The 56,850-nt window shown below is 69.4% G+C and carries 51 protein-coding genes, 1 other RNA gene and 4 pseudogenes (2 of these 56 cut by a window edge); 32 read left to right on the forward strand and 24 right to left on the reverse strand.

Annotation, left to right across the window (positions count from 1 at the left end):
* Positions 1–352, reverse strand: the 5' portion of a protein-coding gene (locus G6N45_RS15160) for a VOC family protein (protein WP_057148538.1). 68 nt of this gene lie to the left of the window's left edge; the window shows 352 of its 420 coding nt (coding positions 1–352); its start codon is at positions 350–352; its stop codon lies off the left edge, out of view.
* Between the two features lie 10 nt (positions 353–362).
* A pseudogene (locus G6N45_RS15165) lies at positions 363–816 on the reverse strand (helix-turn-helix transcriptional regulator).
* 57 nt (positions 817–873) lie between these two features.
* Between G6N45_RS15165 and rnpB the strand changes: the two are divergent.
* An RNA gene (gene rnpB / locus G6N45_RS15170) (RNase P RNA component class A) lies at positions 874–1,290 on the forward strand.
* Between the two features lie 23 nt (positions 1,291–1,313).
* Here rnpB and G6N45_RS15175 read toward each other — a convergent pair.
* Both G6N45_RS15175 and G6N45_RS15180 read right to left on the reverse strand, forming a co-directional pair.
* A complete protein-coding gene (locus G6N45_RS15175; RefSeq protein WP_197746841.1) occupies positions 1,314–2,474 on the reverse strand; it encodes a tyrosine-type recombinase/integrase in 1,161 nt (386 codons plus the stop codon).
* Entirely contained in the window at positions 2,474–2,953 is a 480-nt protein-coding gene (locus tag G6N45_RS15180) for a helix-turn-helix domain-containing protein (protein ID WP_163723034.1), read from the reverse strand. The genes G6N45_RS15175 and G6N45_RS15180 overlap by 1 nt, the downstream gene beginning before the upstream one ends.
* Before the next feature lie 91 nt (positions 2,954–3,044).
* On the opposite strand from G6N45_RS15180, the gene G6N45_RS15185 reads away from it, so the two are divergent.
* The 12 genes from G6N45_RS15185 (at position 3,045) to G6N45_RS15240 (ending at position 12,151) form a co-directional block, all read left to right on the forward strand.
* Complete coding sequence (locus G6N45_RS15185) at positions 3,045–3,245, forward strand: helix-turn-helix transcriptional regulator (protein WP_246228696.1); 201 nt, start codon at positions 3,045–3,047, stop codon at positions 3,243–3,245.
* A 173-nt stretch (positions 3,246–3,418) separates the two neighbouring features.
* Positions 3,419–4,990, forward strand: a complete 1,572-nt coding sequence (locus G6N45_RS15190) for a hypothetical protein (protein ID WP_163723036.1) — start codon at positions 3,419–3,421, stop codon at positions 4,988–4,990.
* Between the two features lie 343 nt (positions 4,991–5,333).
* Entirely contained in the window at positions 5,334–5,558 is a 225-nt protein-coding gene (locus G6N45_RS15195; protein ID WP_163723037.1) for a hypothetical protein, read from the forward strand.
* Positions 5,559–5,563: 5 nt separating this feature from the next.
* The gene (locus tag G6N45_RS15200; RefSeq protein WP_163723038.1) at positions 5,564–5,818 is read left to right on the forward strand and encodes a hypothetical protein; all 255 of its coding nucleotides are present in this window, start codon (positions 5,564–5,566) and stop codon (positions 5,816–5,818) included.
* A 484-nt stretch (positions 5,819–6,302) separates the two neighbouring features.
* On the forward strand, positions 6,303–7,754 hold the full coding sequence (locus G6N45_RS15205; RefSeq protein ID WP_163723039.1) for a terminase large subunit domain-containing protein: 1,452 nt from the start codon (positions 6,303–6,305) through the stop codon (positions 7,752–7,754).
* A complete protein-coding gene (locus G6N45_RS15210) occupies positions 7,751–9,094 on the forward strand; it encodes a phage portal protein (protein WP_163723040.1) in 1,344 nt (447 codons plus the stop codon). The genes G6N45_RS15205 and G6N45_RS15210 overlap by 4 nt, the downstream gene beginning before the upstream one ends.
* Positions 9,091–9,798, forward strand: coding sequence for a hypothetical protein (locus tag G6N45_RS15215; RefSeq protein WP_163723041.1), 708 nt, complete (start codon positions 9,091–9,093; stop codon positions 9,796–9,798). Before G6N45_RS15210 ends, G6N45_RS15215 begins: the two co-directional genes overlap by 4 nt.
* Positions 9,795–10,259 (forward strand): hypothetical protein, encoded by a 465-nt coding sequence (locus tag G6N45_RS15220; protein ID WP_163723042.1) that lies wholly within the window; start codon positions 9,795–9,797, stop codon positions 10,257–10,259. The genes G6N45_RS15215 and G6N45_RS15220 overlap by 4 nt, the downstream gene beginning before the upstream one ends.
* A gap of 80 nt (positions 10,260–10,339) precedes the next feature.
* Complete coding sequence (locus tag G6N45_RS15225; RefSeq protein WP_163723043.1) at positions 10,340–10,543, forward strand: hypothetical protein; 204 nt, start codon at positions 10,340–10,342, stop codon at positions 10,541–10,543.
* 116 nt (positions 10,544–10,659) lie between these two features.
* Positions 10,660–11,529 carry a phage major capsid protein gene (locus tag G6N45_RS15230; RefSeq protein WP_163723044.1) on the forward strand — a complete coding sequence of 290 codons (870 nt, stop codon included), beginning with the start codon at positions 10,660–10,662 and terminating at the stop codon, positions 11,527–11,529.
* A gap of 2 nt (positions 11,530–11,531) precedes the next feature.
* Entirely contained in the window at positions 11,532–11,846 is a 315-nt protein-coding gene (locus G6N45_RS15235) for a hypothetical protein (protein ID WP_163723045.1), read from the forward strand.
* Positions 11,843–12,151 (forward strand): hypothetical protein, encoded by a 309-nt coding sequence (locus G6N45_RS15240; RefSeq protein ID WP_163723046.1) that lies wholly within the window; start codon positions 11,843–11,845, stop codon positions 12,149–12,151. The genes G6N45_RS15235 and G6N45_RS15240 overlap by 4 nt, the downstream gene beginning before the upstream one ends.
* Positions 12,152–12,311: 160 nt before the next feature.
* Here G6N45_RS15240 and G6N45_RS15245 read toward each other — a convergent pair whose 3' ends face one another.
* Entirely contained in the window at positions 12,312–13,805 is a 1,494-nt protein-coding gene (locus G6N45_RS15245) for a CYTH and CHAD domain-containing protein (protein ID WP_163723047.1), read from the reverse strand.
* A gap of 152 nt (positions 13,806–13,957) precedes the next feature.
* Between G6N45_RS15245 and G6N45_RS15250 the strand changes: the two genes are divergently transcribed.
* Together G6N45_RS15250 and G6N45_RS15255 are read left to right on the forward strand one after the other, a co-directional pair.
* Positions 13,958–15,739 (forward strand): fatty acyl-AMP ligase, encoded by a 1,782-nt coding sequence (locus G6N45_RS15250; protein WP_163723048.1) that lies wholly within the window; start codon positions 13,958–13,960, stop codon positions 15,737–15,739.
* 24 nt (positions 15,740–15,763) lie between these two features.
* On the forward strand, positions 15,764–16,543 hold the full coding sequence (locus G6N45_RS15255) for an enoyl-CoA hydratase/isomerase family protein (RefSeq protein ID WP_163723049.1): 780 nt from the start codon (positions 15,764–15,766) through the stop codon (positions 16,541–16,543).
* Here the strand turns inward: G6N45_RS15255 and panB are convergent.
* Entirely contained in the window at positions 16,540–17,382 is an 843-nt protein-coding gene (panB, locus tag G6N45_RS15260; RefSeq protein WP_163723050.1) for a 3-methyl-2-oxobutanoate hydroxymethyltransferase, read from the reverse strand. The genes G6N45_RS15255 and panB overlap by 4 nt on opposite strands.
* Before the next feature lie 157 nt (positions 17,383–17,539).
* Here panB and G6N45_RS15265 point away from each other — a divergent pair, with 157 nt between their 5' ends.
* From G6N45_RS15265 to G6N45_RS15295, 7 genes and pseudogenes are all read left to right on the forward strand, one after another.
* Positions 17,540–18,931 (forward strand): WS/DGAT/MGAT family O-acyltransferase, encoded by a 1,392-nt coding sequence (locus G6N45_RS15265; RefSeq protein ID WP_163723051.1) that lies wholly within the window; start codon positions 17,540–17,542, stop codon positions 18,929–18,931.
* A gap of 63 nt (positions 18,932–18,994) precedes the next feature.
* A complete protein-coding gene (locus tag G6N45_RS15270) occupies positions 18,995–20,530 on the forward strand; it encodes an alpha/beta hydrolase (RefSeq protein ID WP_179965183.1) in 1,536 nt (511 codons plus the stop codon).
* Positions 20,531–20,593: 63 nt separating this feature from the next.
* Entirely contained in the window at positions 20,594–22,084 is a 1,491-nt protein-coding gene (locus G6N45_RS15275) for an alpha/beta hydrolase (RefSeq protein WP_163723053.1), read from the forward strand.
* A gap of 45 nt (positions 22,085–22,129) precedes the next feature.
* Positions 22,130–23,470 carry a type I glutamate--ammonia ligase gene (glnA, locus tag G6N45_RS15280; RefSeq protein WP_163723054.1) on the forward strand — a complete coding sequence of 447 codons (1,341 nt, stop codon included), beginning with the start codon at positions 22,130–22,132 and terminating at the stop codon, positions 23,468–23,470.
* Between the two features lie 29 nt (positions 23,471–23,499).
* Positions 23,500–26,490, forward strand: a complete 2,991-nt coding sequence (locus G6N45_RS15285) for a bifunctional [glutamine synthetase] adenylyltransferase/[glutamine synthetase]-adenylyl-L-tyrosine phosphorylase (protein WP_163723055.1) — start codon at positions 23,500–23,502, stop codon at positions 26,488–26,490.
* Positions 26,491–27,120, forward strand: coding sequence for a PaaI family thioesterase (locus tag G6N45_RS15290; protein ID WP_057148549.1), 630 nt, complete (start codon positions 26,491–26,493; stop codon positions 27,118–27,120). It begins immediately after the preceding gene.
* Positions 27,121–27,127: 7 nt separating this feature from the next.
* A pseudogene (locus tag G6N45_RS15295) lies at positions 27,128–27,989 on the forward strand (TIGR03619 family F420-dependent LLM class oxidoreductase).
* Between the two features lie 257 nt (positions 27,990–28,246).
* On the opposite strand, the gene G6N45_RS15300 reads toward G6N45_RS15295, so the two are convergent.
* From G6N45_RS15300 to glnA (G6N45_RS15315), 4 genes are all read right to left on the reverse strand, one after another.
* Positions 28,247–28,696, reverse strand: coding sequence for a DoxX family protein (locus G6N45_RS15300; RefSeq protein ID WP_163723056.1), 450 nt, complete (start codon positions 28,694–28,696; stop codon positions 28,247–28,249).
* Between the two features lie 9 nt (positions 28,697–28,705).
* Positions 28,706–30,925 (reverse strand): MDR family MFS transporter, encoded by a 2,220-nt coding sequence (locus G6N45_RS15305; protein ID WP_264059387.1) that lies wholly within the window; start codon positions 30,923–30,925, stop codon positions 28,706–28,708.
* Between the two features lie 56 nt (positions 30,926–30,981).
* Complete coding sequence (locus tag G6N45_RS15310) at positions 30,982–31,965, reverse strand: NAD-dependent epimerase/dehydratase family protein (RefSeq protein WP_163723057.1); 984 nt, start codon at positions 31,963–31,965, stop codon at positions 30,982–30,984.
* A 114-nt stretch (positions 31,966–32,079) separates the two neighbouring features.
* A complete protein-coding gene (glnA, locus tag G6N45_RS15315; protein WP_057148555.1) occupies positions 32,080–33,516 on the reverse strand; it encodes a type I glutamate--ammonia ligase in 1,437 nt (478 codons plus the stop codon).
* A gap of 145 nt (positions 33,517–33,661) precedes the next feature.
* On the opposite strand from glnA (G6N45_RS15315), the gene G6N45_RS15320 reads away from it, so the two are divergent.
* The gene (locus G6N45_RS15320) at positions 33,662–34,129 is read left to right on the forward strand and encodes an RDD family protein (protein ID WP_163723058.1); all 468 of its coding nucleotides are present in this window, start codon (positions 33,662–33,664) and stop codon (positions 34,127–34,129) included.
* Here G6N45_RS15320 and G6N45_RS15325 read toward each other — a convergent pair whose 3' ends face one another.
* Genes G6N45_RS15325 through sucB form a run of 5 tightly spaced genes read right to left on the reverse strand, consistent with a single transcriptional unit; the run spans position 34,130 to position 39,299 of the window.
* A complete protein-coding gene (locus tag G6N45_RS15325) occupies positions 34,130–34,897 on the reverse strand; it encodes a DUF4191 domain-containing protein (RefSeq protein ID WP_163723059.1) in 768 nt (255 codons plus the stop codon).
* A 4-nt stretch (positions 34,898–34,901) separates the two neighbouring features.
* Entirely contained in the window at positions 34,902–35,864 is a 963-nt protein-coding gene (gene lipA / locus G6N45_RS15330) for a lipoyl synthase (RefSeq protein ID WP_163723060.1), read from the reverse strand.
* Entirely contained in the window at positions 35,861–36,550 is a 690-nt protein-coding gene (gene lipB / locus G6N45_RS15335) for a lipoyl(octanoyl) transferase LipB (RefSeq protein ID WP_163723061.1), read from the reverse strand. Before lipB ends, lipA begins: the two co-directional genes overlap by 4 nt.
* A gap of 10 nt (positions 36,551–36,560) precedes the next feature.
* Positions 36,561–37,472 carry a TIGR01777 family oxidoreductase gene (locus tag G6N45_RS15340; RefSeq protein WP_163723062.1) on the reverse strand — a complete coding sequence of 304 codons (912 nt, stop codon included), beginning with the start codon at positions 37,470–37,472 and terminating at the stop codon, positions 36,561–36,563.
* A gap of 12 nt (positions 37,473–37,484) precedes the next feature.
* A complete protein-coding gene (sucB, locus tag G6N45_RS15345; RefSeq protein WP_163723063.1) occupies positions 37,485–39,299 on the reverse strand; it encodes a 2-oxoglutarate dehydrogenase, E2 component, dihydrolipoamide succinyltransferase in 1,815 nt (604 codons plus the stop codon).
* A 154-nt stretch (positions 39,300–39,453) separates the two neighbouring features.
* Here sucB and G6N45_RS15350 point away from each other — a divergent pair, with 154 nt between their 5' ends.
* From G6N45_RS15350 to G6N45_RS15360, 3 genes are all read left to right on the forward strand, one after another.
* Positions 39,454–39,804 (forward strand): oxidoreductase, encoded by a 351-nt coding sequence (locus G6N45_RS15350; RefSeq protein ID WP_163723064.1) that lies wholly within the window; start codon positions 39,454–39,456, stop codon positions 39,802–39,804.
* Positions 39,805–39,842: 38 nt separating this feature from the next.
* A complete protein-coding gene (locus tag G6N45_RS15355) occupies positions 39,843–41,174 on the forward strand; it encodes an SDR family oxidoreductase (protein ID WP_163728508.1) in 1,332 nt (443 codons plus the stop codon).
* 102 nt (positions 41,175–41,276) lie between these two features.
* The gene (locus G6N45_RS15360; RefSeq protein WP_163723065.1) at positions 41,277–41,633 is read left to right on the forward strand and encodes a type II toxin-antitoxin system HicB family antitoxin; all 357 of its coding nucleotides are present in this window, start codon (positions 41,277–41,279) and stop codon (positions 41,631–41,633) included.
* A 3-nt stretch (positions 41,634–41,636) separates the two neighbouring features.
* Here G6N45_RS15360 and G6N45_RS15365 read toward each other — a convergent pair whose 3' ends face one another.
* Positions 41,637–43,160: a leucyl aminopeptidase gene (locus tag G6N45_RS15365; protein WP_163723066.1), complete on the reverse strand. Its 1,524-nt coding sequence runs from the start codon at positions 43,158–43,160 to the stop codon at positions 41,637–41,639.
* A 28-nt stretch (positions 43,161–43,188) separates the two neighbouring features.
* Here G6N45_RS15365 and gcvT point away from each other — a divergent pair, with 28 nt between their 5' ends.
* Positions 43,189–44,298 carry a glycine cleavage system aminomethyltransferase GcvT gene (gcvT, locus tag G6N45_RS15370; protein ID WP_163723067.1) on the forward strand — a complete coding sequence of 370 codons (1,110 nt, stop codon included), beginning with the start codon at positions 43,189–43,191 and terminating at the stop codon, positions 44,296–44,298.
* Between the two features lie 32 nt (positions 44,299–44,330).
* Complete coding sequence (locus tag G6N45_RS15375; RefSeq protein ID WP_163723068.1) at positions 44,331–45,434, forward strand: branched-chain amino acid aminotransferase; 1,104 nt, start codon at positions 44,331–44,333, stop codon at positions 45,432–45,434.
* Here the strand turns inward: G6N45_RS15375 and G6N45_RS15380 are convergent.
* The 3 genes from G6N45_RS15380 to G6N45_RS15390 are packed head-to-tail and all read right to left on the reverse strand — an operon-like array spanning position 45,431 to position 47,915.
* The gene (locus G6N45_RS15380) at positions 45,431–46,162 is read right to left on the reverse strand and encodes an adenosylcobinamide-GDP ribazoletransferase (protein ID WP_163723069.1); all 732 of its coding nucleotides are present in this window, start codon (positions 46,160–46,162) and stop codon (positions 45,431–45,433) included. The two genes, G6N45_RS15375 and G6N45_RS15380, sit on opposite strands and share 4 nt — an antisense overlap.
* Positions 46,163–46,164: 2 nt before the next feature.
* On the reverse strand, positions 46,165–47,208 hold the full coding sequence (gene cobT / locus G6N45_RS15385) for a nicotinate-nucleotide--dimethylbenzimidazole phosphoribosyltransferase (RefSeq protein WP_163723070.1): 1,044 nt from the start codon (positions 47,206–47,208) through the stop codon (positions 46,165–46,167).
* 26 nt (positions 47,209–47,234) lie between these two features.
* Positions 47,235–47,915, reverse strand: coding sequence for a DUF3043 domain-containing protein (locus G6N45_RS15390; protein ID WP_163723071.1), 681 nt, complete (start codon positions 47,913–47,915; stop codon positions 47,235–47,237).
* Between the two features lie 93 nt (positions 47,916–48,008).
* On the opposite strand from G6N45_RS15390, the gene G6N45_RS15395 reads away from it, so the two are divergent.
* Together G6N45_RS15395 and G6N45_RS15400 are read left to right on the forward strand one after the other, a co-directional pair.
* The gene (locus tag G6N45_RS15395; RefSeq protein ID WP_163723072.1) at positions 48,009–49,070 is read left to right on the forward strand and encodes a glycerate kinase family protein; all 1,062 of its coding nucleotides are present in this window, start codon (positions 48,009–48,011) and stop codon (positions 49,068–49,070) included.
* A gap of 90 nt (positions 49,071–49,160) precedes the next feature.
* A complete protein-coding gene (locus G6N45_RS15400; RefSeq protein ID WP_057148569.1) occupies positions 49,161–49,538 on the forward strand; it encodes a HesB/IscA family protein in 378 nt (125 codons plus the stop codon).
* A gap of 1 nt (position 49,539) precedes the next feature.
* Here G6N45_RS15400 and G6N45_RS15405 read toward each other — a convergent pair whose 3' ends face one another.
* Complete coding sequence (locus G6N45_RS15405) at positions 49,540–50,202, reverse strand: Rv0361 family membrane protein (protein ID WP_163723073.1); 663 nt, start codon at positions 50,200–50,202, stop codon at positions 49,540–49,542.
* Positions 50,203–50,355: 153 nt separating this feature from the next.
* Between G6N45_RS15405 and G6N45_RS15410 the strand changes: the two genes are divergently transcribed.
* The gene (locus G6N45_RS15410) at positions 50,356–51,330 is read left to right on the forward strand and encodes a carbohydrate kinase family protein (RefSeq protein ID WP_163723074.1); all 975 of its coding nucleotides are present in this window, start codon (positions 50,356–50,358) and stop codon (positions 51,328–51,330) included.
* Here the strand turns inward: G6N45_RS15410 and G6N45_RS15415 are convergent.
* From G6N45_RS15415 to asnB, 4 genes and pseudogenes are all read right to left on the reverse strand, one after another.
* Positions 51,327–51,989: pseudogene (locus G6N45_RS15415) on the reverse strand (IS481 family transposase); the annotation flags it as partial. The gene G6N45_RS15410 and the pseudogene G6N45_RS15415 overlap by 4 nt on opposite strands.
* A 167-nt stretch (positions 51,990–52,156) precedes the next feature.
* The gene (locus G6N45_RS15420; protein WP_163723075.1) at positions 52,157–53,563 is read right to left on the reverse strand and encodes an IS1380 family transposase; all 1,407 of its coding nucleotides are present in this window, start codon (positions 53,561–53,563) and stop codon (positions 52,157–52,159) included.
* Positions 53,564–53,684: 121 nt separating this feature from the next.
* Positions 53,685–54,014 (reverse strand): annotated as a pseudogene (locus G6N45_RS15425) (helix-turn-helix domain-containing protein); the annotation flags it as partial.
* Positions 54,015–54,120: 106 nt separating this feature from the next.
* Positions 54,121–56,052 (reverse strand): asparagine synthase (glutamine-hydrolyzing), encoded by a 1,932-nt coding sequence (gene asnB / locus G6N45_RS15430; protein WP_163723076.1) that lies wholly within the window; start codon positions 56,050–56,052, stop codon positions 54,121–54,123.
* 79 nt (positions 56,053–56,131) lie between these two features.
* Between asnB and ctaC the strand changes: the two genes are divergently transcribed.
* Positions 56,132–56,850, forward strand: the 5' portion of a protein-coding gene (ctaC, locus tag G6N45_RS15435) for an aa3-type cytochrome oxidase subunit II (protein ID WP_246229112.1). It continues 370 nt past the right edge of the window; 719 of the gene's 1,089 nt are visible here — the first part of the coding sequence; the start codon lies at positions 56,132–56,134; its stop codon lies beyond the right edge, outside the window.

Genomic DNA, 56,850 nt, shown 5'->3' on the forward strand with positions numbered 1-56,850 from the left:
AGGGCATCTCGTGGGGCTCTTCGGTGAACTCGACGCCGCGCGACCGCAGTGCCTCGTAACTGGCGTGGCAGTCGTCGGTGGTGAGGAACACGGTGCCGGCGAATCCCTTGGCGGTGAGATCGAGCACCTGGGTACGGGTCGGCTCATCCATCACCGGCTGGCCCGGCACCGCCATCAACACGACGGAGACGTCGTCCTGACCGGGCGGCCCGACCGTCAACCAGCGGAAGAGCCCGTCCACATCGGGCAGCGAAACGTCCTGGCGCACCTCCATTCCCACCTTCTCGGTCCAGAACTTCAGCGCGACTTCTTGATCGTGCACCCACAGGTGAACGCTTGCGATCCTGATCATGGACCCGACGCTACGGGTGGCTCGATCGCGCCGTCTTCTCCCGATGTGCTGTCTCTGACGCGGCTGACTGCGCGGGGCCGGGTGTCGCGGCCGAGGATGCAGCTGGGAATACGCGCATGCACGGCTGCAGGCGGCATGGCGGCCCGGTAGGCGGCCGGCGGACACCCGTAGGCGCGGGCAAAGCTCGTCGTGAACGAGCCCACGCTCGTCAGCCCGACCATCATGCAGATCTCGGCGACCAGGCGGTCGGTGTGGCGCAGCAGCGAGGCCGCCCGCTCCAGCCGCCGCGTCTGCAGGTAGGCCCGCGGGGATTCCCCGAACGTCGCCGTGAAGGTCCGGCTGAAATGCGCCCGCGACAACCCGGCGGCGGCCGCCAGGTCATCGACGGTGATCGGCTCGGCGTACCGCGCGTCCACCAGATCTTTCGCGCGCATCAGGTGCCGGGCCGGTCGAACCTGCGTCATGCCCTCGAGCATTCGTTACCGGAATCCGCGTCGCAAGCATTACGTTGTTGGGGCGGATGAGCTGGCTGGGCGGCCGCGGATCACCAACCGGCCGGATAGGGGTACGGCCTAGGTGGTTCGAGGAAAGTCCGGACTTCACAGAGCAGGGTGATTGCTAACGGCAATCCGAGGTGACTCGCGGGAAAGTGCCACAGAAAACAGACCGCCACCCCTGAGGTGGTAAGGGTGAAACGGTGCGGTAAGAGCGCACCAGCGCTCCGGGTGACCGGAGCGGCTCGGCAAACCCCACCCGAAGCAAGGCCAAGAATGTCGCGCGGGGGGCGCGGCAGCGCAGACGCCCGAGGGCTGCTCGCCCGAGTCTGCGGGTAGGCCGCTCGAGGCACCCGGTGACGGTGTGTCCAGATGGATGGTCGCCGCTTCGCTGCCAGACATGGCGGCGAGAGACAGAATCCGGCTTACAGGCCAGCTCATCCCCGCAAACCCCCTGACCTGCAAGTTCAGGGGGTTTGCCCCGTTTTCGTCCGCAGTGCGTCCGCAGTAGTTCCGAGCACCGAGTCGATGGCGTCCCGCGTCCGGTCGTCAGAATCCGGCCACAGGTGGCTGTAGGTGTCGAGCGTCTCGACGGCGCTGGCGTGCCCGAGGCGGGACTGAACCGTCTTCACCGACTCGCCGTGCCGGATCAACAGGCTGGCGTAGTAGTGGCGCAGCGCGTGGAACCCGGTGCCCGTCGGCAAACCCGCTGTCTTCACCGCCGGACGCCACTTGTGCCCGAACGTCTGCCGGGTGATCGGCTTGCCCGCCAGGGTGAAGATCAGGCCGTCCGGCTCGGCGGGAAACGCCGCCAGGTGCGCCGCCAGCGCGTCCACGACCACCTGGGGCAGCGGGATGGTGCGGTTACTCGCGGCTGTCTTGGGCGGGCCGAACGTCGGCGCTTGCTTCGGCACCGTGACGAGTTGGCGGTCCACCACTGCCAGGCGCTCAAGGAACCGCACCCGGTCAACGGTCAAGCCGAAACACTCGCCCTGACGCATCCCGGTGCCCGCCGCGAGGGTGACCAGTGCGCGCAACTCGGCGGGCACGGCATCGCGCACCGCGTTCACCTGCTCGGTCGTCAGCGGCACCACCTGGGCGCGCTGGACCTTGGGCAGTTTCGTGCCGTCGCACGGGTTGGCCGCGATGCGCCGGTCACGGATCGCCGATTTCATCACGGTGGAGACCAGGCCGTGGACAACGCCGACGGTCGCCGGGGCCAGGTAATCGAGGCTCTTGACCCACGCCTGCACGTCGCTCGGGAGGATCGACGACAGTTGCCGGTCACCGAGCGTCGGGTAGGCGTGGCGGCGGAGCATGGTCTCGACGTGCGCGCGGGAGCTGGGCCGCTGCACATGTATTTCGCGCCACCGCTCGGCGTAGTCGCGGAACGTCACCTGCCCGGCCTTCGGATCGACGTACTGCCCGGTGACGACCGAGGCGGTGACCTCATCGAGCCAGCGTTGCGCGTCGGTCTTGCGGGCGAACCCCTTCGCGTGTTCCTTGCCGTCAGGGGCGACATATCTTGCACGCCAACGCTTTCCCTTGCCATCGGCGGCGGTGGGCATGCCGTCGGCCTTGCGCCAGCGGTCCTCAACCCCGGCGCGGCGGTTGCGTGTCTGGGCCATCAGATCGTCCCCTCGGCCTCGGTGCGGGCGGTGCTGATCAGGTCGTCGAGATCGACCTCGTTGACCCCGGCGAACGATGTCAGCCGTAGCGAGTTCCGGCCCTGCGGTTCTGCGTCGAGCAGTGCGTCGAGCCGGTGACGGGCGCGGACCCATTCGCGCACTGCCGCGTCCAGCGCGCCGTTAGCCATCATCATGTCGCGGGCCGCGTTGAGCACCTCCACGGCGTCGGGGGCCAGGTCGTCGTCACTGAGCAGGTCGCTGGTCGTGACCCCCAACGCCTGCGCCGCAGCGGCCAGTTCGTCCACCGTGATCGGTCGCTTGCCACCCTCCAGGCGCGTCGCCGTGACCGTTCCGAACTCCCGACCGAGGCGCAGCGAGATTTGCGCCGCTAGCTCGCGCTGGCTCAACCCGGCGGCGGTGCGGAGCTGGGCGACCCGCTGGCCTACTCGTTGGTTGACGTTGGCTGCGTTGTTCTCCATGTGAACATCATGGATCTACTTGACGTGTATCGCAACTGTCTCTACGGTTGTGCTCACGAAGAACATGCTTGTAATTCACGAGGAGAACAAGTTGAGCACCCACGACCACGACCCCATCATTTTCGCCCCCGAGGTTGCCGAGATGCTCGGCGGCATTCCCCTTGCGACGCTGCGCTATTGGACATACACCGGCACCGGGCCGCGCTCGTTCAAGCTCGGTCGGCGTCGCGCCTACCGGCTGTCCGAGGTGCGGTCCTGGCTGGCCGCGCAAGAGACCGCCGCGCACGCCTGAAACAGCAGAACGCCCCGCCGGGGAGGAGTTCCCGACGGGGCGAACTAGAGAGGCACCCGATCAAAGATGACCAGCGCCCAGCATACCCGGTGGGGGTACTTCCCGCACTGCCCGAGCACGCGGTTTCGCCGTCGATTGTGGTCGGCCCGCGCCGTCCCGGTCGGAGGTGCCGCGTGACGGTCACGACAGCTGATCGCAACGGCCACAACGGCAGTCCCTACCCAGACAAACCCGCGTGGGTCGATATTGCGAAGGCCGCACAGGTTCGCGACGAGGGCGACCAACGAGCTGCCGACCGGTACCGCGCGCGCGACCTCCTGAGCGCGTCGGATCGTGCGGTGGCGGCGGCTGACGCGCTGGCCGATCTGCGGAAAGCGATGGCCGACAACGCCGACGTATTCACGTCGAGTGGGGTGCTGGCCCACACGTCGCGGTTCGCCGAGGATCGCAGTGCTGATCGGTACGGGGTGCTGTTCGGTGTCAGCTTGCACGCCGTGTTGGCGGTGCCCCCGCAAGTGGTCCTGCCGCCCATCATCGGGGGCGAGGTGTCGCTGAACCTGCTACTGGCCGTCGTGGGCAGTTCCGGCGGTGGGAAGGGCACCACCGACAAGACCGCCAAGGCTGCGGTGCGGATGAAGGTCGGTGGTCGCCGCGTCGCCCCGGTATTGCCGATGCTGCCCATTGGCACCGGGGAGGGCATCAACCGGACCTACGCCCACGCCGAGCGCGACAAGCTCGGCAGCGGGCAGGTGGCCTTGCGCTGGCACACCTACGCCGCGCTGTTCGGCTGCCGCGACATCGCGACGATGGACGCCCTGACCGCGCGCCAGGGTTCGACGCTGCTGCCCGAGATGCTCAAGGGGTACATGGGCGAGGAACTCGGTTTCGCCAACGCCGACAAAGACCGTCGCGTCATCCTGCCGATGCATAGCTACCGGTTGTGCTTGTCGGCGGGAGTGCAGCCCGAGAACGGTGCGGTTCTGCTCAACGATCAGGCGCGGAGGGACGGCGTACCGCAGCGGTTCCTCTGGACCCCCGTCCGGCCCGGCGTGGCCCGCAACCGGCGCAGCGCCGACGCCAAGACCGTTGACCCGCTGACCGTCGAGGTGCCTGACTTCGGCATCGACCCGCTGACGTTCGATGTCGGTGACGAGGACGACGACGAGGCAGGCATCTATGACCCCGCCGCGTGCCCCTTGGTGCCGATGGGCGTCGCGTCGAATATCGCGCAGCAGATCATCGACGCGGACGCCGCGAAGGACTTGGACCCGTTCGGGCGCAGCGCGGACCCACTTGCCGGCCACCGCCTGCTGGCTCAACTCAAGCTCGCCGCCGCCCTGGCCGTGCTGCACAACCGGACGTTCGTCGGCCCCGAGGACTGGCAGCGGGCCGAGCGTCTGATGGTGGTCTCCGCAGCGGTGGCACAGGTGGTCGATGCGGAATCGGGTGCGGCTGCCCAGCGCGACGCCGTGCTACGCGGTCAGATTGACGGCCACCGGCTTGCCGCTGCCGACGACACCCGCCACAGCGCCGCACTGCACAGCCTGATGAACCGGGTCACTCGGTTCCTCGGCGAGCAAACGGATTGGGTGTCACGCAGCACGGTGGATCGGTCGGTTACCTCGAAGCTGCGGCGCAACCTCGGCGAGGCACTGGCATCTCTGCTCGACATCGGTGCAATCGAGCGCCGTGAGGTCGAACGCGCTGGTCAGACGGTTCCCGAGTACCGGATTAGGGCGGTGTGATCGTGGACGAGGGTGTGGCACCTGTGGCACCCGGTGTGGCACCGCCGGATGAACTATTTACGCAGCTCAGCGGGGGTGTGGCACCTGTGGCACCTGTGGCACCCCCTGGCGCGAAAACTCGCTACCTAAGAGTGCTATACGAAGTCGCCCGTTTCACCTTCACAGCTAACTATTCAAAGACAGTTCCGTGGCCGTGTTCGTGCGCGGTGGGGTGCCACAGGTGCCACAGGTGCCACACCCTGTTTGACCTGCGGTTTTGGGTGTGGCACCGGTGCCACACCGGGTGCCACAGGTGCCACACCTCCTCGGACCGCGAGGCAGTGAATACCCGAGAGGAGCAGCGATGACGAGCACTCAGACCGAGACCGACGAATGCACCTGGCTGTGCGACTACTGCGCTACCTGCGCGGTGGGGCCGGACTGCTCGCGCCTGGACGTGATCGTCGAGCCCGACGAGATCGAGTGGCGCGGCGGGGCGGTGGTCACCGCTCGCTACCGCTGCGGCTGCGGGCACGAATGGACGTGCCGCTGGTCGTCGGAACTCCTGCACCCCCAGAGAGGAATTTGAGAACCATGTCGATACCGAAACATGATCTTGACGCCGCACTGACCGCGCTGGCGCTCGTTGAGGCTTCCCTCGACCGCGACCTCGAACGCGCGAAGATGTTGATCGACTCGGGGCAGGACGGCTCCGCGATCCTGAACTACCTCGTTCTGTTCGTTGACCGCCTTGCGCGCAGCGCGAACCCGAAGAACCCCAAGCTCATCACCGAGGCACTACGCGCAGCGTTCCTCGCCGCCGAGCTTGACGGCGACGGCGAGAACTGATGACCCTGCGTCCCTGCATCGAGTGCGGTGAGCCCGCCGACGGGCCACGCTGCCCCGAGCACGTCCGTCCATCGTCACCGAAGGCGTCGGCTGCCCTGCGGGGCTATGACGCAGCCTGGCAGCGTCTCAGCGCCAAGGCGCGGCGTCTCCAACCGTGGTGCTCCGACTGCGGTGCCACCGCTGATCTACAGTGCGATCACCGGCCCGAGGCGTGGGCACGCAAGGCGGCGGGCAAGCCGATCCGGCTGGCCGACGTGGACGTGGTGTGCGGCCCGTGCAACCGCGCCCGTGGCGCAGCCCGCGCGCAGCAAACTCCTGTACGGGGCCAGCAAACACGCCCCTCGCGCGAGACCAGGGGGATGACCCCTCCCCGGGGGGTATCAGACCCGCGCGGTGAGGCTAAGTTCGAGAAACTCACCGATTTCGGGTCGATCCGCAGACGGCCAGCAAACAGCGAACTGGCGACAGCTAACGGGGTGCCGCGATGAGGGCCGGGCCGAAGGGCACGGTCAAGGCCGCGCCGCTGGACCTGTCGGACTATCCGGCGGGGCGGGCGGCGCGCCGTGAGCGGTTCATAGGGGAGTACCTGGTGACGCCGCGCGGTCATGGTGCCGGTCAGCCGTTCAACCTGCGGACGTTCCAGCGGGACATCATCGGCGGCGCGTTCGCGCCGGGTGTCCGCACCGCGCTGGTGTCCATCCCGCGCGCCAACGGCAAGACCATGCTGGCCGCTGCGCTGGCGGTGGCTGAGCTGTTCGTCGGCGACATGTCCGCCGAGGTGCTGGTGGTCGCCAGCGACCAGCGGCAGGCGAACATCACGCTGCGCTACGCCAAGCGCATGGTCGAGCTGAATCCGGTGCTCGCCGAGCGGGTGCAGGTGTTCGCGGACCGGCTGTATCTGCCCGAGAACGACGCCACCCTATTGCCGCTGCCCGCCGAGCCGGGTGCGCTGCACGGGCACGACCCGTCGCTGTTGATCGTGGATGAGTTGCACGTCGTCACCGAGGCCGTCTGGGAGGCGGTGACCTCGGTGTCGGGGAAGCGGCCCGAGTCGCTGACGCTGGCGATTAGCACCCCGGCCAGCTCGCCGGACAGCGTGATGTGGCGGCTGGTGGAGCACGGGCGCGGCGGTGATGACCCGTCGTTCTACTTCCGGGAGTTCGCCGCCCCCGATGGCTGCACGGCGACCGACCGTAAGGCGTGGCGCGTCGGCAATCCGGCGCTGGCGTGCCGTGACCCGTTCCTGAGCGAGGACGGCATCGAGGCTGCCCGCCGGACGATCCGCGAGCCGGTGTTCCGCCAGCTTCGGCTTGGTCAGTGGGTGACCGGGGTGGAGGCGTGGCTGCCGTGGGGTGCCTGGGACGACTGCGCGGCGCAACGGGCCGTACAGCCCCGTGAGCGGGTGGTCTTGGCGTTCGACGGCAGCGCCAGTGGGGACTCCACGGCGCTCGTTGGCTGCACGCTCGACGGCTATATCTGGCTTGAGGGCATCTGGGAGAACCCCGGCGATCCGCGCTGGCGGGTGCCCCGTGAGGACGTGGACCGCGCTGTGGACATGGCGTTCGACCGCTACGACGTCGCCGAGCTGGCTGCGGACCCGTGGGGCTGGCGCAGCGAGATCGAGCAGTGGGCCAAGCGGCACGGTGAGCGCCGCGTCGTCGAGTGGAACACCGCGAATGCGCAGCGGATGGCCCCGGCCACCGACCGGCTGTATCAGGCGGTGACGACCAAAGCCGTCGCCCACGACGGCGACTCGCGGCTGGCGCTGCACGTGGCGCATTGCGTCGCCAAACCGACCCCGATGGGCGATCTGGTCAGCAAAGACAAGCGGGGATCACCTCGCAAGATCGACGCCGCCGTCGCCGCCATCGTGGCGTTCGACCGTGCGGCGTGGCATGGAACCAAGAACCGTAAGAGAGCAAGGAGTTTCGCATGACCCAGACCGAAACATTGACCACCCTGTTGCAGAAGCTGGACGAGCCGGTGGCCACGTACACCGCGCTGGACCGCTATTACGACGGCACGCAACCGCTGGCGTTCCTGTCGCCAGAGGCCAAGGTGGCGCTGGGCACCCGGTTCGGGCGCATGGCGTCGAACATCCCCCGTCTGGCGGTCACCGCGCTGGCCGAGCGGCTGCGCATCACCGGGTTCACTGCCGCCGACGTGTGGGCCGAGTGGATCAGGAACGACCTGGACCAGACCAGCGGTGTCGCCCACCGCGAGGCGCTGCTGTTCGGCGACAGCTACGTCATCGTGTGGGCCGACGCGCTCGGGCGGCCTAACGTGACCATCGAGTCGGCGAAACAGGTTGCCGTGCAACGTGATCCGGCGACGCGTCAGATCACCGCCGCGGTGAAGCGGTGGGAGACCAAGACGACCACCGAGGCCGCGCTGTACCTGCCCGACGAGATCGTGCGGCTGCGGGCCAACTCGACCGGCGCGACCATCACCGGGTTTCAGACCATCGGGACGATCCCCAACCCGCTGGGTGTCGTCCCGGTCGTCAACCTGCGCAACTCCGACCGGCTGCTCGACGACTTCGGCAGCAGCGAAATCGACGACCTCATGCCGCTGGTCGATGCGCTGAACAAGACGCTGGCCGACCTGATGGTCACCAGCGAGTACGTCGGTCGGCCCCGGCGGTGGGCCACCGGCATCGAGCTGACCGAGGAGCCGGTGCTCGACGCCGAGGGCGACCCGGTGCTCGACGAGGCCGGGCAGCCGGTGATGCGGGAGGTCAATCCCATCCCCGAGGGTCACCGCGCCATGATCAGCGAGAACGATCAGGCCAAGTTCGGGCAGCTCAACGCCGCCGACCTCGGTGGCTACGAGGCGGCGGTGCGGGTGATCCTCGGCCAGATCATGGCGGTGTCCACGCTGCCCGCGCACTACGTCGGGGTGTTCACCGACAACCCCGCGAGCGCCGACGCGCTGCGGGCTGCGGAGGCATCGCTGACGGCCCGCGCCGAGGCTCGTCAGGCGACGTTCGGGCGTGCCTGGGAACAGGTGGCCCGGCTCGTCGTCGCCGTCCGCGATGGTGTGGACCCGGCGACGGTGGAGGTGCGGGTGCAGTGGGCCGACGCCGCGACCCGCTCGGTGGCGCAGGAGGCCGACGCGGTGGTCAAGCTCCACCAGGCCGGTTTGCTGCCCGCGTCCTACGCGCTGGCCAAGCTCGGCTACTCCGATGACGAGATCGCCGAGATTCGGGTGGCGCGTCGTGCCGAGGCGCTCGACGGGGCCGGGCTCAGTCTGGTGAGGGGCGGTCAGACCGCGTGAGCGTCGTCGAGGACTACCAGGCGCAGACCGAGGCGTTGGCGGCGGCGACCGCTGCGCAAATGCTGGCGCTCTACGCCGCGTTGCAAGCCGGGGGTTTGTCGCCGCCCGCAGCCACCGAGGCGATGGCGGCGGTGGTCAACGTCGCCAACGCTGCGGCGACAACGCTTGCCGATCTCTTCGTGACTGCTCAGATCGAGGTGGCGTCTCGGGAACCGGCACCGCCGACGGGAATTGCGCCGACCGACGACGGCCCCCGGCTGACCAAGGCGGTGGCGACGATCCTGGACGATCTGGACGACGACGAACCCGACGACCTGGACGACGGACCTGCCGAGGAACGTGCCGACGACGAACCCGCCGAGGAGGGCAGCGAGTCCAGCGACGCCGAGGAACCCGCCGAAAACGCCGACCCGGTGGACACTGCGGCGATGCGCCTGGAACGGCTGGCCCGCGCCGAGCCGCTCGACACCGGGCAGGACATCGTCGTCGAGATCATCAACCGGCTGCCGCAGGTGGAGGGGTGGACGCGGGTGCTCGACGCCGACCCCTGCGAGCGGTGCCAGCGGTGGGCCGAGGACGGGCGGGTGTTCCCGAAGGACGCCCATTTCAAGCGGCACCTCAATTGCAATTGTCAGCAACAGATCGTGATGACTACGCCGGGCGAAATGCGCAGCGGCACAGAGAAAATGGAGAAACCAGCATGAGCGCCACACTCGACGACAACACCACTGACGACCAGATCACCGAGGGCGCCGAGCAGGCCGACAACGTGGAGACCGACGAGGATGCCGGTGCCGACGACGTTGCCGAGACCGACGACGACGAGGACGATGGCGGCGCTGGTGAGACGTTCACCCGCCCCTACGTCGAGAAGCTGCGCCGCGAGAACCAGCGGTACCGCGAACGGGCTGCCGAGGCCGACGTGCTGGCGCAGCGTCTCCACACCGCGCTGGTGGCCGCGACGGGCCGACTGGCCGACCCCAGCGATCTCGATTTCGACGCCGCCCACCTGGACGACGCCGACGCCCTCGCGGCTGCGGTGGACGATCTGCTGACCCGTAAGCCGCACCTGGCGTCCCGGCGTCCCGTCGGCGACATCGGGCAGGGGGCGACGCGGACGGGGGACACCGTGGACCTCGCGGGCATCCTGCGTTCCCGCGCCTGACCTACGTGTCGGACCGCTTCGATAGCGTCAACACCGGGCCGCAATCCGCGCGGCCACTGACGTAGTTCGAGAGGAAACCAATGGCAGACGACGACGTGCAGGACCAGATCACCGAGGCTTCGGAGGCCGCCAAGCTCGCAATACTGCGGCGGATCGAAAAGCTGGCTTCGGGCACGAACAGCGGAAGCACCTTGCAGTCATTGGGATACGCGTATGCCCTTGTTGTCGGTGCTGCTCACGGCTACCTGCCCGGCGGCCCTACGGATGTCAACGTGAGCAAGTAACAGGTCAATCGCTATGCTGATGGGGTCGCGCCTGATGCGCGGCCCCATCGCTCTGGCGTCCTGATGACGCGGCGGAATACCTAGACCGCTGTTTTCGACCCGTCAGGAGAGCCATCATGGCTGTATCCACCGCCACCGCGACCGAACTCACTCAGGAGCAGGTCGCCAAGATTCTCGTCAAGCCACTCGAAGCCGAGGCCAAGTTCCTCGCCGCCGGGCCGCGCATCTTCGACACCGCCAGCCCGCTGCGCATCCCCAAGCTGGGCGGGCCGACCGTCGTCACCTGGGTCGGGGAGAACGAGCAGATTCCCGAGGCGAACCCCGATTTCGACGAGGTGGAGCTACTGCCGTCCACCATGAAGTCGCTCAAGACGCTGACCCGCTACTCCAACGAGCTGGCCCGCCAGTCCGTCGTGGCGCTGGACGCCGCGCTCAAGGACCGGCTGGTGACCGATGTCGCCGCCAAGATCGACAGCCAGTTGTTCTCGGCGTCCGGTGACGGCGTCACGACCCCGCAGGGGTTGTTCGCGTGGGCCGGTACCCAGACCCTCGCTGTTGACGGCGCGCTGGCGCTCGACGACCTGCACGACGCCGAGGCGCTGGCGCTGGGGGCCAACGTGGACCCGGCGGCGATGCGGTGGGTGATGACCTCCCGCGAGCTGATCGCGTTGCGCAAGATCAAGGCCACGGACGGCAAGTACATCGTCGAGCCCGACGTGACCGCAGGCAGCGGCTACACGTTGCTGGGGCATCCGGTGATCGTGTCCAACCGGGTGCCCGACACCACGGGCGGCACCCCGACGGGTCGCGCCGCGCTGGTCGACTTCTCCAAGATCGCCGTGGCCCGCGACCTCGCGCCGTCGGTGAAGATTCTCGACCAGACGTTCGGTGACTTCGACCAGATGGCGATTCGGGTGGTGGCGCGCTATGACGCAAAGCCGCTCAACCCCGAGGCCGTCGTGAAGCTCACCGGCATCACGATCTGACCATGCCCGCCGTCACCGGCCAGCAGGTCGCCGAGTTTCTCGGCCAGGGCGACAACACCGAGGCCGTCGCCCTGGCCGGGGATCACGCCGCCATCATCACCGCGCTGGCGCGCAGCTACACGCGGGGCCGTGGGTTCGTCGGGGCGGAACCCGCCGAGGACATCGCCGCCGTAATCGTCACGGCCACAGCGCGACTCGTCGCCAATCCCGAGCAGATCGCGACCGACTACGGCAGCGTGGCAGTGCGCGGTGGCTGGCAAGGGTGGAACCTCGCCGAGCAGATCGTCCTCAACCGCTACCGGGTGCGTGCGCGGTGATCGGTCGCGACAAGATCACCATCAATTTTCGGCGCAAGTCCGAGAACACCGAGTTTTCGCGCACCTACTACGGCACCGTGGTGACCGAGCGTCTCGACGGCAAGCTCGAACCGTTCGGCGGCAAGCTCATTTTCAGCAACTTCTACAGGTTGATCCTGCCGCGCACCCTCAACGTGTCCGACGCCAGCATCGTGACGGTCTCGTTCGGGACGCGAGAGCACGCCCGGCTGGACTCGGCCATCACGCCGGTCTACGACGCCCGTGGCGGCATTCGGCATTACGAGGCCATCGTCCGCGCGCACTGACCGTCCGCAGAGCGTCCGCAGCAGGATCAGCAACGCTCATCATTAGCCAACACAACCAACGCCCTGACCAGGCACTTCCAACACGTCAAACGTCAGCAAACACGGCAAACGCCCAGCGAACGTGTTCCGGCTTATAGGTCAGCTCATCCGCCCTTCGGGGTCACGCCTTGCGCACGGCCTTGTGCAGCGCCTCGAGCGCATCCTCGACCTGCTCTTCGCAGCGCAGCGCGAGGTCGTGCTCCTGCTGATAGAGCAGCCCGTAGGTGAACGTGTCCTCGCCGGCGGCGTGCGCCAGCTCGGCCTGCCGGCTCAGATGACTCCGGCTCACCACGCTGTCCTGGTGATCGCCCAGCAAGGTCTGGATGGACTTGGCGCGGTCGGCAACCTTGCCCTGCCCGGTCGCCGCCGCGGTGTAGCGCAGCTGCTTGGCGCGCTTGCGGATGCGGTGCAGCGCCTCGTCGACGTGCTCGTCCTGTTCCTCGGCCGCGGCGCGCGCCTTCTTCGCCGCTTTGCGGACCCGCTTGTAGGCGGAGTCGATCGTGACGTCGGCCCGCTCCTCGCCCGGGGCCGGAGGCGGCGGTTCGGCCGTCACCAGCGCTTCAAGCGCGTCGAGGAGGTGGAAGTAACGCGGCGACCGCATCGCCGCCAGCGACCGTTTCCAGCCGGTCTGGTATTTCTTCTGCGCGCCCTCGACCAGGCGCTCCCGCACCGGGCCACGCACATTCGATTCCGGCAGTCCGTCGAGCGCGCTCTGGTACCGCTCGGCCAGCACCTCCGCGTCGCGCGCGACGCCGAGGACACCGGCCAGCTCCCGCAGTTCGGCGAGAACCCAGTGATCGTCGGAGATCCCGAACGCCCCCTCGGAGGACTGCAGCAGGCTGCGGATCTTGCGTGTGGCCACCCGCATCTGGTGCACCGAGTCGTAGACATCCGACCTGACGGCGCGGTCCCACTCGATCAGCGCCGCGACCTGCTCGGCGACCGCCCGATGCACCGGGTCGCTCAGCGCTGCCGGAGAGTCGGAACCGTCGCCGGATCCGAGCACGCGCGCCAACTTCGAGCCGTGCCCGGCCGGGCGGGCACCGGCATCGAGGAGGCGTCGGGTCAGGGGCTTGAACAGATCACGGTCGGCGCCCTCGGTGAGCTCCAGCTCCCACTCGCGCCACTGCTGTTCCTCGCCGTCGACAGCGCTGGCCGTCACCTGGTCGTCGCAGAACTCGGCCACCGCCGAGCCGTCCGGACCGTAGAGCATCTGGACGCTGCGCGCCGTGCTGATCCGCGCCACCGGCGCCAGCCCGCGCTCCCGCACGATCGCGAGCACGACGTCGCGGAGGCTGTCGGGCACCTGCGGGTGAACCGGTGTGCCCTCCTCCAGTGGGGCGCGCACCTCGGTGCGGCTGTCCGGGCCCGCCGGGAGTTTCAGGTGCCAGCCGGCATCCGTGCCGCCGGTGCGGCGCCGCAGCGTGATCCGATGACGGGCCAGGTCGTGCTCGGCTGTGTCGTAGTAGACAGCGTCGAGTGACTGTGACGCCGACCGCTCGACGCGGGACACCGCGGTCAGTCCGTCGAAGGACGGGCTGACTGCCGATTCGACCACGTCGAACTTGCGCTCGGTCTCGGTGTACCTGGACGTTTCGGACGATCGGGCTGACATGGGCACCTTCGTTTCGGGCATCGCGGGGGACCCAAGATTGCCACACGGAAGTGAACCGCAAGCACCTGCGCCGTGATCGAACCGCTACCGACACGACGCCGAACACGGGCGCAGCCGCACGCATTCGTCGGCGACCCTCTTATGATTCTCTTATGAGTCCAGAACTGCGGCTCCACGACTATCTCGACGCCGAAGGCAATATCGAGATCCCGGCCGGAGTCACGCTGACGTCGTTCCTCGATCGACATGCCGAACAGTTGGGCGACGCCCCTGCCTACCGGTATCTCGACTTCGACCATGACCGCACGGTCGAGTTGACGTGGTCGGCGTTCCGCGCCCGTCTACGGGCGGTGGGGACGCGGCTCCAACAGGTCACCCACCCCGGCGACCGGATCGCGATCGTCGCCCCCCAGGGCGTCGACTACGTCGTCGGCTTCTTCGCCGCGATCCAGGCCGGAGCCATCGCGGTGCCCCTGTTCGCCCCGGAACTTCCCGGTCACACCGACCGGCTGCACGCGGTGCTCGGCGACGCCCGGCCCACCGTGGTGCTGACCACCACCGCCGCGGCGGAGCCGGTCCGGGAGTTCCTGCGCACGATCCCTCGTCCGCAGCGGCCCCGGATCATCGCCGTCGACGCCGTCCCCGACGCGATCGGCCGCGACTTCGTGCCCGCGCCGGTGGCAACCGACGACATCGCCTACCTGCAGTACACCTCGGGGTCGACACGGACCCCGGCCGGTGTCGAGATCACCCACCGCGGCGCCTGCACCAACGTCGTGCAGATGATCGAGTCGGTGGGGCTGGACTGGGACACCCGCAGCGTGAGCTGGCTGCCGCTGTTCCACGACATGGGTCTGCTGATGATCATGTTCCCGGCGCTGCTCGGCGTGCACATCACGCTGATGTCGCCCGTGGCGTTCGTGCGCCGGCCCTACCGATGGATCCGCGAACTGGGCGCGTCCGACAGGCCGACGTTCGCGGCCGCGCCGAACTTCGCCTTCGACCTCGCCGCCCAGCGTGGCCTGCCGCCCGCCGGCGACGCGCTGGACCTGAGCAACGTGGCCGGTCTGATCAACGGTTCCGAACCGGTCAGCATGGCCTCGATCGAGACGTTCACCTCAGCGTTCGCGCCGTACGGCCTGAATCCTGCGGCGATCAAGCCGTCCTACGGCATGGCCGAGGCGACGTTGTTTGTCTCCACCACCGAACCCGGCTCGTCGCCGGCCGCTGTGCACATGGATCGCGAGGCGCTGAGCCGCGGACAGGTCGTGCGCGTGGCCCCCGACGACCCGAACGCCGTGGTCGGCGTCTCCTGCGGGCACGTCGCCCGCAGCCAGTGGGCGGTGATCGTCGACACGCAGACCGAATGCGAGGTGCCCGACGGCCGCATCGGCGAGATCTGGCTGCACGGCGACAACATCGGCCGCGGCTACTGGGGCCGCACCGACGAGACCGAGTTGACCTTCCGCAACAAGCTGCAGTCGCGGCTGGTGCAGGCCAGTCACGCCGAGGGCGCCGCCGAAAGTGCCCTGTGGCTGCGCACCGGCGACCTCGGCGTCTACCTCGACGGGCAGCTTTACATCACCGGCCGCGTGAAGGACCTGGTGATCGTCGACGGCCGCAATCACTACCCGCAGGACATCGAGGCCACCGTGTCGGAGGCGTCGGCAGCGGTGCGGTCGGGGTTCGTCGCCGCCTTCTCCGTGCCCGGCGTCGGTCGCGAAGAGGTGGTGATCGTCGCCGAGCGCGCGCCAGGTGCCGGTCGTGCCGAGGCGGCGCCCATCGCCGAGGCCATCCGCGCAGCGGTGTCGCGGCGCCACGCCATTCCGTTAGCGGACGTGAAACTCGTTGCCGCAGGCGCTATTCCGCGGACAACCAGCGGCAAGCTGGCGCGCAGCGCCTGCCGGGCGCGCTATCTTGAGGGCGGCATCTGATCCGGCGGCGTTACAGTCCGGTGTGTGACTGACTACCAGACGATTGCCTTCGAGCGCTCCGGCGCGGTCGCCCGGATCACGCTGAACCGGCCCGACGCCGCGAACGGCATGAACGCCACCATGACGCGGGAACTCGCCGATGTCGCCACGCACTGCGACGACCCGGCGATCAAGGTGGTGGTGCTCACCGGCGCCGGACGGTTCTTCTGCGCCGGAGGCGACCTGAAGGATTTCGCGTCGGCACCGCATCGCGGCCGTCATCTGAAGGGCGTCGCCGACGACCTGCACCGCGCGATCTCGACCTTCGCCCGCATGGACGCCGTCGTCATCACCGCCGTCAACGGGACCGCGGCCGGCGCGGGATTCTCGTTGGCGGTCACCGGCGATCTGATTCTCGCCGCCGAATCCGCGTCGTTCACGATGGCCTACACCCGAGTCGGTCTCAGCCCCGACGGCAGCTCGACCTACTTCCTGCCGCGCCTGATCGGCATGGCCCGCACCAAGGAGCTGATGCTCACCAATCGGACGCTGTCCAGCCGCGAGGCACTCGACTGGGGCCTGGTCACCGAGGTGCTGCCCGACGGCGACGTCGCCGCGCGGGCAGACGAACTCGGGGCCGCCATGTCCGCCACGTCGGGTGGTTCCAACGGCGGCGTCAAGGCATTGCTGCTCGCCAGCTTCGCCAACGGACTCGAGGAGCAGATGGAACTCGAGGGCCGGTTGATCGCCCAGCGCGCGGAAACCACCGACGGGCGCGAAGGGGTGGATGCGTTCCTGGCCAAACGCAAACCCGGGTTCGCCTAGAAGGAGTGCTCCTCGGCGGGGAAGACGCCGCTCGCCACTTCCTGCGCGTAATCGGCTGCGGCGCGCCGTAGTTCGTCACCGACCGCGCCGAAACGCTTGACGAACTTCGCCGTCCTGCCGTTGGTCATCCCGGCCATGTCCTGCCACACGAGGACCTGCGCGTCGCAGTTGGGGCCGGCGCCGATCCCGACGGTGGGAATGGTGAGCTTGCCGGTGATCTGGGTGGCCAGCTCAGCCGGCACCATCTCCATCACCACGGCGAACGCTCCGGCCTCCTGCACGGCGATCGCGTCGTGGATCGTCTGCTCGGCGGCGTCGCCGCGGCCCTGCACCTTGAATCCGCCGAGGCCGTTGACGCTCTGCGGGGTGAACCCGATGTGGGCCATCACGGGAATGCCCGCGGCGGTGACGGTGGCGATCTGTTCGGCCACCCGCTCGCCGCCTTCGAGCTTGACCGCGTGCGCGCCGGACTCCTTGAGGAATCGGGTGGCGGTGGCCAGCGCCTGCGCCGGGCCCGCTTCGTAGCTGCCGAACGGCAGGTCGGCCACCACCAGTGCGTGCGGAGCGCCGCGCACGACGCCGCGAACCAGCGGGATGAGCTCGTCGATGGTCACCGGAACCGTGGTGTCGTAGCCGTAGACGACGTTGGCGGCGGAATCACCCACCAGAAGGACCGGGATCTCGGCCTCGTCGAACACCGCGGCGGTGGAGTAGTCGTACGCAGTCAGCATCGCCCACTTGTGGCCTTCGGATTTCCACTTGGCGAGGTGATGGGTGCGGACCCGCGTCCGCGGCGCACCGGCGCCGGCGACAGCACCGTAGACAGTCTGTTCAGACATCGTTGTCCCCTGCAGGGTCGTCGTTTCGGATCCTCGAGGCCGCTCCGGGTCCCCGGATTCCGCTGACCCGACCAGTCTGCCACCACGTCACCAGAAGTTGAACAACACGTTAAGTGGATTTGCTCACACCGGCGGACGCCGCGCATACGATCGGCGGATGCAACGGCTCAGCGGGCTCGACGCCAGTTTCCTGTACCTCGAGACCGCGGCCCAGCCGTTGCACGTGTGCTCGATCCTCGAACTCGACACGTCGACGATGCCGGGCGGATACACGTTCGACCGGCTGCGTGACCTGATGGCCGAACGGATCCGGGCGATGCCCGAATTCCGCGAGCGGATCGCCGACAACCGATTCAACCTCGACCATCCGGTGTGGGTGGACGACAAGGACTTTGACGTCGACCGGCACCTGCACCGGATCGGCCTGCCGTCCCCGGGCGGGCGCCGCGAACTCGCCGACATCTGCGGCCACATCGCCTCGCTGACGCTGGACCGGACCCGGCCGCTGTGGGAGATGTGGGTGATCGAGAACGTCGGGGCAACGGACGCGCACGAGGGCGGACGCATCGCGGTGATGACCAAGGTGCACCACGCCGCGGTGGACGGCGTGACGGGCGCCAACCTGATGTCCAAGCTGTGCACCACCGAACCCGACGCGCCCGCGCCCGAACCGGTCGACGGCCCGGGCGGCGGCAGCGACATCGAGATCGCCGTCAGCGGGGCCGTGCGCTTCGCCGCGCGGCCGCTCAAGCTCGTCAACATGGTGCCGACCACGTTGACCACCGTGATCGACACCGTCAAACGGGCACGCACCGGCATGACGATGGCGCCGCCGTTCGTCGCCCCCAAGACCGCCTTCAACGCCAACGTGACCGGACACCGCAACGTCGCGTTCGCGCAGCTGGATCTCGAGGACATCAAGACCGTCAAGAACCACTTCGGCGTCAAGGTCAACGACGTGGTGATGGCTCTGGTGTCCGGGGTGCTGCGGACGTTCCTGCTCAACCGGGGCGAACTGCCGAACAACTCCCTGGTGGCGATGGTGCCGGTGTCGGTGCACGAGAAGTCCGACCGGCCCGGCCGCAACCAGGTGTCGGGCATGTTCGCCCGGTTGGAGACCAACATCGAAGACCCCGCGGAACGGCTGAAGGCCATCGCGGAAGCCAATGCCGTTGCCAAGCAACACAGTTCGGCGATCGCGGCGACCCTGCTGCAGGACTGGACCCAGTTCGCCGCGCCCGCGGTGTTCGGCACGGCGATGCGGGTGTACGCGAGCAGTCGACTGTCCGGCGCCCGGCCGGTGCACAACCTCGTGGTGTCCAACGTTCCGGGCCCCCAGGGGCGGCTTTACATGCTTGGCTGCGAGGTCGAGGCGATGTATCCGCTCGGGCCGATCTTCCACGGCTCGGGACTGAACATGACCGTGATGTCGCTGTCGGGCAACCTCGACGTCGGGATCGTGTCGTGCCCGGAACTGCTGCCCGACCTGTGGGACATGGCCGACGACTTCGACGTCGCGCTGGCCGAACTGCTCGCGGCGACCCGGTAGCCACCCCGGCCCCGAACCGCGCCTCGCCAGCGGCGATGGGACTTCATGGCAGCATGTGGAGCCATGAAGTACACGACCGGGATCGCGAGATCCGGCCTCGTCCTCACCGCGGTGATCCTGCTCGTCGCCGGGTGCAGCAAGGTGGTGGACGGCCGCGCCATGATCTCGGTGCCGCGACCCGGCTCGCCGATCCAGTGGACGTCCTGCCACCCCGCCGGCCCGTCGGACCGCTCACGGATCCCGATCGGCGCCGAATGCGGTCTGCTCTCCGTGCCCGTGAACTGGGACAACGCCGACAGCGCCGACGGCGCCGTGGCCCAGATCGCGATGGTGAGGTTCAAGGCCACCGGCGACAAGATCGGATCCCTGATCGTCAACCCGGGCGGCCCCGGGGAATCCGGGGTCAACGCCGCTGCGTCGATGATCGCGACGCTGCCCGAGGAGCTGCGGCAGCGGTTCGACCTTGTCGGCTTCGACCCGCGCGGCGTGGCGAACTCCTCACCGGCGGTGTGGTGCAACAGTGACGCCGACAACGACAGGTTGCGCGCCGACAACGTCGTCGCCTACACGCCCGAAGGTGTCGCGCACATCGAGAAGCTCACCAAGGAATTCGTGCAACGCTGCGTCGACAAGATGGGCAAGGACTTCCTCGCCAACGTCGGAACCACAAGCGTGGTAAGGGATCTCGACGCCATCCGGCAGGCCATCGGTGACGAGAAGCTGACCTACCTCGGTTACTCCTACGGCACCCGCATCGGCGCAGGCTATGCCGAGGCCTACCCGGAGCGCGTCCGCGCGATGATCCTCGACGGCGCCGTCGACCCGAACGCCGACCCGATCGAGGCCGACATCCGGCAGGCCGCGGCGTTCCAGAAGGCCTTCGACGACTATGCCGCCGACTGCGCCAAGGACTCCAACTGCCCGCTGGGCACCGACCCGGCCAAGGCGGTGGAGGTGTACCAGTCGCTGGTGTGGCCGCTGGTGGACAAGCCGGCGCAGACCGCCGACCCCCGTGGCCTGAGCTACTCCGACGCCGTGGTGGGCACCATCCTGCCGCTCTACTCGCCGAACCTGTGGCGCCACCTGACGCAGGCGCTCACCGAGATCGAGCAGGGCCGCGGCGACACCATGCTGTCGCTGGCCGACCTGTACATGGGCCGCGACGCCCAGGGGCATTACAACAACTCCACCGATGTGCGCGTCGCGGTCAACTGTGTGGACAAGCCGGCGATCACCGACCGGGCCACGCTGGTCGAGCAGGACCGCCGGCTGCGGGAGGTGGCGCCGTTCATGAGCTACGGCGACTTCACCGGCTTTGCGCCGCTGGGCACCTGCGCGATGTGGCCGGTGCCGCCCACCAGCGAACGGCACGAGATCAAGGCGACCGGGCTGCCGCCGATCCTGGTGGTTTCCACCACCAACGATCCCGCCACGCCGTATCAGGCCGGCGTGGATCTGGCCAAGCAACTCGGCGGCACCCTGCTCACCTTCGACGGCACCCAGCACACCGTTGCGCTGCAGGGCGATGCCTGCGTCGACGACATCGCGACGCGCTACCTCGTCGACGTGACGGTGCCGCCGCCGGACACACGATGCTGACGGGGTAACAGCCCGGTCACCGTTGGGTCCCGGGGGACGCCCCCTGTCCCGTTGCATGACAGCATGGTCGCCATGTGGCGGGTGGGACGGGCGATTGCGGCTGTGTGCGTGCTGACGGCTGCGCTCTGCCCGCCCGCGCAGGCGGCGCCGAACACGGCGTGGGGCTCGTGCGCGGCGGTCGTCAAGGATGCGTCGCGCATTCCCGCCGCGCAGTGCACCACCGTGTCGGTTCCCGTCGACTACGCGAAACCCGATGGGGCGCAAGCACAATTGGCGGTGATCAAGGTGCCGGCCAGCGGCAGGCGGCTCGGCGTGCTGATCGTCAACCCGGGCGGACCGGGCGCGTCGGCCGTCGACACCGTCGCCGACATGGGTGGCGCCCTCGCCGGCTCGCCGATCCTGCAGCAGTTCGACCTGGTCGGTATCGACCCGCGCGGCGTCGGGCACTCCACCCCGCAATTGCGGTGCCGCAGCGACGCGCAGTTCGACGCGTACCGCGCGCAGCCGATGACCGACTACAGCCCCGCCGGTGTCGCTCAGATCGAAGGCGTGCTCAGCGATTTCGCGGGCGCGTGCCTGACGAACATGGGCCCGGACTTCCTGAAGGAAATCGGCACCGCCTCGGCGGTGCAGGACATGGACGCCGTGCGCGCCGCACTCGGCGAGGCCCAGATCAACTTCCTCGGCTTCTCCTACGGCACCCAGCTCGGCGCCGCCTACGCCGACCGCTATCCCGACCGGGTGCGTGCGATGGTCCTCGACGGCGCCGTCGACCCGAGCCTGGACCCCATCACCGAGAGCGTCAACCAGATGGCCGGCTTCCAGCAGGCTTTCGACAAGTACGCCGCGGACTGCGCCCAGGACGCCGAGTGCCCGCTGGGCACCGACCCCACCCAGTTCGTGACCCGCTACCACCAGCTCATCGACCCGCTCGCCGCGCGCCCCGCCGCCACGTCCGACCCGCGCGGGCTCAGCTACCAGGACGCGTTCACCGGCACCGTCTCCGGACTGTACTCGCCGCGCTACTGGCCGTTTGTCACCAGCGGCCTGCTCGGGCTGGCGCGCGGCACCGACCCGATCGACCTGCTGCTGCTCGCCGACGACTATCAGCAGCGGGACCGCAACGGCCACTACAGCAACCGGCAGGACTCGTTCACCGCGATCCGCTGCGTCGACTCGGCCTATCCCACCGACCCGGCCGCGTGGGCCGACGCCGACCGGCGCATCCGGGCTGCGGCCCCGTTCTCCGCCTACGGGACCTTCACCGGGTACGCGCCGCGCGATATCTGTGCGCTGTGGCCGGTGCCGCCGACGCCGGTCGTCGGTGCGGCCACCTCGCCCGGTCCCGGCAAGGTCGTCGTCGTGTCCACCACGGGCGACCCCGCGACGCCCTACCAGGCGGGCGTCGACCTGGCCCGCCAGATGAACGCATCGCTGATCACCTTCGAGGGCAGCCAGCACACCGTCGTGTTCAACGGCGACCAGTGCGTCGACACCTCCGTCGTCAATTTCCTGATCGACTCGGTCCCGCCGCCCGCCGGTTTACGGTGCTAGCAGCGCTGTAACACAGAATTAACAGGCGGAACCTAGGCTTCGGGCATGGACCGGCAGAAGGAATTCGTGCTGCGCACGCTGGAGGAACGCGACATCCGCTTCGTCCGGCTGTGGTTCACCGACGTGCTCGGATACCTGAAGTCGGTGGCCATCGCCCCCGCCGAATTGGAGGGCGCCTTCGAGGAGGGCATCGGCTTCGACGGCTCGTCGATCGAGGGTTTCGCGCGGATCTCCGAGGCGGACATGGTCGCCCGGCCCGACCCCTCGACGTTCCAGGTGCTGCCCTGGACGTCCAGCGCCGGTGACCACCACTCGGCCCGCATGTTCTGCGACATCACGATGCCCGACGGCTCCCCGTCGTGGGCCGACTCCCGGCACGTGCTTCGCCGCCAGCTGTCCAAGGCGAGCGATCTGGGCTTCTCCTGCTACGTCCACCCCGAGATCGAGTTCTTCCTCCTCAAGCCCGGCCCCGACGACGGCACCCCGCCGGTGCCCGCCGACAACGGCGGCTACTTCGACCAGGCCGTCCACGACGCCGCCCCGAACTTCCGCCGCCACGCCATCGACGCCCTCGAACAGATGGGCATCTCAGTCGAGTTCAGCCACCACGAAGGCGCGCCGGGCCAGCAGGAGATCGACCTGCGCTACGCCGACGCCCTGTCGATGGCCGACAACGTGATGACGTTCCGCTACGTGGTCAAGGAGGTGGCGCTCGGCGACGGCGTGCGCGCCTCGTTCATGCCCAAGCCGTTCGCCGAACACCCCGGTTCGGCGATGCACACGCACATGAGCCTGTTCGAGGGCGAGACCAACGCCTTCCACAGCGCCGACGACCCGCTGCAACTCTCCGAGATCGGAAAGTCCTTCATCGCAGGCATTCTCGAGCATGCGCAGGAGATCAGTGCGGTCACCAACCAGTGGGTGAACTCCTACAAGCGGCTCGTGCACGGCGGTGAGGCGCCGACCGCGGCGTCGTGGGGCGCGGCCAACCGCTCGGCTCTGGTGCGGGTGCCGATGTACACCCCGCACAAGGCGTCGTCGCGGCGGGTCGAGGTGCGTAGCCCCGACTCGGCGTGCAACCCGTACCTGACGTTCGCGGTGCTGCTCGCCGCCGGCCTGCGGGGCATCGAGAAGAACTACGTGCTCGGTCCGCAGGCCGAGGACAACGTGTGGAGCCTGACCCCCGAAGAGCGACGAGCCATGGGATACAAGGAGCTGCCCGGCAGCCTCGGCGTGGCGTTGACCCAGATGGAGGACTCCGAACTGGTCGCCGAGGCGCTCGGCGAGCACGTCTTCGACTTCTTCCTGCGCAACAAGCGCGCCGAGTGGGAGAACTACCGCAGCCACGTCACGCCGTTCGAGCTGAAGAACTACCTGTCGCTTTAGTCGAAGGACGCTCGGCTAGATTCACCGGTATGGCCAAGCCCGCGACGCAGCGTCCCAAGCTGCCCGGCGTCGGCCGACTCGGGCTGGTCGAGCCGACGGCGCAGGCCGATCTGGAGCAGCTGGGCTGGACCACCGACGCGCACGTCGAGCTGCTCTGGTCGCTGTCGCGGGCGCCCGACGCCGACACCGCGCTTCGTGCCGTCGTCCGGCTCGCCGAGGCGCTGGGCACGGAGTGGGACGAGCTCAACGGCGCCCTGCTCAAGGACCGCGGTCTGCGTGGCCGGCTGTTCGCCGCACTGGGCTCGTCGCTGGCGTTCGGCGACCACCTCGTCGCCCACCCGCAGTCGTGGCATCTGCTCGCAGGCCGCGTGAACCTGCCCACGCCTGCAGAGCTCGCGCGGATGTTCGCCGAGATCGCCGAAAACGAAAACATAACCGGCACAACGGCTGCCGCGCCTGAGCTGCGCACCCTGTACCGGGACCGGCTGCTGGTGCTCGCCGCGCTCGACGTCGCGCCCACGGTGGAGAACGAGCCGGTGCTGCCGTTCACGGTCGTGGGGGAGCATCTCTCCGACCTCGCCGACGCCGCGCTGCAGGCGGCGCTGACCGTCAGCATCCGTGCGGTGTGCGGGGACAGAAAGGACACGGACGACGAGCCGCCCGCACTCGCGGTGATCGCGATGGGCAAGTGCGGCGCCCGGGAACTGAACTACGTCAGCGACGTCGACGTCATCTTCGTCGCCGACGACGGCTCGCACGGCCGGCTGGCGCTGGCCACCCGGATCGCCGGGGAGATGATGCGGCTGGCCTCCGACGCGTTCTTCGAAGTGGACGCCGCGCTGCGCCCCGAAGGCAAGCAGGGTCCGCTGGTGCGCACCCTGGATTCCCACGTCGCCTATTACGAGCGGTGGGCCAAGACCTGGGAGTTCCAGGCCCTGCTGAAAGCGCGCTCGGCCGCCGGTGACGCCGCGCTCGGCCGCCGCTACCTCGACGCGCTGATGCCGATGGTGTGGACGGCCTGCGAGCGGGAGGACTTCGTCGCCGACGTGCAGGCGATGCGCCGCCGGGTGGTCGAACTGGTGCCCGCCGGGGTGCGGTCGCGCGAACTGAAGCTGGGTACCGGCGGCCTTCGCGACGTCGAGTTCGCCGTGCAGCTGCTGCAGTTGGTGCACGGCCGCGTCGACGAGTCGCTCCATGTCGCGTCGACCGTGAACGCGCTGGCCGCGCTCGGCGAGGGCGGTTATGTCGGGCGTGACGACGCGGCGAACATGACCGCCTCGTATGAGTTCCTGCGGCTGCTCGAACACCGGCTGCAGCTGCAGCGCCTCAAGCGCACCCACCTGCTGCCCGAAGACGACGACGACGAGGCGATGCGGTGGCTCGCGCGCGCCGCCCACATCCGGCCCGACGGCCGCCACGACGCGGTGGGGGTGCTGCGCGAGGAACTCAAGCGCCAGAGCCACCGGGTCTCGCGGCTGCACGCCAAGCTGTTCTATCAGCCGCTGCTCGAATCGGTGGGCCAGACCGCGCTCGGTCTGGGCATGAGCGCCGAGTCCGCCGAACGTCAGCTCGCCGCACTGGGATACGAGGGCCCGCAGAGCGCGCTGACCCATCTGGCCGCCCTCACCGCGAGCAGCGGGCGCCGCGGCCGGGTGCAGCAGGTGCTGTTGCCGACGCTGCTGGACTGGTTGTCCGACACCCCCGACCCCGACGCCGGCCTGCTCAACTACCGCAGGATCAGCGACGAATTAGCCGAGCAGCGTTGGTATCTGGCGACGCTGCGCGACGAGGGCGCGGTGGCCAAGCGGCTGATGCACGTCCTGGGCACCTCGGCGTACGTGCCGGAGTTGCTGATGCGCGCACCTGAGGTCATCCAGCTCTACGCCGACGGACCCAACGGCCCGAAGCTGTGCGACGTCGACACCGACGGCGTGGCGGGTTCACTGGTGGCCTCGGCGGCCAGGCACAGCGACCCGATCCGGGCGATCGCGGCGGCGCGCTCCCTGCGGCGGCGTGAACTGGCCCGCATCGCGTCGGCAGACCTGCTCGGCATGCTCGATGTCACCGAGGTGTGTGCCCAGCTGACGTCGATGTGGGTGGCGGTGCTGCAAGCCGCACTCGATGCCGTGATCCGCGCCAACACCCCGAAACACGGTCCGCCCGCCCGCATCGCGGTGATCGGCATGGGACGGCTCGGCGGGCGCGAACTCGGCTACGGCTCCGATGCCGACGTCATGTTCGTCTGCGAGCCGCACGACGGCGTCGAGGAAGCCGTCGCGGTGAAGTGGTCGGTCACCGTCGCCGAACAGGTTCGCTCCCGGTTGGGAACGCCCGGCGCGGATCCGCCGCTGGAGGTCGACGCCAACCTGCGGCCCGAGGGCCGGCAGGGTCCACTGGTGCGGACCCTGGCCTCGTACGCCGCCTATTACGACCAGTGGGCGCAGCCCTGGGAAGTGCAGGCGCTACTGCGCGCGCACCGGGTGGCCGGCGATCTGGAACTCGGCGAACGCTTCCTGCTGATGATCGACAAGACGCGGTATCCGGCCGGCGGGGTGTCCCCGCAGACGGTGCAGGAGATCCGGCGGATCAAGGCGCGCGTCGACGCCGAGAGGCTGCCCCGCGGCGCCGACCCGAACACCCACACCAAACTGGGTCGCGGCGGGCTGGCCGACATCGAGTGGACAGTGCAGCTGCTGCAGCTGCGCTTCGCGCACAAGATTCCGGCGCTGCACACCACCTCGACGCTGGAGACGCTCAACGCGATCGGGGCGGCCGAGCTGATCGCCGAGGGGGACATCGAACTGCTGCGCGACGCGTGGCTGACGGCGACCCGCGCGCGCAACGCGCTGGTGCTGGTGCGCGGCAAGCCGACCGATCAGTTGCCGGGCCCGGGCAAGCTGCTCAACGCCGTCGCGGTGGCGGCGGGCTGGCCCGACGGCGACGGGGGAGAGTTCCTGGACAACTACCTACGGGTGACGCGACGCGCGAAAGCCGTCGTGCGCAAAGTGTTTGGAGGGTAAGTGGAATTCACGGTCGATGTGATCAGCGCCGAGGACTTCGAGCGGCAACGCCGGGTCTACGAGCCGTTGACCGACGCGCTGCGCACGCTCATCGACGTCGGGATCCACACCGAGGTCGACGAAGCGACGGTGCTGCTCGCTCTCGAACACCTCGAGGAGGCCACGGCGCTGCTGGAGCAGCGCACGCGCCCAGGCCGGTCCACGCTGCGTCACGCCGACACCGGCAGGCCGGTGGTGTGGGCCAATCCCGCTGTCGGACTGCGCAACGCGATCGCGCCGCCGATGGTCGTCGAACACGAGCCCGACGGCAGCTGCTGGAGCGAGTTCACCCTCGGGCCGGCCTACGAAGGCCCGCCGGGGTGGGTGCACGGCGGCATCTGCGCGCTGGTGCTCGACCACATCCTCGGCGAGGTGGCCAGCGAGGGACTGAACCTGCCCAAGTTCACCGGCACCATCAGCGTGCGCTACCGGCGCGGCACCCATCTGGGGCCGGTGCGCGCCGAGGCGTTCGTCGAGCGCAGCGAGGGCGCCAAGACGTTCGCGCGCGGACACCTGAAGGACGCCGATGGGGTGACCGTCGAGGCCGAAGGGGTCTTCATCATGCCCGCGTGGGCGCGGGACGCCGGCTGAGCGCCCCGTGAGGGTCTATGTCTCCACGGCGTTCCTGGACACCCGGGAAGCGATCGAGATCGCCCGGGCCGCAGACGAACTCGGCTACGACGGCATCGCCATCCCCGATCACGTCGTCAACCTCGAGACACTGCAGACGCCGTATCCGTACACCAAGGACGGCAGCAGGCGGTGGGAGGCCTTCACCGACTGGCCGGACCCGTGGGTGATGATCGGCGCGATCGCGCTGGTGACCACCCGGCTGCGTTTCGTCACGACCGTCTATCTGCCCGCGATGCGCGACCCGTACTCGGCGGCGAAGTCCATCGGGACGGCCGCGGTGCTGGCCCGGGGGCCGGCTCGAACTCGGCGTCGGGGTGGGCTGGTGCCGTGAGGAGTTCGAACTGCTGGGTCAGCAGTTCGAGAAGCGCGGCAAGCGCACCGACGAGATGCTGGCGCTGATGAAGGAACTGTGGGCGCCGGGCTGGACCGAGTTCTCCGGCGATTTCTACACCGCGCCGCGGATGGAGATGGAGCCGACGCCGCCACCGATTCCCGTCTACGTCGGTGGGCTCTCGGACATCGCGCTGCGCCGGGCCGCCCGCCACGACGGCTGGATCGGCGACCTGATCAGCACCGAGCAGGCACTGGAACGGATCGCCACGCTGCGCCGGCTGCGGTCCGAAAAGGGTTTGGACATGCAGGGTTTCGAGGTGATCACGCCACTGACCGATGCGTTCATCCCTGAGCATTACGCACGGGCCGAAGCCGGCGGCATCACCGGCATCATCACGATGCCGTGGATGTTCTACGGCGGCCCCGACGCGACGCTCGAGCAGAAGGTCGACGGCATGCGCCGGTTCCGCACGGACATGGCGCTAGAGGGCTGAGGACACGCTCGCCGGGGCAGGCCCCGACTCCGGTGCCGACCCCGAGCGTGACAGCCAGTGCGCCGATCCTGCCGATATGCCTGGAAAACCCCCCACGGTATTACCCCCCCGGACCGTTCCCACCACGGCCAACAACGGGTCATCTTAGGTACGTCAGCAACGAAAATACTTGCGTTCACCAACATTTATCGGCGTGTCTGCAAACTCGCGACTCGGCCGACTTCGCTGACGCTGCGCCGCCGGGAGCAAACCCGACGTCAGCGCCGGGCCACCACCGCCGGCCGCCGTCGCCCGTCGACCGACCAGGCGCCCGCGCCCATCGTCGCGAGGAGCAGGAACGCGAAGCAGAACACGACGGCCAGCTCGCCGCCGTTGCCGCCGAGCTGCGCATCGAACGGCCAGAAGCTGGCCGGTTTCCCGCTGAACACGGCCCAGTGCTGCCAGAAGTACGCCACCGCCATCTCGCCGGAGGCGATGAACGCGGCGATGCGCGTGAGGAAACCGGCGGTGATCAGGATGCCGAGCACGATCTCGAGGATGCCTGCGAACCAGAACGGCCAGGTGCCCGAGGGTACCGCCTGGCCGAGGGGCCAGCCGAACACCTTCATGGTGCCGTGCAGCAACAGCAGCACCCCGACGACGATGCGGAAGAGGCTCAGCGCAGGGGAGGAGTAGGTGGCCAGTCGGGCGTCCAGTCTCTGGGTCATAGCAGCAGACTAGCGGAGCGGACCACGGTCCGGATAGCGCGCGGGCGGCTCCGGGCGGGGCGGCATCGCCGCCCGCGGCCGGAACGGTCGAGTCGGCGGATCGCTCATCCGCGGCGAGGCCATCGGCGGCGCGGACAGCGACCGCATCCTCGTGGTCTCGAGGTCCGACACCGGCGGACGCGGCGGGGCGCCGATCTTCATCGGCCGGGTCTCCTCGCGAGGTGTGCGGCGCTCCAGCAGCACGCTGCGCGCGAGCCGGTCGAGTGCGCCCTGCACCTGAAGGCGGTCCGGCCGGCCCTCGAACTCGGTCGACTGCGCCAGCATCTCGGTGATCCAGGTGGCGACCACGTCGCGCGCGGAGTTCACCTCGGCGGCGCCGGCTGCGGTCAACGAGAACGCCCCGCCGGCGCTAGTGGCATAGCCGCCGGCGACGAGCCGGTCGAACGTCGGCTCCAGGATCTGCCGCGGCACCCGGCGCTCGTCGGCGATGGCGTCGAGATCAGCGGTGCCGGTGACCGAGGCATACCGGTACACCTGGATCAACGCCCACAGCCGCGCCGGGTCGAGGCGACTTCGCGACGCCCGGGTGACGGCGTCCAGATCCACCCCGTGGCTGCGCTGCAGGATCCGCCCGATCGCCACTTCGAGCAGCTTCTCCGGCGATGCCGTCGTCGGCATCCCGAACCCCTCACCCAGGTCGGTGCTGCCGGCCGCGGCAGCATCGCGCAGCGGAACCTGCTTGAGGAACAGCGCGAGGATCAGGCCCACCACAGCGAACGGCGCGGCGAACAGGAACACGCGGCTCAGCGAATCCGCGTAGGCGTCGATGATCGGCGCGGCGACGTCCTGGGGCAACCGGTGCAGCGCCTGCGGCGAGGTCGCCGCCTCCGGCGGTGCGCCGCTGCTCGCCATCGCCGCGGGCAGCCGGTTGTCCAGGAAGTTGGCGAACATCGACCCGAAGATCGCCGCACCGAACGAACTGCCGATGGTGCGGAAGAACGTCACCCCGGACGTGGCGACGCCCAGATCGGTGAAGTCGACGGTGTTCTGCACGACCAGCACCAGCACCTGCATGCTCAGGCCGATGCCGGCGCCGAGCACCAGCAGATACAGCGACTGGACCAGCGTCGAGGTGTCCGCGTCCATCCGGGACAGCAGTACGAACCCCAGCGCCATGATCGCGGTGCCCGCGATCGGGAAGATCTTGTACCGCCCGGTGCGCCCGACGATGACGCCGCTGCCCAGCGAGGTCACCAGCAGGCCGAGCACCATGGGCAGGGTTCGCAGACCCGAGGTGGTGGCGGAGACGCCGTCGACGAACTGCATGAACGTCGGCAGGAACGTCAGTGCGCCCAGCATCGCGAAGCCGACCACGAACGACAGCACGCAGCACACCGTGAACACCGGGTTGCCGAACAGCCGGATCGGCAGCACCGGTTCCGCGGCGCGCCGCTCGACGACGACGAAGGCCACCAGGACCGCGACCGACACCACGAACAACCCGATGATCGTCGCCGAGCCCCACGGATAGGTGGTGCCGCCCCAGCTGGTGGCCAGCGTCAGGCCCGCCGCGCCGAGTCCGACCAGCACGATGCCCGCGTAGTCGAGCACCGGGCGCGCGGTGCGCGCGAGTTCGGGCAGGGCCACCGCCGCGATGCCGAGGACGACGACGGCGACGGGCACGTTGATCCAGAAGGCCCAGCGCCACGTCAGATGGTCGGTGAACAGGCCGCCGAGCAGCGGACCGATGACCGTCGTGACGCCGAACACCGCTCCCAGCGCACCCTGGTAGCGGCCGCGCTCGCGCAGCGGGATCACCTCGCCGATGACCGCGACCGCGGTCACGGTGATCGCGCCGCCACCCATGCCCTGCAGCGCCCGGGACGCGACCAGCATGCCCATCGACTGCGCGAGCCCGCACAGCACCGAGCCGAGCAGGAAGAGCAGCACCGCGACCTGGAAGATCTTCTTACGGCCGAAGATGTCACCCAGCTTGCCGACCACCGCGGTCACGATCGTCGAGGCGAGCAGATAGCTGGTGACGACCCACGCCTGATGGCCGGCGCCGCCCAGATCGGCGACCACGGTCGGCAGCGCGGTCGCCACGATCGTCTGGTCCAGCGCCGCGAGCAGCATGCCCAGCACGACGGCGGTGAAGACGAGGTTGCGGGAGTGCACATCCAGCTGTTCGGACTGATCGGCCTTCTCGGCCACCGCTGACGCACTCACCGCCAGAAACTACCCGCAGCGGCTCCGAACGACACCGCGCGCCGCTGTGAGGTTGCTCAACGCACGGTGCTGGCGAGGGCGGTGAGCGTCTCGGCCGAGGTGTAGCGGGGCCGCCACCCGAGCACAGACGTGGCCTTGGCGGTGTCCATCACCACCGAGGTACGGCCGGCGTGCAGCCACTCCAGCGCAGACGGCACGAACGGCAGCCGCGAGAGGAGCTCGGAGGTCATGACCGCGGCCGCCCGCGGCACCTTCACCGGCTGCGCGCCGAACGCCTCAGCGACCTCGGACATGGACACCACGCCGTCGCCGGCGATGTTGTAGGCCCCGGGCGGGGCGGACGTCGTCGTCACCGCGAGCGTGATGGCGGCCGCGACGTCGTCGTGGTGCACCAGCTGCAGCGGCGTCCCCGGATCGGGCAGCGGTCGCAGCAGCGGCAGCGCCCGCGTGATGCGGCGGACGGGCCCGGGCAGGTGGTTCCACGGCATGGCGTCGGCCAGCGCGGGCGCCTTGGGTCCGGCGACGATGCACGGCCGCAGCACGTACACCTCCAAATCGGAGCCGTCGGTGATCTCGGCCAGCGCCGCCTCGCACGCCGCTTTCTGTTCGGAGTAGTAGTGCTCGGCGGATCCGCGCGGGGCGACGTCCTCGGTGAGGGGCACCGGGTTGTCGGCGTGATAGCCGTAGGCGGCGACCGATGAGGTGTAGACGAGCCTGCGGGGGCGAGCCGCGGCGACGGTCGCCTCGAACACGTTCCGGGTGCCGGTCAGATTGACGCGGGCACTCTCGCTTCGGGTGCCCATGATGATGAAGGCCAGGTGGACGACGACGTCGACGTCGGCGACGAGGTCGTCGACGGCCTCGCGATCGAGGATGTCGCCCTGCCGGTAGACCGTCTTGGTCCAGCCTTCCGCCGCGGCGTCGAAGGGGCGGCGGGCCATGCCGACGATCGCGGTGACGTCGGGATGATCCTCCAGCGCCGCGATGGCTGCCTTGCCGATCTCGCCGGTGGGACCCGTGACTCCGACGCGCAATGCCATGGCGTGCGAGTTTCCCGATTCGGCCTGCGCGAAACAGTGCGCCGTCTCGAGCGGACGCCGAAACAGAAGCGCCCGCCCGGCGTGACACCGGGCGGGCGAATCCGAGCCGACTACTTACACGTCGTAGTACAGCGAGAACTCGTACGGGTGAGGCCGGATCTGGATCGGCATGATCTCGTTCTCCCGCTTGTAGCTGATCCACGTCTCGATCAGGTCGGGGGTGAACACGCCGCCCTCGGTGAGGTACTCGTGATCCTCCTCGAGCTTGTCGATCACCGCCGCCAGCGACGTCGGCGCCTGCGGGATGTTCGCTGCCTCCTCGGGGGGCAGCTCGTAGAGATCCTTGTCGACCGGCGCCAGCGGCTCGATCTTCTTCTTGATGCCGTCGATGCCGGCCATCAGCATCGCCGCGAACGCCAGGTACGGGTTGCCCGAGCTGTCCGGGCAACGGAACTCGAGGCGCTTGGCCTTCGGGTTGTTGCCGGTGATCGGGATACGGACGCAGGCGGACCGGTTGCGCTGGCTGTACACCAGGTTGATCGGCGCTTCGTAACCCGGGACCAGACGCTTGTAGGAGTTCACCGTCGGGTTGGTGAACGCCAGCAGCGACGGCGCGTGGTGCAGGATGCCGCCGATGTAATGCCGCGCCATGTCCGACAGACCCGCGTAGCCGGACTCGTCGTGGAACAGCGGCTTGCCGTCCTTCCACAGCGACTGGTGGGCGTGCATGCCCGACCCGTTGTCACCGAACAGCGGCTTGGGCATGAACGTGACCGTCTTGCCGTTCGCCCACGCCGTGTTCTTGATGATGTATTTGAACAGCAGCACATCGTCGGCAGCGTGCAGCAGCGTGTTGAACTTGTAGTTGATCTCGGCCTGGCCGGCGGTGCCCACCTCGTGGTGACCGCGCTCCAGGACGAACCCGGCGTTCTGCAGGTTGGTGGCCATCTCATCGCGAAGGTCGACGTAGTGGTCGTACGGCGCCACGGGGAAGTAGCCGCCCTTGGGGCGCACCTTGTAGCCGCGGTTGGCGCTGCCGTCGGCCTCGAAAGGCTCACCGGTGTTCCACCAGCCCGACTCGGAGTCGACCTCGTAGAACGTGCCGTTGATGCGCGAGTCGAAGGAGACCGAGTCGAAGATGTAGAACTCCGCCTCGGCGCCGAAGAAGCAGGTGTCGGCGATGCCGGTGCTGGCCAGGTAGTTCTCGGCCTTGCGGGCGACGTTGCGCGGGTCGCGCGAGTACGCCTCCCGCGTGAACGGATCGTGGACGAAGAAGTTGATGTTCAGCGTCTTGGCCGCGCGGAACGGATCGATGCGCGCGGTCGCCGGATCGGGCAGCAGCATCATGTCGGACTCGTGGATCGACTGGAATCCGCGCACCGACGACCCGTCGAACGCGAGGCCGTCCTCGAACACGCTCTCGTCGAAAGCCGACGCCGGGATCGAGAAGTGCTGGACGACACCGGGCAGGTCGCAGAAACGGATGTCGACGTACTCGACCTTCTCGTCCTTGATCAGCTTGATGATGTCGTCGGCGGTCTGTTCTGCCACTCTTTGCTCTCCTTTGACTCGGTAGCCCGCGGCTGACGCTATGGACACGATGTTGCACCGCCGTCAACCGCATGTTGCGTGGACGTTACGCATCCTCCGCGTCCGCCCGTCGGGCGCATCCGCGGCCGGCACCTATCCTGGCGGTATGTCGCGCGCATCCGGTTCGGGTCTGGGGTCCTGGCTGTCGGGGCCGGGCACGCCGGAGCCCGGTACGTATCCCGGCGAACGGCTCGGACTGCCGCGCAGCGGGCCCGGGTCCATCGCCCGCTTCGGCCGCCGCATCGCCGCGCTGTGCGTGGATTGGCTGGTGGCTCTCGGGGTGGCGGCGCTGCTCACGACGATGGGCCTGTTCGGCTCGATGGCGCTCCAGTCGGTCCAGCTGATCGTCTGGTTCGTGCTGGGTGTGGTGTCGGTGCGGCTGTTCGGGTTCACGCCCGGTCAGCTGGTGTTGGGCCTCAAGGTGGTGGCCGTCGACGGGCGCGGCTACGTCGGCGCGGGCCGGGCTCTGGCCCGTGGAGTGCTCATCTTGCTGGTGATCCCGGCGCTGTTCACCGACTCCGACCTGCGCGGGCTGCACGACCTGGCGACCAAGACCGCGGTGGTGAAGCGGTAGTCAGCGCCTCCGCACGGTGCGCTGCACGCCGCGCATCTTGGCCTGCGCGGGCAGCGGCCCCTTGGGCATCGCGGCGGGACCGACCTTCGACCCGAGCGCGGCGAGCCGCGACTCGAGGGAGTCCATCTGCTTGGCGGTGATGTTGGCCGGAAGCCGGGTCAGGTGACGCTCCAGCTTGGACAGCGGCACCTCGCCGTCGCCGTTGCCGATGATGACGTCGTAGATCGGCACGTCACCCACCAGTCGGGCGGTGCGCTTCTTCTCCTGCGCCAGCAGCGGCTTGACCCGCGTCGGAGAGCCCTCGGCGACGAAGATGACGCCGGGGCGTCCGATCACCCGGTGCACGGCATCGAAGTGCCCGGTGGCGGCGACACCGGGGGTCACCCGCCACTTGCCGCGCATGTTGTCCAGCGCCCAGGCGGCCGCACCGGTCTGACCTTCGGCCTTGCGGTAGACCGACTTCTGCGCACGGCGGCCGAAGATGATGAACGCGACCAGCGCGCCGAGCACGATGCCCAGCGGTATCAGCATGTACATCGTGAAGCCGCCGGCGTACACCCCGAGCGCCACCGAGGCGGCCACGATCAGCACGAACGCGCCGATCATGTACGGCAGCAGCCGCTTGTCCTCTTTGCGCTGGATCTGGAACGCCTGCCACAGCTGGCTGCGCCGCTGCTTGGATGCGGCCTTGCGGGCGGCCTTCGCCTCGGCTTTCGCAGCGCGATTCGCCGCCTTGTTGACCCCCGCGGAGTTACGCGATTTCGCCATTGGTTCAGGATACGGATGGCTGTGCCGCCGCCGCGGCGGCTCCGGCCGACCGGGACGCGATCGTCTGCGCGTACAGCTTGCCCGCGCGGTATGACGAACGCACCAGCGGTCCGGCCAGCACGCCTGCGAAGCCCAACTCGGTGGCGAACTGCTGATGCTCGACGAACTCGTCGGGGTGCACCCACCGCTCCACGGGGTGGTGGCGCGCCGACGGCCGCAGGTACTGGGTGATCGTGACGATGTCGCAGCCGGCGTCGTACAGATCGCGCAGCGCGGTGCGCACTTCCTCCGGCGTCTCGCCCATACCCAGGATCAGGTTGCTCTTGGTCACCAGACCGTCCGCGCGCGCCATCGTCAGGACCGACAGGCTGCGGTCGTAGCGGAAGGCCGGCCGGATCCGCTTGAAGATGCGCGGCACCGTTTCGACGTTGTGCGCCAACACTTCCGGGCGGGTCTCGAAGACCTGCGCGAGCAGCGCCGGCTCTGCGTTGAAATCGGGGATCAACAGCTCGACGCCGGTGTTCGGGTTGAGTGCCTTGATCTGGCGGACCGTCTCGGCGTAGAGCCAGGCGCCGCCGTCAGGCAGGTCGTCGCGGGCCACTCCCGTCACCGTCGAGTAGCGCAGCCCCATCGCCTGCACGCTCTCGGCGACGCGGCGCGGCTCGTCGCGGTCGAGTTCGGCCGGCTTGCCGGTGTCGATCTGGCAGAAGTCGCAGCGCCGGGTGCACTGCTCGCCGCCGATCAGGAAGGTGGCCTCGCGGTCTTCCCAGCACTCGTAGATGTTGGGGCAGCCGGCCTCTTCACACACCGTGTGCAGACCTTCGCGGCGGACCAGGGACTTCAGCTCGGTGTACTCCGGGCCCATCTTGGCCCTGGTCTTGATCCACGGCGGCTTGCGCTCGATCGGCGTCTCGGCGTTGCGCACCTCGAGCCGGAGCAGCTTGCGGTTACCGGGTTCGACACTCACTGCATCGATGCTACTGCGTGATCGGCGCTGCTGAGCCGGCCGTCGAGCACGTCACACACCGCGTCGGCGACAGGGCCGAGGACATCGTCGACGGTGACGCGGCGGCCGAGTTCGGCCGTCAGCGACGTGACGCCGGCGTCGGCGATGCCGCACGGCACGATCGAGCCGAACGCAGCCAGATCGCAGTCGCAGTTCAGCGCGAATCCGTGCTGGGTGGTGCCGCGCGCGACCCGGATGCCGATGGCGGCGATCTTGCGCGCGGGCCGGACCTCGTCGGCCGCCACCCACACCCCAGACCGGCCCTCGACCCTGCCCGTGGGCAGGCCCAGATCGGCGCACACCGCGATCAACGCCTCCTCGAGTCGGCGGACGAAGTTGACCACGTCGAGCGGCTCGGCCAGCCCGATGATCGGATAGCCGACGAGCTGACCGGGCCCGTGCCAGGTGATCTTGCCGCCGCGGTCGGTGTCGACGACGGGCGTGCCGTCCACCGGGCGTTCCTCCGGCAGCGTGCGGCGCCCGGCGGTGTACACCGACCGATGCTGCAGCAGCAGCAGCGTGTCCGGGCCGCCGGCGACGCGGGCGTCGGCGATCTCCCGCTGCAGATCCCAGGCCGCCTGGTAGTCGATCGTTCCGAGCCGGCGTACGGCGACGGCATCGCTGCTCGAGCGGATCGATGACGCCATGGCACCGACGCTACTCACGGTTGCCGGCGGTGGCGAACGCCAGCGCCTCACCGATGGTGTTGTGGTGGAAGCGGAACCCCGCACCCTCCAGCACGGCCGGGATCGCGCGCTGACCGCCGAGCACGCCCTCGTCGGCGAACTCCCCGAGGACTGCACGCAACGCAAAGCCGGGCACCGCGAACGGGGTCGGGCGGTTCACGGTGCGGCCGAGCGCCGTGGTGAACTCCGCGTTGGTCACCGGAGCAGGTCCGGTGAAGTTCACCGGACCGGCCAGGTCGTCGTGCGTGATCGCGAACAACAGTGCCCGCACCTGGTCCTCGAGGCTGATCCACGACAGGTACTGGCGGCCGTTGCCCAGCCGCGCCCCGAGGCCGAGCGAGAACAGCGGGCGGATCCGGCCCAGCATTCCGCCCGAGGCCGACATGACCAGGCCGGTGCGGGGGAGCACCACCCGCACCCCCGACTGCGCCGCGACCGTGGTGGCCGCCTCCCAGTCGACGGTGAGGCGCGCGAGGAAGGTCTGCCCGGGCGCCGCGGTCTCGTCGACGGGTCGGGCGCCGGTGTCGCCGTAGTAGCCGACCGCGCTGGAATTGACCAGCACCGGCACCCCGGCCTCGACGACGGCGCGGGACAGCACTTCGGTGGGGCCGATACGGCTGTCGCGCAGGCTCTGCTTGAACGCGCCGGACCACCGCTTCTCGCCGACGTTGACGCCGCACAGGTTCACCACGGCGTCGACCCCGCGCAGCGCGCCGGCGTCGAACTCGCCGGTGTCGGGGTTCCAGAACACCTCATCGGCGTTCGACGGCGCCCGCCGCACGATGCGCACCACCCGGTGATCGGTGGCGCGCAGCGCGTAGACCAGCGCCGTACCGATCAGACCGGAGGAGCCCGCAACCGCGATGACCGAATCCGATGGCATCGACACCTCGGTCTACAGACCCAGGTCCGCCTCGAAGGCACCCTCTTCCAGCCGCCGCTTGATCGTGGTGACGAAGCGGCCGGCGTCGGCGCCGTCGATGAGACGGTGGTCGTAGGTCAGCGGCAGGTAACACACCGAGCGGACACCGATCGACTCGTTGCCGAGCTCGTCGACGATCACCCGCGGGCGTTTGACGATCGCGCCCGTGCCCAGCATCGCCGCCTGCGGCGGCACCAGGATCGGGGTGTCGAACAGCGCGCCCTGGCTGCCGATGTTGGTGATGGTGAACGTGCCGCCGGACAGTTCGTCGGGCTTGAGATCACCCGAGCGAGCCCGCGCGGCGATGTCGGCGATCGCCCGCGCCAGCCCGCCCAGCGACAGGTCGCCGGCGTTCTTGATCACCGGGGAGAGCAGGCCCTGATCGGTGTCCACCGCGAAGCCGAGGTGCTCGGCGTCGTAGTAGGTGATCTCCTTGGATTCCTCGTTGTAGCTGGCGTTGACGTTCGGATGGATCTTCAGCGCGTCGATCACCGCACGCGCGATGAACGGCAGGTAGGTCAGGTTGACGCCCTCGCGCTCGGCGAAGCTGGCCTTCGCCTTGGCCCGCAGCGCCACGATCTTGGTCATGTCGACCTCGTGGGTCTGCGTCAACTGCGCTGTGGCCTGCAGGGATTCGCGCGTCTTCTTCGCGGTGATCTGCCGGATCCGGTTGGCCTTCTGGGTGGTGCCCCGCAGATGCGCCAGCGCGGCTTCAGGGGCCGGCGCGGAACTGGTGGTCTTGGCCGGGGCCTCGGCGGCAGGGGCCGGCTTCGCGGACTCTTCCTTCTGGCTGGCCGCGGCCAGCACGTCCTGCTTGCGGATGCGTCCGCCGACGCCGGTGCCCTTGACCGCGGCCAGGTCGACGTTGTTCTCGGCGGCCAGCTTGCGCACCAGCGGCGTCACGTACGGGCCCGAGTCGCTCGACTTCGCTTCTGCCGGAGCGGCTTTCGGCTCGGGCTTGGACTCCGGCTCAGGTTCGGACTTGCGCTCCGGCTTGGGCTCGGGCGGGGCCTCTTCCGACGGCTTCGCCGTGGGCTTGGTGTCCTTGGCGGGCTCCGGTTCGGGCTCCGGCTCCGGCTCCGGCTCGGGTTCGGGTTCGGGCTCCGGCTCGGGTTCGGGTTCGGAGTCACCGGCATCGGCGCCCTCGGAGTCGCCGATCTTGGCGAGCTCACCACCCACCTCGACGGTGTCGTCTTCCTCGGCGGTGATCGAGAGCAGGGTGCCCGCGACCGGCGAGGGGATCTCGGTGTCCACCTTGTCGGTCGAGACCTCGACCAGCGGCTCGTCGACCTCCACGCTGTCGCCGACCTTCTTCAGCCAGCGCGTCACGGTGCCCTCGGTGACCGACTCGCCGAGTTCCGGCATCAGCACCGGCGTGGACGATCCCGACGATCCGCCGGACGACTTCTTCTCGGGCTCCGGTTCGGGCTCGGGCTCGGGCTCGGGCTCGGGCTCCGGTTCGGGCTCGGGTTCGGGTTCGGACTCGGCCGCCGGCTCCTCTGCGTCGTCGCCGCCACTGTCGCTGTCGCCGCCACTGTCGCTGTCGTCGTCCGCGTCGCCGATCACGGCCAATTCGCCGCCGACCTCGACGGTGTCGTCCTCCTGGGCGACGATCTTCTTCAACACCCCGGAAGCGGGGGACGGGATCTCGGTGTCGACCTTGTCGGTCGACACCTCCAGCAGTGGCTCGTCCTCCTCGACCGTGTCCCCCTCTTGCTTCAGCCAGCGGGTGACAGTCCCCTCGGTAACGCTCTCTCCGAGTGCGGGCATCTGGACGGAGATGGCCATAGTGTCGTGGCTCCCTTGCACGGTCGGTCGCAGTCTTGAGGTGTCGGATCCCATCCTGTCACGTCCCGCGGGACGTTTCGCCGCAGACGTGGCTACTGACCGCTCTGGCACTATCGAAACCGAGGGGTGCGGCAGCGGGAAGGAGCGACCCCAGGTGGGACTGTTCGACGTACTTCGCGGCAGGCGGCGTGGCGGCGGCACCGCCACCGACCGGGCCGCCGATCTGCGCTACCTGCAGCAGTGGGTTGCCGAGCACACCGGCGTCGAGGCGTTCGTCGAGCCGAAGACGACCGTCACCGACGTGACGGTCGTGCTCGTCGCCGCCGACGGCGAATGGACCCGGCGCAGGGCCGGCGGCTACGCCGGTGCGCGCCGGCTGTCGGACCGGTTGAAGATCCCGATCTACGACGTACAGAAGGTCGGCTACCCGCAGCGCATGCGTGACTACGACGCCCGCAAGCGGATCGAGCGCAAGCGCGCCGCCCGCGAGGAGCTGGATCGCTAGTAGCGTGCGGGCTCGTGGACATCGACGGGCCGATCATCATGGCGGTGCATGCGCACCCCGACACCTCCGGCATCTGGGACGGCATGGCCGCGCTGATCGGCGACACCGCCCGTGTCGAGCGCTGCAGCGCCGACGGATTGGCCGCCGCGCTGACCGGGCGCGGGCCGGTGCACCTCGTCGCGCACGGTCCGGCGGCGGCTGCGGTCTGGCAGTACCTGGCCCGTCCTGACGCCGCGGATCACCTGGCCTCGGTCACGCTGTCGGTCCCCGTCCGGCGGCGAGGGCTGCCCGGCCGGCGGCGACGCACAACGCAGACCCCGGACCGGGTCGCGGTGCCGGTGCAGCTGATCGTCGGCACCGGCAAGGTCGATGACGATCTCGCCGCACGTGTGCCCCGGTTGTGGCGGCGTGTGGTCGCCAGCGGCCGGCCCACGCCGGCCACCCATCCGCAGGTGTATGCCCGCTCGGTGCGTCAGCTCGCCGAGCATCTCGGCGGTGCGCCCGCGGCGCGGGAACTGCTGCGTGCCGAGGTCGGACGGTTCCGCAGCGCGTTCGGCGACACGCTGGTGTCGGTCACGGGGGCGGGCAGCGGTATCGGGCGTGAGACCGCGCTGGCGTTCGCAAAGGAGGGGGCCGAGCTGATCATCAGCGACGTCGATGCCGACGGCCTGGCCGAGACGGCCCGCCGCCTCGCTGATGCCGGCGCTGCCGCGCACAGCTACATCGTCGACGTGGCCGACGCGGCGGCGGTGGAAGCGTTCGCCGACGAGGTGTGCACGGCGCACGGTGTGCCGGATGTGGTGATCAACAACGCAGGCGTCGGACATGCCGGCTTCTTCCTCGACACCCCCGCCGAGGAGTTCGACCGGGTGCTCGACATCAACTTCGGGGGCGTGGTCAACGGCTGCCGGTCATTCGGCAGGCGATTGGCCGAGCGGGGCACCGGCGGCCACATCGTCAATGTCGCGTCGATGGCGTCCTACACACCCGTCAACGTGATGAACGCCTACTGCACGTCCAAGGCGGCGGTGTTCATGTTCTCCGATTGCCTACGCGCCGAACTGGATTCGGCCGGCATCGGGCTGACCACGATCTGCCCGGGCGTAGTCGGCACCAACATCGTCGACACCACGCGGTTCTCGCTGCCCGAGTCACGCCACCCCGACCCCGAGACGCTGCGGGCGCGTGCCAGGCGCGGCTTCGCGATACGCCGCTACGGGCCGGAGAAGGTGGCCCGCGCCATCGTCAGTGCGGTGACGAAGAACAAGGCCGTGCGGCCGGTCACCCCGGAGGCCTATCTCGTGTACGGCATCGCGCATGCCGCGCCGCAGGCCATGCGCAGTGCGGCGCGCGGCGGCAACATCGTGTGAGCCGGCGCGTCTGTCGGGTGTGGTGTTGGTGAGTTCTGATAGCGCATGCGCTATCGGATTTCGGTGACGGACACCCCGCCCGCGTCGCGTTAGCGTTCTCAGATGGCAGAACCCGCGCCTGCGCGCTACACCTATCGCGTCGAATGGTCTTCCCGGCGCGCACAATACGTGGCCCGTTGCCTCGAGATGCCGAGTGTCTCCGACTCCGCGGACACCGCGCCGGAAGTCATCGCGCGTGCCGAGCGTGCGGTCACCGGACACCTCGAATACATGGACCGGGAGTTCGGCGGTGATCCGCCGACCCCGTTGACCGACCACAACTTCAGCGGGACATTTCTGGTCCGGACCTCCCCGGAACTGCACGCGCGGCTGTCCACCGAAGCCGCCGAGCAGGGAGTCTCGCTCAACCAGTGGGCCGTCCAGAGGCTCGCCAACCGGCCGCCGAGTCGGCAGTGGTGAGCCTCAGCCGTTGGCCGCGATGTCCTCGAGGACCGCGAACATCGTCCGTGTCGGCACCCCGGTCCCGCCCTTGGGCGTGTAACCCCACGGCCCGCCGGAGTTGTACGCCGGCGCCGCGACGTCGATGTGCACCCACGCGACCCCGTCGGCGACGAACTCGCGCAGATACGTCCCGGCGACCAGCATGCCGCCGTACCGCGAACCGCTGACATTGGCCAGGTCGGCCACCGTCGACTTCAGGTCGTCCTTGAGCTCCTCGGGAAGCGGCATCGCCCAGCCGTTCTCACCGACGGACTGCGAGATGTCGGCGACCCGGTCGCGGAACTCGTCGCTGCCCATCACCCCGGGCGTGCGCGAGCCCAGCGCGACGATCTGCGCGCCGGTCAGCGTCGAGGTCTCGATCAGATACTGCGGACGGTCCTCGCATGCGCGCACGATCGCGTCGGCCAGGATCAACCGGCCCTCGGCGTCGGTGTTGAGCACCTCCACGGTGGTGCCGCCGTACTGGGTCAGCACGTCGCCGGGCCGCTGCGCGGTTCCCGACGGCATGTTCTCGGCCATCGGCACCGTCGCGATCACGTCGATCGGCAACTTCTGCCGCGCCGCGAGCACCACCGTGGCGATCACCGCCGCGGCACCGCCCATGTCGGACGTCATGTGGTGCATGTTGGCCGCCGGCTTGATCGAGATGCCGCCGGTGTCGAACGTGATGCCCTTGCCGACCAATGCAACCGTGGTCGGCTTTCGGCCCTTGCCGCCGCGGTGGACGAGCCGGACCAGACGCGGCGGACGCGACGAGCCCTTGCCGACGCCGACGATGCCGCCGTAACCGTCCTTGGTCAGTGTCTTGTCGTCGAGCACCTCCACCTCGAGGCCGGCGGCCTCGCCCAAAGCCTTTGCGCGCTTGGCGAATTCGGCTGGAAACAAGTGGCTGGGCGGGGTGTTGACGAAATCCCGGGCAGTAGCCACCGCCGTCGCGATCGCCTCCGCGCGGGCGGCGGTGTCCTTGGTGGCCGACTTCGTGTCCGGGGTGAGCGCGGTGACCCGCTGCAGCCCCGAGTCCTTGGGGGCGGTCTTGCCGCTGCGGAACTCGGAGAACCGGTAGGAGCCGAGGATCAGCCCCTCGATCGCGGCCTCCAGGTCCAGGGCCGAGAGCGTGGTCAGCACCGACTCGACGCCCGACAGCGATCGCGCCGCCGCCCCGGCGGCGCGCCGGATGGTCTCGGCCGGCCACTCGTCGCGGCTCTTGCCGAGCCCGACGGCGAGCACGCTGCCCACCGGCAGCGACGGCACGATCACCCGGGTCAGCTGCTCGCTGCCCCCCTTGGCGCCGAGCGCCTTCAGCGCGGCCTCGATCTCGCTCACCGCGTCGGCAGGCAGGAATGAGCCGGCGACCACCATCGCCTTCGGGTCGTCGTCGCCCACGCTGACGACCGGCACGATGAGCACCGATCCGGCGACGGAGCGCTTCGGCAGTGCGGCGGCGACGCTGACGGTGGGGGACTGATAGCCAGGTGGGGTGCTCACGGGGATTCACCCTAGCCACTGCCTACTAGTGTGGTTGGTCGTGAGTGACAACCCGTTGACCGGCCCGCTCGAGCACCGCCACCGCGAACTCGGAGCGACCTTCGCCGAATTCGGTGGCTGGCTGATGCCGGTGTCCTACGCCGGCACCGTCGCCGAGCACACCGCCACCCGCACCACCGTCGGCCTGTTCGACGTCAGCCACCTGGGCAAGGCCCTGGTCACCGGCCCGGGTGCGGCCGAGTACGTCAACTCCGCGTTCACCAACGACCTGCGCCGCATCGGCCCGGGCAAGGCCCAGTACACGCTGTGCTGCACCGACGACGGCGGCGTCATCGACGACCTGATCGCCTATTACGTCTCCGACGACGAGATCTTCCTGGTGCCCAACGCGGCCAACACCGCCGACGTCGTCGCGGCCCTGAAGGAGCGTGCGCCCGCCGGCCTGACGATCACCGACGAGCACCGCTCCCGCGCGGTTCTCGCCGTGCAGGGACCCAAGTCCGCCGAGGTGGTCGGCGGACTGGGCCTGCCGACCGACATGGACTACATGGGCTACGCCGACGCCGTTTTCGGCGGCGTTGACGTCCGGGTCTGCCGGACCGGCTACACCGGCGAACACGGCTACGAACTGCTACCGACCTGGGATCAGGCCGCGGTGGTGTTCGACGCGCTGGTCGAGGGTGTGCGGGCCGCCGGTGGCGAACTGGCCGGACTCGGAGCGCGCGACACGCTGCGCACCGAGATGGGGTATCCGCTGCACGGCCACGAGCTGTCCCGCGACATCTCGCCGCTGCAGGCCCGCTGCGGGTGGGCGGTCGGCTGGCGCAAGGACGCGTTCTGGGGCCGCGACGCCCTGCTCGCCGAGAAGGAGGCCGGCCCGCGGCGCACGCTGCGCGGCCTGCGCGCCGTCGGCCGGGGCGTGCTGCGCGGCGAGCTGACCGTGCTCGACGGCACCACCCCCATCGGGGTCACCACGTCCGGAACGTTCTCGCCCACATTGAAAGTCGGGATCGCGCTGGCGTTGATCGACACCGCCGCCGACATCGCCGACGGCGCCCGCGTGAGCGTCGACGTGCGTGGCCGCGCCGTCGAATGCGAGGTCGTCAAACCGCCGTTCGTGGACACCCGCACGCGGTAAATCGCTCGCCAGGCGGTTATACAATCGCCTGCATGACTGAAGGCCTCTCGTTCACCGTCGATCGCACCGCGAACCCGGCGAGCGACGAGGTACGCGCCGGGATTCTGAGCAACCCCGGCTTCGGCAAGTTCTTCACCGACCACATGGTGTCCATCGACTACACCGCCGGTGAGGGCTGGCACGACGCGCGCGTGCAGCCGTACGGGCCCATCGAACTCGACCCCTCGGCCATCGTGCTGCACTACGCCCAGGAGGTGTTCGAGGGGCTCAAGGCCTACCAGTGGGGCGACGGGTCCATCGTGTCGTTCCGGCCGGAGGCCAACGCCGCCCGGCTGCAATCCTCGGCGCGCCGGCTGGCGATCCCCGAGTTGCCGCAGGACGTCTTCCTCGAGTCGCTGCGTCAACTGATCGCCGTCGACGGGCAGTGGGTTCCGCCGGCTGGCGGTGAGGAGTCGCTGTACCTGCGGCCGTTCATCATCGCGACCGAACCGGGCCTGGGAGTGCGGCCGGCCAACCACTACCGGTACCTGGTGATCGGCTCGCCCGCCGGGGCCTACTTCCCGCGCGGCATCAAGCCGGTCAGTGTCTGGCTGTCCCACGAATACGTGCGCGCCTCACCCGGCGGCACCGGAGCCGCCAAGTTCGGCGGCAACTACGCGGCCTCGTTGCTGGCCCAGGCCGAAGCCGCCGACCACGGCTGCGATCAGGTGGTGTGGCTCGACGCGATCGAACGCCGCTACGTCGAGGAGATGGGTGGCATGAACCTGTTCTTCGTCTTCGGCAGCGGCGGCACCGCACGGCTGGTCACCCCGGAGCTGTCGGGTTCGCTGCTGCCGGGCATCACGCGAGACTCGCTGCTGCAGTTGGCCACTGACGCCGGCTTCGCGGTCGAGGAGCGCAAGATCGACGTCGACGAATGGCAGAAGAAGGCCGCCGCGGGGGAGATCACCGAGGTGTTCGCCTGCGGCACCGCCGCCGTCATCACCCCGGTTTCGCACGTCAAGCACACCGACGGCGAGTTCACCATCGCCGACGGCGAGCCCGGTGAGATCACCATGGCGCTGCGCGACACGCTGACCGGCATCCAGCGGGGCACCTTCGCCGACACCCACGGCTGGATGGCCCGGCTGAACTAGCCGATCGCCAGCCCCAGCGCGGCGACCGTCGTCGTCACCTCGACCGCGGCGCCGAGCACGTCACCGGTGACACCGCCGAACCGGCGCACGCAGTGCGCGATGAGAAGGGTCGAGGCGGCCAGCGCGACCAGCACCACCACCGGGCCCTGCCACGCCCTGGCACACACCGGGACGGCCGCCGCGGCGACCGCGGCCACCCACGCCCACACCACCCACGTGGGCTGGGTGCCCGCCACCCGGCCGCCAAGCGTGCTGCCCGCCGCGGCCGGCACGCCCCGGCGGCACGCGGCCACGACCGCCACCCTGCCCGCGGTCACAGCGACGATCAGCGCGGCCCAACCGGCGTCGGCGAACGCCAGCGCCTGGAGCAGGATCGTGGCGGCGACCGCGGCGACGCCGAACGGCCCCGCAGTGCCTTCGCGCATGACCGCCAGTGCCCGCTCGGGCGGCCCGTAGCAGCCGAGTGCGTCGGTGGTGTCGGCCAGTCCGTCGATGTGCAGCCCGCGGGTGGCCAGCAGCAGCGTGACCACGGCGAGCGCGCCGGCCAGCGGGCTCGCCTCACCGAACGCCCAGAACCCGCCCGCGAGCACCGCGGCCGCGGCGCCACCGACCGCTACGCCGGCCACCGGCAGCGCGGTCATCACCCCGCGGCCGATTCCCGCGGTGCGCGACGCCGGCACCGGGAGGATCGTCGCGAAGGCCAAAGCGCCTGCCACCGAAGCGATCACGATCAGCCCTCGCTGATCCCGGCCTCTTCGAACGTGGCCATCGTGGCCAGGGTCGCCACCGCGGCGCGCAGCACCGGAAGGGCCACCAGCGCGCCCGAGCCCTCACCGAGTCGCATGCCCAGGTCGACGATCGGCTCCAGCCCGAGCTCCCGCAGCGCCAGCGAGTGTGCGGGCTCGGTGGAGCGGTGCCCCGCCTGCCACCACTGCCGGGCGCCGGGTGCGAGCCGCTCGGCGGCCAGTGCCGCGGCCGTCACCACCACGCCGTCGAGCAGCACGGGTGTGCGCCGCAGCGCGGCCTGCGCGCTGAACCCCGTCATCGCCGCCAGGTCGGCGCCGCCGCAGATCCGCAGCAGCGCAACCGGATCCGCGGAGAGCCGGCGGGTGCGGTAGAGCGCGTCGCGGATCGCGGCGGTCTTGCGCGCCCAGCCGGCGTCGTCGACCCCGGTGCCCCGGCCGACCACCGCAACCGGCTCCGTGTCGGTCAGCGCGGCCACCAGCGTGGTCGCCGGTGTGGTGTTGCCGATCCCCATGTCGCCGGCGATCAGTAGATCGGCTCCGGCGTCGACCTCCTCGTCGGCGATCCCGCGGCCCGCCTCGATCGCAGCCACCACCTCGTCGGGGGTCAGCGCGTCCTCGACGGCGATGTTGCCGCTCGACCGGCGGATCTTGTTGGCGCCGACCGCCGGCGAGAGCGGCTCGTCGGTGTCGACGGCGATGTCGGCGATGCGCACCGTCGCGTCGGCGATCCCGGCGAGCACGTTGACGGCCGCGCCGCCCGCGGCGAAGTTCGCCATCATCGCGGCCGTCACCTCAGGCGGATAGGCGGACACGCCCGCCGCGGCCACGCCGTGGTCGCCGGCGAACACCACCACCCGGGCGCGCTCGAACTGCCTTGGCGGGCAGGCACTTTGACACGAGGACACCCATACCGACAGGTCCTCGAGGCGGCCCAGCGCGCCGGCGGGCTTGGTCAGCCGCGCCTGACGGTCCCTGGCTGCGGCGGCGGCGGCGGGATCGGGCGGGGCGATATCGGGGAAATAGGACACCTATGACACCCAGGTCACCGCGGCCATCACGCCACGGTGGCGCCGCGCTCGACAGCCGGCCGGGGCGCACGCATCCGGCGCAGCTGCGAGGCCCGGCTGGCGGCGTAGAACCCGAGCTTCCAGCCCGATTCGGTGTTGCCCGGGAACTTCTCGTCCACGAGCCGGTTCACCCGGCGGCCGAGGAAGAAGCCGTCGACGATCATGATCAGCACGAGCACGAGCATCGCCGGGGACAGCAGCTGCTGCACCTGCACCGACGGCACCGCCAGCATCACCAGGATCAGACCGAGCGCCGACGGCATGAACAGTCCGAGCACATTGCGCCGGGAATCCACCACGTCGCGCACGTAACGGCGCACCGGGCCCTTGTCGCGCGGCAACAGATAGGCGTCGTCGCCGGCCATCATCTTCTCGCGCCGCTGCGCCATGTCGGAGCGGCGTTCGGCCTTCTCGACCTTGCGCTCCTCCCGGGACAGCTTCGGTCCGCGCAGCTCTTTGCGGCGGCGCCGCGCCTCCGCGCTGGTCATCGGCGCGGGCGCGACCGGGCCGCGGCGACGGCTCGCCTCGCTGCGCTTGGGTGTCGGCTTGCCCTTGGGCGCGGTCGCCGCCCGGGCGGCGGTGGCGGAGGTTCCGGCGTGGTCGTCGGCGGACGCCGAATCCGCCGGATCGTCCCCGGAGTCGTCGTTCTTGCGGCCCAGCAGCTTCACGCCTGCAAGGTTACTTCGCGAGGGTCGCCGGGGAGGCGGCGAGGGCGCGTCGCGCGGCATGCGGCGGGTGAGACCACGTCCTAGTCTGCCGGGATGACCCGGACCGTTCTGATCGCGCCGGATTCGTTCGGCGACAGCCTGACCGCGGTGCAGGCAGCGCACTGCATCGAAACCGGCTGGCATGCCGCCCGCGGCGACGACCGGCTGATCCTGGCTCCGCAGTCCGACGGCGGCCCCGGATTCGTCGAGGTGCTGGCCGGCCGGCTCGGCGAGATGCGCACCGAGCGGGTCAGCGGCCCCCTGGACGCCGAGGTCGACGCCCGCTGGGTGTTCGACCCGTCGTCGCCGGCGACCGCCTACCTCGAGTGCGCGCAAGCGTGCGGGCTGGCGCTGCTCGGCGGCCCGCCGACGGTGCGCACCGCGCTCGACGCGCACACCCGTGGCGTCGGCCAGCTCATCGCCGCCGCGCTGGCCGCGGGCGCGCGCCGCATCGTCGTCGGCCTCGGCGGCAGCGGCAGCACCGACGGCGGGCGCGCCATGATCGACGCCCTGGGCGGACTCGCGGCGGCCCGCGACCGCCTCGCCGGGATCGAGCTCATCGCCGCCAGCGACGTCGAACACCCGCTGCTGGGGCCGCGCGGCGCCGCCGCGGTGTTCGGCCCGCAGAAGGGCGCCGACCCGGACACCGTCGCCGCCCTGGAGGACCGGCTGACGGCGTGGGCACAGCACCTCGACACCGCAGCGGGTCGCCCGATCCGCGACGATCCCGGGGCCGGGGCGGCCGGCGGACTGGGTGCTGCGCTGCTGGCGCTGGGCGCCCGGCGGGAATCCGGTGCGGCGATCATCGCCGAACACACCGGCCTGGAAACCGACCTCGACGCGGCCCACCTGGTCATCACCGGTGAGGGCCGGTTCGATGACCAGTCCCTGCACGGCAAGGTGGTCAGCGCCCTGGCCGCGGGTGCCCGCCGGCGCGGGGTTCCGGTGCTCGTCCTCGCCGGCCAGGTGACGCTGCCCGACGCCGACCTGCGGGCCGCCGGCATCACCGCCGCCCACTCGGTCGCCGAACACGCCGGATCGGTGCGCCGGGCTATCGACGAGGCGGCCGACCAGCTCACCGGGCTCACCTGCGCGGTGGCGGCAACCTGGGCGTAGATGGGGAATAGCGCCGCGACAAGGTACCGTTGAACCCGTGGGGTCACGGCGCTCGGGGCCTCACCCACGAACATCCACACAGGAGATTTCATGACTGTTCAGGACCAGTCGGCAGTGCAGGCAGAACAGGCCACCGACACCCAACACGGCGTGATCCTGACGGAGGCCGCGGCCGCCAAGGCCAAAGCACTGCTCGACCAGGAGGGTCGCGACGACCTGGCGCTGCGGATCGCGGTGCAGCCGGGCGGTTGCGCGGGGCTGCGGTACAACCTGTTCTTCGACGACCGCACCCTCGACGGCGACCTGACGGTGCAGTTCGGCGGCGTCAACCTGACGGTGGACCGGATGAGCGCCCCCTACGTGCAGGGCGCCAGCATCGACTTCGTCGACACGATCGAGAAGCAGGGTTTCACCATCGACAACCCCAACGCCACCGGCTCGTGCGCCTGCGGCGACTCGTTCAACTGAGCTAGTACTGCCCGGCCGTGCGCGGCAGGTAGGAACACACCAGCACCTCGTTGTCCACGGACAGCAGCTGGGCCACGGCTTGCTCGTCGGCTTCCGGCTGGCTGCGTGACGAGCGGCTCTCCGGTGTCACGCGCATCGTGAACAGCACCTGCGCCTGCGTCGGCGAGGACATCACCATCTTGTCGATCGACGTCACCCGCGCGCTGCTGTACTGCTTGCGGAACGCGTCGCTGGACAGGCTCGCCAGCGCGAGGTCCGAGCGGCGCTCCTTGACCTCGTCGAACAGCCCGCACAGCGTGTGCCGGGCGACGGTCTCGGCGTCACCGTTGGACAACGCGTCGACATAGTTCTGGATCGCGGTGCGGGCCGATGCCTCGGTCAGGGCACCGGTCTGCGCCGGTTCGCTACCACCACGGGTCAGCGCCACCGCGGTGATCACGCCCGCGACGACCAGCACGGCGAGCACAGCCACCGCGGCGACGACCCAGCGGCGGCGCCTGCGCGGCGGATAGGGGACCGGCGGCGGCAGCGTACCGGGATAGGCCGCGCCGAAACCGGTGTCCGGATAGGGCTGCGGGGCACCCGGCTGCTGGCCGAAACCGTCCGGATACATCGGGGGTCCTGCTGGTCCAGCGCCGTACGGGGGCGGGTAGGGACCAGTCATACATGAGCTCCCGGGCAGGTCGGTGGATGGCGTGTGCCTCTACAGTGGCCCGTACGGGCACTCATAGGCAGGTTAGCGCACGGGCGCACGCTGCTCCGGTGAGCGAAGACGCCGCCGCTAAGGTATGGGTGAATTCATGAAGGGTGGAACTGCGTGACCATTGCTGTGACCGGATCGATCGCGACCGATCATCTGATGCGTTTTCCGGGCCGATTTTCCGAGCAGCTGCTCGCCGACCACCTGCAGAAGGTGTCGCTGAGCTTCCTCGTCGACGATCTGGTCATGCATCGGGGCGGCGTCGCGGGCAACATGGCCTACGCGATGGGCGTGCTGGGTGGGCGCCCGACGCTGGTCGGCGCGGTCGGCAGCGATTTCGACGACTATCGCGAGTGGCTCACGTCCGCCGGGGTGAACTGCGACGCGGTGCTGGTGTCGGACTCGGCCTACACGGCACGATTCGTCTGCACCACGGACGAGGACATGGCCCAGATCGCGTCGTTCTATCCCGGCGCGATGTCGGAGGCCCGCAACATCAAGCTCGCCGACGTCGCCGAGCGGACGGGCACACCGGATCTCGTGATCATCGGCGCCAACGACCCCGAGGCGATGTTCCTCTACACCGAGGAGTGCCGCTCGCTGGGGCTGGCCTTCGCCGCCGACCCGAGCCAGCAGCTGGCCCGGCTGTCCGGCGAGGAGATCCGCCGGCTCATCGACGGCGCCACCTATCTGTTCACCAATGACTACGAATGGGATCTGCTGCTGCAGAAGTCCGGCTGGTCGGAGGCCGAGGTGATGCGCCAGATCCAGCTGCGCGTCACCACTCTCGGCGAGAAGGGCGTCGACCTGGTCGGCCGCGACGGCACCTTCGTCCACGTCGACGTGGTACCCGAGACCCGCAAGGAAGACCCGACCGGCATCGGCGACGCGTTCCGCGCCGGGTTCCTCACCGGCCGTGACGCGGGGCTGCCGCTGGAGCGGGCGGCGCAGCTGGCGTCCCTGGTGGCGACGCTGGTGCTGGAAGCCCCGGGTCCGCAGGAATGGACGTGGGACCGGGAGAGCGCCGTCAAGCGGCTTTCCGACGCCTACGGCGACGAGGCAGGGCAGGAGATCGCCTCCGCGCTGGCCTAGATGTACTGACCTGAGAGGTTAGGTACGCGGCTGGCGGGTGGTTGGCCGCCGAGTGCGGTGTGGCCGCGGTGGTGATTGTAGGCGTGCAGCCAGATCGGGAATTGCTCGCAGCGTTGGGCGTCGCTGGTGTAGAGGCGGGCGTAGGCCCATTCGTCGGCCAGGGTGCGGTGGAATCTCTCGACCTTGCCGTTGGTCTGCGGTCGGTATGGGCGGGTGCGCCGGTGCTCGATGTCGCCGAGAGCGTCCCGGAAGGCATGGGATCGGTAGCAGGAGCCGTTGTCGGTCAACACTTTCCGCACTGTGATGCCGCACTCTGTGAACCAGGCGTCGGCGCGTCGCCAGAATGCTGCGGCGGTCTCTTTGCGTTCATCACTTAGCAATTCGGAGTAGGCCAGCCGAGAGTGCGCGTCGATCGCGGTGTGCAGGAAGTGATAGCCCCGCCGGGGATTGCGGTATTGCGTCATGACCGCGCTGCTCTTGTCAGCCTGGCGATTGGCCCTGCCCACAGCGCGGCCCAGCATGCGCCAGCCACCGCCGGCGGGAATCTTGCCGAGCTTCTTGACGTCGATGTGCACCAATTCCCCACACCCGGTGGTTTGGATGCGCCGGATCACTCGGCCGGTAGGTCGGTCCAGCCACCGCAGCTTGGCCACCCCGTAGCCTCGATTTTTCGTCCAAGGTGATTGCGGTCGAACTCTGGGACGGGTTGGGTTGCGGAGTGGGTTGTGCAGTTGCTGGGCGTGCTGGATGGTCCCGTGTCGCCGGGAGGGGCGGGCTTCCCAGGGCCGGTGGGTCTTTCACATCGGTCGGTCAGGTGGCGAGGGTGTTATCCGAAGGCGGTGCGGATGCGTTGCCAGGCGGTCGCGATCACGGCGGCCCATCGCCAGGTGGCATCGATACGGAGCCGTCGTTGGCGGGCGCCGCGGGTGATGCGGGCGGCCACGTGCAGGACCCGGTAACGGAAGGTGGTGATCTCGGCGCGGGCCAACCCGGGTTGGTTGGCGAATCCAATGAGCCGGGTCCAGGTGACCAGATCCGTAGTAGCCAGGACGATTTCGAGCCAGGCGGCGTTGGCCCAGAAGCCGTGACACGGCAGGTTGCGCAGCCCGGTGGCCTTCAGTTCGCGGATACGGTCTTCGACTCGGGCGTGCTGACGGTGCCGCAGCTCCAGACCCGCGACCTGCCCGGGCACGACCCCAGGTCCGGTGTCGGTGATGAACGCAGTGACCCGCATGCCGTCGGCATCGGTGAACCGCAACTGCGCACCGGGGTGAGGTCGTTCTTTACGCAGGATCAGCCTCGTGCCGGTCGGCCAGCTGCTCAGGTTGACCAGCCCGGTGGCCTCGGCGACCCAGGCCCCGTCGCGGATGCCGCCGTGGGTGTCGATCGCCGGATACCAGCACGCCCCGAGGTTGAGGGTGTCCACCGCGTCCTGCACCCGGGCGTCGACGGGGTAGCCAAAGGAGAATCCGACGCCCGCGGCGCGGCAGGCATCGGCGAATCTGTGGGTGGCCCCGGCGGTGTCGCAGCGCACCAACACCTGCGGCGCATCCGGATTGTTGGGCTCGTCGGGGTCGGGTCGCCACGCCGCCGGGAGGGCGGCCAGCGCCTGTTCCAGGACGATGACGTGGTCACTGGCGGTATTGGAGCCGGCGTTGCCGGTGCGCAGTAGCCCAGCCAGGGCTTCCCCGCCACCGATCTCCGGACGGTCCAGAAACGCCAGCAGCGGGTGAAGACCGAAGGTCTTCTTCCAGGTCGGCGTAGCCCCGGCTTTGTTGTCGGAGTGATCGATCACCAGGGTGGCATCGATGTCGATATGCAGCCAGCCCTCACCAGCGGGGGCGGCGCCGGCGTCCCAGGCCGCTGCCCGCGCGCCGGCACGTGCCGCCCGCACCCCGGGGAGGTGAGCGGCATCGATCCGCTCGTCGATCAGCCGCCACATCGTGGTCGTCGACGCCTTCGCTCCGAACACATGCTCACGATCGCCGCACAACTGTCCCACCCCGTCGATACAGTCCGCCCCGTCAGCGACCGCGGCCGCCAGATCGGCGAACACCTCCCCGGGGGCATACACCCATGGGCCGCGGTAGGTGTCCGCCAACGCGGCGGTGACCTGCGCCGATAACCCCGTCCGGTCAGCGAGCTCGCGCAGCATGCCCATCCCGGCATGCGACACGACACCATGGCCGTCGGCCGACACTTTCACCCGCGATGCGGCCACGATATTCTTCACCTGCGAGGTGCCTTCCCGCTGGAACGATCTGAACCTTCGACAAGTCCGATTATTCCCTGCAGGACAGGCACTTTCGCTTATCTACCCCCTGCCAAACACAAGTTTCCGCGAAAAATCCGGGGTAGCGGCTCAGTACCTGATGCACTGTCGAGGGATGAATGCCCAGCTGATAGCCGATGCGGGCCGGTCCCCAACGGCGCAGCACGCGGATTTTGATGATGCGCCGCTCTGTGCGGGTCGGTGTCTGATTCGGGCTGTGGTGCGGCCGAGAGCTGCGATCGACCATCCCAGCCGGACCCAACTCCCGGTATCGGCTCGCCCAGCGGGCCGCCGTAGTCACCGCGACCTGAAACCGTTCGGCAGCCCGGCGCAGCGACCAGCCGTCCTCGACGACGCAGCGAGCCAGCCTCAGACGACCGGTTTCGGACAAGGGGGCATTACGGTGGGACACGAAGACCTCCGGTGAATTGGTGCGTTCCTAGACAGCTCGCACTTCACTCGGAGGTCTTCGTCATGTCACCACGCCACGCCGTACCTAACGTCCGTGGTCAGTACACCTAGAGCTGGACCGGGTAGGTCGGCTCGCTGATCTGCGGCACCACGCTGTGCTCGACGAAGATCGCGTGCCACAGCATGAAGATCAGCACCGTCCACAGCCGGCGACTGTGATCGCTTGTGCCCGTACGGTGTTCGTCGAGCATGGTGCGCACAGCGGTCACGTCGATCAGATCGCCTGCGCCCGACGACGCGATCGTCTCGTACGCCCACTCCTGCAGTTCGCCGGCCCGCAGCCAGTGCCGGATCGGCACCGGGAAGCCCAGCTTGGGCCGGTGCAACACGTGCGGCGGGATGATCGGCTTCAGCGCCCGGCGCAGCGCGTACTTCGTGGTCGCCCTGGTGATCTTCTGGTCGTAGGGCAGCCGGGAGGCCACCGCGAACACCTCGGGGTCGAGGAACGGCACCCGTAGTTCCAGCGAGTTGGCCATCGTCATCTTGTCGGCCTTGACCAGGATGTCGCCGCGCAACCAGGTGAACAGGTCGATGTGCTGCATCCGGGCCACCGGATCCCACCCGGCCGACTGCGCGTACACCGGCGCGGTGACGTCGGTGTGCGTCCACTCGGGCCGGAACCGCGTCAGCACGGCGCGCAACTGCGCGTCGGAGAAGCTGCGCGCGTTGCCGTAGTAGCGCTCCTCGAGGCTCAACGATCCGCGGTGCAGCAGACTCTTGCCGCGCATGCCCTCGGGCAATGGCCCGGCCATCCGGCCCACCGACTTGCGCAGCCCGCGCGGCAGGTAGTCGAACGGCTTGAGCGACAACGGCTCCCGATAGATCGTGTAGCCGCCGAACAGCTCGTCGGCGCCTTCGCCGGACAGCACCACCTTGACGTGCTTGCGGGCCTCGCGGGCGATGAAGTACAGCGGCACCAGCGCCGGGTCGGCCACCGGCTCGTCGAGGTACCACACGATCTCGGGCAACGCCGCCACGAACTCGGCCTGGCTGACCACCTTGGTGACGTGCCGGGCGCCGATGGCGTCGGCCGAGGCGACCGCGACGTCGACCTCCGAGAAGCCCTCGCGTTCGAACCCGGTGGTGAACGTGATGAGCCGGGGGTTGTGGCGCATCGCGAGCGCCGCGATCGCCGTCGAGTCGATGCCGCCGGAGAGAAACGCCCCCACGGTGACGTCGGCGCGCATGTGCTTGGCGACCGAGTCCTCGAGCACCGCGGTGATCTCGTCGTAGCGGGCCTGCTCGCCGCCGGCCGGAAAAGGCACCGCGGCGAACCGCGGCGTGAAGTACCGCGTCACCTCCGGCGTGCCGCCCGGACGCACTCGGGCGTAGCTGCCCGATTCCAGACGGCGGATGCCCCGCTGCAGCGTCTCGGGCTCCGGCACGTACTGCAGCACCGTGTAGTGCTGCGCCGCGCGCTCGTCGATCGTCAGGTCGATGCCGAGCTGCCCGGCGAGGTCGAGGAGGCACTTCTTCTCGCTGCCGACGACGGTGCCGCCGGGGCCGGTGGCGAGGTAGAGCGGCTTGATGCCGAACGGGTCGCGGGCGCAGAACAACTCCTGCGCCACGGTGTCCCACAGCGCGAACGCGAACATGCCGCGCAGCCGGGTCAGGGCCGCGGTGCCCCAGTGGTGGTAGGCCGCGATGATGGCCTCGCCGTCACCGTCGGTGTGGAAGACGGCGCCGTGCTCGGCGCGCAGCGCCTCCCGCAGCTCGAGGTAGTTGTAGATCTCGCCGTTGAACACCAGCACGTAGCGGTCGGGCGCCTCGGCCGGGCCCCAGCGCAGCGGCTGGTGACTGTGGGCGATGTCGATGATCGAGAGCCGGTTGAACCCGAGCACCACGCGGTCGTCGTTCCAGGTCCCTGGCTCGTCGGGACCGCGGTGACGCATGAGGTGGCTGGCACCGGAGACCGCGTCGACGAGGCTGGGAGAGACCTCATGGGCAGGGTCGGTCACCATCGCCAGCAGTCCGCACACGGCGCCAGTATGCCTAATGGCCGAACACAATCCCCACTCACTTGGCTGCGGCCCGACGGGGTGGTCTACGCTGCGTAGTATTCAGTGCAGCCGTCTGACCGTCCGGCGGTCGATCGACTTGGTAGGAGGCGCCAACGTGCCCGCTCGCGGCCTGAAGTTGGTGGCGTTGTCCCTGCTCCTGGGTGGGACAACGGTCCTGCTCAGTGGGTGCAGCTGGTCTGAGGTGCTCGGCCTCGGCTGGCCCAAGGGCATCACCCCGGAAGCCCATCTCAACCGGGAACTGTGGATCGGTTCGGTGATCGCCGCGCTCGTCGTCGGCGCCATCGTCTACGTTCTGCTGTTCTGGACGGTGACGTTCCACCGCAAGAAGAAGGGCGAGCACGAGCTGCCCCGCCAGTTCGGCTACAACATGCCGCTCGAACTCGCGCTGACGGTCACGCCGTTCCTGATCATCTCGGTGCTGTTCTACTTCACCGTCGTCGTGCAGGAGAAGATGCTGCACAAGGAGCCCAACCCCGAGGTCGTGGTCGATGTCACGGCGTTCCAGTGGAACTGGAAGTTCGGCTACCAGAAGGTGAACTTCGGCGACGGCACCTTCACCTACGACGGCGCCGACAACGCCCGCAAAGAGGCGATGATCTCCAAGCCCGAGGGCACCAACGAGAACGGCGAGGAGCGCGTCGGCCCGATCCGCGGCTTGAACCCCGAGGACCGCAGCTACCTCAACTTCGACAAGGTCGAGACCCTGGGCTCGTCCACCGAGATCCCGGTCCTGGTGGTGCCGTCCGGCAAGCGCAT

The organism is Mycolicibacterium psychrotolerans, assembly GCF_010729305.1.
GTDB classification, from domain to species: domain Bacteria; phylum Actinomycetota; class Actinomycetes; order Mycobacteriales; family Mycobacteriaceae; genus Mycobacterium; species Mycobacterium psychrotolerans.

Excerpts from the sequence above, each read along its gene's own strand:
- G6N45_RS15175 (WP_197746841.1), bottom strand. The coding sequence starts at position 2,474 with ATGGCCCAGACACGCAACCGCCGCGCCGGGGTTGAGGACCGCTGGCGC.
- G6N45_RS15300 (WP_163723056.1), bottom strand. The coding sequence starts at position 28,696 with ATGACCCAGAGACTGGACGCCCGACTGGCCACCTACTCCTCCCCTGCG.
- G6N45_RS15270 (WP_179965183.1), top strand. The coding sequence starts at position 18,995 with ATGAAGTACACGACCGGGATCGCGAGATCCGGCCTCGTCCTCACCGCG.
- G6N45_RS15250 (WP_163723048.1), top strand. The coding sequence starts at position 13,958 with ATGAGTCCAGAACTGCGGCTCCACGACTATCTCGACGCCGAAGGCAAT.
- G6N45_RS15200 (WP_163723038.1), top strand. The coding sequence starts at position 5,564 with ATGTCGATACCGAAACATGATCTTGACGCCGCACTGACCGCGCTGGCG.
- glnA (WP_163723054.1), top strand. The coding sequence starts at position 22,130 with ATGGACCGGCAGAAGGAATTCGTGCTGCGCACGCTGGAGGAACGCGAC.
- lipB (WP_163723061.1), bottom strand. The coding sequence starts at position 36,550 with ATGGCGTCATCGATCCGCTCGAGCAGCGATGCCGTCGCCGTACGCCGG.
- G6N45_RS15275 (WP_163723053.1), top strand. The coding sequence starts at position 20,594 with ATGGTCGCCATGTGGCGGGTGGGACGGGCGATTGCGGCTGTGTGCGTG.
- G6N45_RS15230 (WP_163723044.1), top strand. The coding sequence starts at position 10,660 with ATGGCTGTATCCACCGCCACCGCGACCGAACTCACTCAGGAGCAGGTC.
- G6N45_RS15225 (WP_163723043.1), top strand. The coding sequence starts at position 10,340 with ATGGCAGACGACGACGTGCAGGACCAGATCACCGAGGCTTCGGAGGCC.
- G6N45_RS15320 (WP_163723058.1), top strand. The coding sequence starts at position 33,662 with ATGTCGCGCGCATCCGGTTCGGGTCTGGGGTCCTGGCTGTCGGGGCCG.
- G6N45_RS15285 (WP_163723055.1), top strand. The coding sequence starts at position 23,500 with ATGGCCAAGCCCGCGACGCAGCGTCCCAAGCTGCCCGGCGTCGGCCGA.
- G6N45_RS15355 (WP_163728508.1), top strand. The coding sequence starts at position 39,843 with ATGGCGGTGCATGCGCACCCCGACACCTCCGGCATCTGGGACGGCATG.
- G6N45_RS15220 (WP_163723042.1), top strand. The coding sequence starts at position 9,795 with ATGAGCGCCACACTCGACGACAACACCACTGACGACCAGATCACCGAG.
- G6N45_RS15375 (WP_163723068.1), top strand. The coding sequence starts at position 44,331 with ATGACTGAAGGCCTCTCGTTCACCGTCGATCGCACCGCGAACCCGGCG.
- G6N45_RS15245 (WP_163723047.1), bottom strand. The coding sequence starts at position 13,805 with ATGTCAGCCCGATCGTCCGAAACGTCCAGGTACACCGAGACCGAGCGC.
- sucB (WP_163723063.1), bottom strand. The coding sequence starts at position 39,299 with ATGGCCATCTCCGTCCAGATGCCCGCACTCGGAGAGAGCGTTACCGAG.
- G6N45_RS15400 (WP_057148569.1), top strand. The coding sequence starts at position 49,161 with ATGACTGTTCAGGACCAGTCGGCAGTGCAGGCAGAACAGGCCACCGAC.
- G6N45_RS15195 (WP_163723037.1), top strand. The coding sequence starts at position 5,334 with ATGACGAGCACTCAGACCGAGACCGACGAATGCACCTGGCTGTGCGAC.
- G6N45_RS15310 (WP_163723057.1), bottom strand. The coding sequence starts at position 31,965 with ATGGCATTGCGCGTCGGAGTCACGGGTCCCACCGGCGAGATCGGCAAG.
- panB (WP_163723050.1), bottom strand. The coding sequence starts at position 17,382 with ATGTCTGAACAGACTGTCTACGGTGCTGTCGCCGGCGCCGGTGCGCCG.
- G6N45_RS15395 (WP_163723072.1), top strand. The coding sequence starts at position 48,009 with ATGACCCGGACCGTTCTGATCGCGCCGGATTCGTTCGGCGACAGCCTG.
- G6N45_RS15340 (WP_163723062.1), bottom strand. The coding sequence starts at position 37,472 with ATGCCATCGGATTCGGTCATCGCGGTTGCGGGCTCCTCCGGTCTGATC.
- G6N45_RS15325 (WP_163723059.1), bottom strand. The coding sequence starts at position 34,897 with ATGGCGAAATCGCGTAACTCCGCGGGGGTCAACAAGGCGGCGAATCGC.
- G6N45_RS15405 (WP_163723073.1), bottom strand. The coding sequence starts at position 50,202 with ATGACTGGTCCCTACCCGCCCCCGTACGGCGCTGGACCAGCAGGACCC.
- G6N45_RS15235 (WP_163723045.1), top strand. The coding sequence starts at position 11,532 with ATGCCCGCCGTCACCGGCCAGCAGGTCGCCGAGTTTCTCGGCCAGGGC.
- G6N45_RS15180 (WP_163723034.1), bottom strand. The coding sequence starts at position 2,953 with ATGGAGAACAACGCAGCCAACGTCAACCAACGAGTAGGCCAGCGGGTC.
- G6N45_RS15265 (WP_163723051.1), top strand. The coding sequence starts at position 17,540 with ATGCAACGGCTCAGCGGGCTCGACGCCAGTTTCCTGTACCTCGAGACC.
- G6N45_RS15360 (WP_163723065.1), top strand. The coding sequence starts at position 41,277 with ATGGCAGAACCCGCGCCTGCGCGCTACACCTATCGCGTCGAATGGTCT.
- G6N45_RS15210 (WP_163723040.1), top strand. The coding sequence starts at position 7,751 with ATGACCCAGACCGAAACATTGACCACCCTGTTGCAGAAGCTGGACGAG.
- G6N45_RS15205 (WP_163723039.1), top strand. The coding sequence starts at position 6,303 with ATGAGGGCCGGGCCGAAGGGCACGGTCAAGGCCGCGCCGCTGGACCTG.